The sequence below is a fragment of the Streptococcus sp. 3613 genome, assembly GCF_013277375.1.
GTDB classification, from domain to species: Bacteria; Bacillota; Bacilli; order Lactobacillales; family Streptococcaceae; genus Streptococcus; species Streptococcus pseudopneumoniae.
Genome location: NZ_VMMV01000046.1, coordinates 1 through 44542 on the forward strand (window position 1 = coordinate 1; position 44542 = coordinate 44542).

Here is a 44542-nt window from a genome sequence, read left to right on the forward strand (position 1 = left end):
CAAAACACCGTTTTGAGGTTGCAGATAGAACTGACGAAGTCAGCTCAAAACACCGTTTTGAGGTTGCAGATAGAACTGACGAAGTCAGCTCAAAACACCGTTTTGAGGTTGCAGATAGAACTGACGAAGTCAGCTCAAAACACCGTTTTGAGGTTGCAGATAGAACTGACGAAGTCAGTAACATATGCGTACGGCAAGGCAACGTTGACGCGGTTTGAAGAGATTTTCGAAGAGTTTCAAACATATGCAATGATTTCTGAAAGAGTACAGTTAGGAGAGGGTTATGCCGATTCGAATTGATAGAAAATTACCAGCTGTTGAGATTTTACGGACAGAGAATATCTTTGTCATGGATGATCAACGTGCGTCCCACCAAGATATCCGTCCTTTGAAGATTTTAATTTTAAATCTCATGCCACAGAAAATGGTCACAGAAACCCAGTTGTTGCGCCATTTGGCTAATACGCCCCTGCAATTGGATATTGATTTTCTCTATATGGAGAGCCATCGTTCTAAAACAACTCGTTCAGAGTACATGGAGACCTTTTATAAAACCTTTCCTGAAGTCAAGGATGAGTATTTTGATGGGATGATTATCACGGGTGCTCCAGTTGAGCATTTACCATTTGAGGAAGTGGACTATTGGGAGGAATTTAGCCAGGTGCTTGAGTGGTCCAAGACCCATGTCTATTCGACCCTTTATATCTGTTGGGGGGCTCAGGCTGGTCTTTATCTGCGTTATGGAGTGGAAAAATACCAGATGGACAGTAAGTTATCAGGTATTTATCCTCAGGACACCCTAAAAGAGGGGCACCTTCTCTTTAGAGGCTTTGACGATAGCTATGTATCCCCTCATTCTCGACATACGGAGATTTCTAAGGAAGAGATTCTGAATAAGACCAATCTCGAGATTTTATCAGAGGGACCTCAGGTTGGGGTTTCGATTTTGGCTAGTCGTGATTTGCGTGAAATTTATAGTTTTGGACATTTGGAATATGACCGTGATACCTTGGCAAAAGAGTATTTCAGAGATTGTGATGCAGGTTTAGATCCTCATATTCCAGAAAATTACTTTAAGGATGATGATGTCAATCAGACGCCTTGTCTTTGTTGGTCTTCATCGGCAGCCCTCTTTTTCAGTAACTGGGTGAACTATGCGGTCTATCAGGAAACTCCTTTTGACTGGAGAAAAATAGAAGATGATGCATCCGCATTTGGGTATTTATAAGAGGAATTATGACATATTTAGACGCTTTTAAATCAGGGAACTTGGTTTTACCGACTGCCCTGCTCTTGCATTTTAAGGAACTCTTTCCTTCTAGCGACGATTTTCTGGTCTGGCAATTTTTCTATTTGCAAAATACGACAGGTTTAGAAGAAATGTCGCCAAGCCAGATTGCTGAAAGGATTGGCAAGGAAATTTCGGAAGTCAATCAGGCTATTTCCAATCTGACGGAGAGGGGACTGCTTCAGTATCGAACGATCGAATTGAATGGCGAAATTGAATTGCTCTTTGATGCTAGTTTGGCTTTGGAACGTTTGGATGACTTGCTTGGAGTCGCTCATTCAAGTTCAGACCAGTTGACACCTCAAAATCAGCTCAAGGATTTGGTAGAAACCTTCCAGCAGGAATTAGGACGCTTGTTGACACCTTTTGAGATTGAAGATTTGACTAAGACATTAAAAGAAGATGGGACCAGTGCTGACTTGATTAAGGAGGCTCTTCGTGAAGCTGTTTTAAATGGAAAAGCAAACTGGAAGTACATTCAGGCGATTTTGAGAAACTGGCGCCATGAAGGTATCAAGAGTGTGGCTCAAATCGAGGCTAAACGGGCAGAGAGAGAAGCAAGCAATCCTCAGTTGACACAGGTGTCTGCAGATTTCATAAATGCCATGGATCTCTGGAAGGATTAATCCATGTAAGCAGACTTGAAATCCGAGTAAGATTTGCAAGCTGTGTCTAATTGTGATAAAATAAGTAGAAAATAAATTGAAAAAAGAGGTATGTGAAATGTCACGTAAACCATTTATCGCTGGTAACTGGAAAATGAACAAAAATCCAGAAGAAGCTAAAGCATTTGTTGAAGCAGTTGCGTCAAAACTTCCTTCATCAGATCTTGTTGAAGCAGGTATCGCTGCTCCAGCTCTTGATTTGACAACTGTTCTTGCTGCTGCAAAAGGTTCAAATCTTAAAGTTGCTGCTCAAAACTGTTACTTTGAAAATGCAGGTGCTTTCACTGGTGAAACAAGCCCACAAGTTTTGAAAGAAATCGGTACTGACTACGTTGTTATCGGTCACTCAGAACGCCGTGACTACTTCCATGAAACTGACGAAGATATCAACAAAAAAGCAAAAGCAATCTTTGCAAACGGTATGCTTCCAATCATCTGTTGTGGTGAGTCACTTGAAACTTACGAAGCTGGTAAAGCTGCTGAGTTTGTAGGCGCTCAAGTATCTGCTGCATTGGCTGGATTGACTGCTGAACAAGTTGCTGCATCAGTTATCGCTTATGAGCCAATCTGGGCTATCGGTACTGGTAAATCAGCTTCACAAGACGACGCACAAAAAATGTGTAAAGTTGTTCGTGACGTTGTAGCTGCTGACTTTGGTCAAGAAGTTGCAGACAAAGTTCGTGTTCAATACGGTGGTTCTGTTAAACCTGAGAACGTTGCTTCATACATGGCTTGTCCAGACGTTGACGGTGCCCTTGTAGGTGGTGCGTCACTTGAAGCTGAAAGCTTCTTGGCTTTGCTTGACTTTGTAAAATAATCAGTAGCAAAAGCTAGGTGGAACAGCATTCAGGTGCCTGTTCCATTTTTTATAGGAGAGGAAAGATTGAAAACAAAAATTGTATGTATAGGGCTAGCAAGTCTTTGCTTACTTGGCGCAAGAGTTTCAGGAATTGCGGCAGATGAAACAAGTGGAATCACAGTTTCAGAAAAATCTAGTCTATCAACAGGGACTTCATCAACTAGTAGTAATGAACAGAGAAACAGTGTCTCTGCCCACTGGGATGGGGATTATTATGTAAAGGCTGATGGTTCTAAAGCTCAAAGTGAATGGATTTTTGACAACTACTATAAGGCTTGGTTTTATATTAAGTCAGATGGTCGTTACGCGCAGAATGAATGGCATGGAAATTACTACCTGAAATCAGGTGGATATATGGCCCAAAACGAGTGGATCTATGACAGTAATTACAAGAATTGGTTTTATCTCAAGTCAGATGGGGCTTATGCTCATCAAGAATGGCAATTGATTGGAAATAAGTGGTATTACTTCAAGGAGTGGGGTTACATGGCTAAAAGCCAATGGCAAGGAAGTTATTTCTTGAATGGTCAAGGTGCCATGATGCAAAATGAATGGCTTTATGATCCGGCTTATTCTGCTTATTTTTATCTAAAATCCGATGGAACTTATGCCAACCAAGAGTGGCAAAAAGTGGGCGGCAAATGGTACTATTTCAAGAAGTGGGGCTATATGGCTCGGAATGAGTGGCAAGGCAACTACTATTTGACTGGAAGTGGTGCCATGGCGACTGACGAAGTGATTATGGATGGTGCTCGCTATATCTTTGCGGCCTCTGGTGAGCTCAAAGAAAAGAAAGATTTGAATGTCAGCTGGGTTCACAGAGATGGTAAACGCTATTTCTTTAATAATAGAGAAGAACAAGTGGGAACCGAACATGCTAAGAAAGTCATTGATATTAGTGAGCACAATGGTCGTATCAATGATTGGAAAAAGGTTATTGATGAGAACGAAGTGGATGGTGTCATTGTTCGTCTAGGTTATAGCGGTAAAGAAGACAAGGAATTGGCGCATAACATTAAGGAGTTAAACCGTCTGGGAATTCCTTATGGTGTCTATCTCTATACCTATGCTGAAAATGAGACCGATGCTGAGAGTGACGCTAAACAGACCATTGAACTTATAAAGAAATACAATATGAACCTGTCTTACCCTATCTATTATGATGTTGAGAATTGGGAATATGTAAATAAGAGCAAGAGAGCTCCAAGTGATACAGGCACTTGGGTTAAAATCATCAACAAGTACATGGAGACGATGAAGCAGGCGGGCTATCAAAATGTGTATGTCTATAGCTATCGTAGTTTATTACAGACGCGTTTAAAACACCCAGATATTTTAAAACATGTAAACTGGGTAGCGGCCTATACCAATGCTTTAGAATGGGAAAACCCTCATTATTCAGGAGAAAAAGGTTGGCAATATACCTCTTCTGAATACATGAAAGGAATCCAAGGGCGCGTAGATGTCAGCGTTTGGTATTAAGCGATGATTTGAAAGAGGGATGTGATAGTAGCACCCTCTTTTTCTTTGTTTTATGGCAGTTCATCCTCGAGTAAATTCAAGATCTCGCTAGGAAATAAATCTTATATGGTAGATTGAATATAGACCAGGACATTGCGGTTGCTAAAACATTTTTAGAAATTCATTTGTCTTTCCTAATCGACTTGGCTCCCTCTTATTTCAATCTATTATAGTCTTGGGGAATTTCTTCAAACCACGTCAGCGTGGTCAGTTCTACCTGCGACCTCAAAACTTGTACTTTGGTTAAGCTGGGTTTAGTTTCCTAGTTTGCTGATGGATTTCCATTGACTATAAGCATCCAGACCTCTTTTTCGTCTTCTAAAGAATTCTTAAATTATCAGTCTATTGCAACTTTTCTCATGTGGGTCATTTGGCTTGCTATTGTCTTTCCTTAGTAGTATACTAAGGTAGTAATCATTAAGAAGTGGTTACATAAAAATAATGAATGAGGTGAAAACAATGGTAGAATTGAAAAAAGAAGCAGCAAAAGATGTCGCAACATTAACAAAAGCAGCGCCAGTAGCATTGGCAAAAACAAAGGAAGTTTTGAATCAAGCTGTTGCTGATTTGTACGTAGCCCACGTTGCTTTGCACCAAGTACACTGGTATATGCGTGGACGCGGTTTTATGGTATGGCATCCAAAAATGGATGAGTACATGGATGCTCTTGATGGTCATTTAGATGAAATCAGCGAACGATTGATTACACTCGGTGGAAGCCCATTCTCTACATTGACAGAATTCCTTCAAAATAGTGAAATCGAAGAAGAAGCTGGTGAATACCGTAATATTGAAGAAAGCTTGGAACGTGTTCTAGCTATTTATCGCTACCTCATCACTCTTTTCCAAAAAGCGTTGGATGTGACTGACGAAGAAGGCGATGATGTTACAAACGATATTTTTGTTGGTGCTAAGGCTGAACTTGAGAAAACAGTTTGGATGCTTGCGGCAGAACTTGGACAAGCACCTGGTTTGTAAGAAATAAGGAAACATAGATAAATCTGTAGGAAATTTCTTACAGATTTTTCTATTTTGTAAGCTATTCCAAATCAGTCTTTTTTCGAGTTTTTTGATAAAATAGTACTATCAGTGAAAAGGATGGAAGCATGACTAAGAAAATTGTAGCTATTTGGGCCCAGGATGAAGAGGGTGTGATTGGTAAGGACAATCGTCTGCCTTGGCATTTGCCAGCAGAACTGCAACACTTCAAAGAAACAACTCTGAATCATGCTATCTTGATGGGGCGTGTGACCTTTGATGGAATGGGGCGTCGCTTGCTTCCCAAACGGGAGACCTTGATTTTGACGCGTAATCCGGAAGAAAAGATAGACGGGGTTGCTACTTTTTATGATGTTCAGTCTGTCTTGGACTGGTATCAGGCTCAAGATAAGAATCTTTATATTTTAGGTGGAAAGCAAATTTTTCAAGCTTTTGAACCCTACCTTGACGAAGTGATTGTGACTCACATTCATGCTCGGGTGGAAGGAGATACCTATTTCCCTGAAGAGTTTGACCTGTCTATTTTTGAGACGGTTTCAAGCAAATCCTATACCAAAGATGAGAAAAATCCTTATGATTTTACCATCCAATACCGCAAGAGAAAGGAAGTCTAATGGAACGTAGTATATTTGGTTTTTTCACAGCCATGCTGTGTTTGGTCTGCTTGCTTGCAGGAGCACAGGCTTTTCGTAAAAAGCGCTATGGACTTTCTGTCCTGCTCTGGTTAAATGCCTTTACCAATTTGGTCAATAGTATCCATGCTTTTTACATGACCTTATTTTAGATAGAATGACAGTATAGAATAGAACGGAAGGAAATCATGCCTACAACTAGGAATAATGATATGATGGTTTATTGCTCATTTTGTGGCAAAAACCAAGAAGAAGTACAAAAAATAATCGCTGGCAACAATGCTTTTATTTGTAATGAATGCGTGGAGTTGGCTCAGGAAATCATTCGAGAAGAATTGGTTGAGGAAGTCTTGGCAGACTTGTCTGAGGTGCCAAAACCAATTGAACTCCTCCATATCTTGAACCACTATGTTATCGGTCAAGATCGTGCCAAGCGTGCCTTGGCAGTGGCGGTTTACAACCACTACAAACGTATCAATTTCCACGATACGCGTGAAGAGTCAGAAGATGTGGATTTGCAGAAATCAAACATTTTGATGATTGGCCCAACTGGTTCAGGGAAAACTTTCCTTGCCCAGACCTTGGCTAAGAGCTTGAACGTGCCTTTTGCGATTGCGGATGCGACAGCTCTTACTGAGGCTGGTTATGTAGGTGAGGACGTGGAAAATATCCTCCTTAAACTCTTGCAGGCTGCTGACTTTAATATCGAGCGTGCAGAACGTGGGATTATCTACGTGGATGAAATTGACAAGATTGCCAAGAAGAGCGAGAACGTATCGATCACACGTGACGTTTCTGGTGAAGGGGTACAACAAGCCCTTCTTAAGATTATCGAGGGAACTGTTGCCAGCGTACCGCCTCAAGGTGGACGCAAGCATCCACAACAAGAGATGATTCAAGTGGATACTAAAAATATCCTCTTCATCGTGGGTGGTGCCTTTGATGGCATTGAAGAAATCGTTAAACAACGTCTTGGAGAAAAAGTCATCGGATTTGGTCAAAACAACAAGGCGATTGACGAAAACAGCTCTTACATGCAAGAAATCATCGCAGAAGATATTCAAAAATTCGGTATTATCCCTGAGTTGATTGGACGTTTGCCTGTCTTTGCAGCTCTTGAGCAATTGACGGTCGATGACTTGGTTCGTATCTTGAAAGAGCCAAGAAATGCCTTGGTCAAACAATACCAAACCTTGTTATCTTATGACGACGTTGAGTTGGAATTTGATGACGAAGCCCTTCAAGAAATCGCCAATAAGGCTATCGAACGCAAAACTGGTGCGCGTGGTCTTCGCTCAATTATCGAAGAGACCATGTTGGATGTCATGTTTGAAGTACCGAGTCAGGAAAATGTGAAATTGGTTCGCATTACAAAAGAAGCTGTCGATGGAACGGACAAACCAATCCTAGAAACAGCCTAGAGGTGACTATGGAACTGAATATACACAATGCTGAAATCTTGCTCAGTGCGGCGAATAAGTCCCACTATCCGCAGGATGAACTACCAGAGATTGCCCTAGCAGGGCGTTCAAATGTTGGTAAGTCTAGCTTCATCAACACCATGCTGAACCGTAAGAATCTGGCTCGTACGTCAGGGAAACCTGGGAAAACCCAGCTTCTCAACTTCTTTAACATTGACGACAAGATGCGCTTTGTGGATGTGCCTGGTTATGGTTATGCCCGCGTTTCCAAAAAGGAACGTGAAAAGTGGGGGCGCATGATTGAGGAGTATCTGACAACTCGAGAAAATCTCCGTGCAGTGGTCAGTTTGGTGGATCTCCGTCACGATCCGTCAGCAGATGATGTGCAGATGTACGAATTTCTCAAGTATTATGAGATTCCAGTTATCATTGTGGCGACCAAGGCGGACAAGATTCCTCGTGGTAAATGGAACAAGCACGAATCAGCAATCAAAAAGAAATTAAACTTTGACCCAAGTGATGACTTTATTCTCTTTTCATCTGTCAGCAAGGCAGGGATGGATGAGGCTTGGGATGCAATCTTAGAAAAATTGTGAGGAAAAGAAAATGGCAAAAACAATTCATACAGATAAGGCCCCAAAGGCTATCGGACCCTATGTTCAAGGAAAAATCGTTGGTAACCTTTTGTTTGCTAGCGGTCAAGTTCCCCTATCTCCTGAAACTGGGGAAATCGTTGGAGAAACGATCCAAGAACAGACAGAACAAGTCTTGAAAAACATCGGTGCTATTTTGGCAGAGGCAGGAACAGACTTTGACCATGTTGTCAAAACAACTTGCTTCTTGAGCGATATGAACGATTTTGTTCCTTTTAACGAGGTTTACCAAACGGCCTTTACAGAGGAATTTCCAGCTCGTTCAGCAGTAGAGGTAGCTCGTCTTCCTCGTGATGTAAAAGTCGAAATTGAAGTCATCGCAGAGATTGGATAAGCTAGTTGAAGTTTGGTGTTGCCAAACTTCTTTTGATATAAGGAGAAAAAGATGACAAAGAAACAACTTCACTTGGTGATTGTGACAGGAATGAGTGGTGCAGGGAAAACAGTTGCCATTCAGTCCTTCGAAGATTTGGGTTATTTTACTATTGATAATATGCCGCCAGCCCTCTTGCCTAAGTTTTTGCAGTTGGTGGAAACTAAGGAAGACGATCCCAAGTTGGCCTTGGTAGTGGATATGCGTAGCCGTTCTTTCTTCTCGGAGATTCAAACTGTTTTGGATGAGTTGGAAAACAAGGAAGAACTGGACTTTAAAATTCTCTTTTTGGACGCAGCAGATAAGGAATTGGTAGCCCGTTACAAGGAAACCAGAAGGAGTCACCCATTAGCTGCAGATGGACGGATTTTGGATGGAATCAAGCTGGAACGTGAACTCTTGGCACCTTTGAAAAATATGAGCCAAAATGTGGTGGATACAACTGAACTCACTCCTCGTGAGCTACGTAAAACCATTGCAGAGCAGTTTTCAGATCAAGAACAAGCCCAGTCTTTCCGTATCGAAGTCATGTCTTTCGGCTTTAAATATGGAATCCCAATTGATGCAGACTTGGTTTTTGATGTGCGCTTTTTGCCAAATCCATATTACCTTCCAGAGCTGAGAAACCAAACGGGTGTGGATGAACCTGTTTATGACTATGTCATGAATCATCCTGAGTCAGAAGATTTTTATCAGCATTTATTGGCCTTGATTGAGCCGATTTTGCCAAGTTACCAAAAGGAAGGGAAGTCTGTTTTGACCATTGCCATGGGTTGTACAGGTGGACAACACCGTAGTGTGGCCTTTGCTAAACGCTTGGCGCAGGACTTATCCAAGAATTGGCCTGTTAATGAAGGGCATCGCGACAAAGACCGGAGAAAGGAAACGGTAAACCGTTCATGAGAAAACCAAAGATAACGGTGATTGGTGGAGGTACTGGGATCCCCGTCATTCTTAAAAGTCTGCGTGAAAAAGATGTGGAAATCGCTGCTATCGTAACGGTGGCGGATGATGGTGGTTCATCAGGTGAACTCCGAAAAAATATGCAGCAATTGACACCGCCAGGTGATCTTCGTAATGTCCTTGTGGCCATGTCGGATATGCCTAAGTTTTATGAGAAAGTCTTTCAGTATCGCTTTTCCGAGGATGCCGGAGCCTTTGCTGGCCATCCATTGGGCAATCTCATTATTGCAGGTCTGTCAGAGATGCAGGGTTCGACCTATAATGCCATGCAGTTATTGAGCAAATTTTTCCATACAACTGGGAAGATTTATCCTTCCAGTGACCATCCTTTGACCTTGCATGCAGTCTTTCAGGATGGGACAGAAGTGGCTGGAGAGAGTCATATTGCAGACCATCCAGGCATGATTGACCATGTCTATGTGACCAATACCCTCAACGATGATACGCCTCTGGCCAGCCGTCGAGTAGTCCAGACCATTCTTGAAAGTGACATGATTGTCCTCGGACCTGGTTCTCTCTTTACCTCTATTTTGCCCAATATCGTGATTAAGGAAATCGGGCAGGCGCTTTTGGAAACCAAGGCAGAAATCGCCTATGTCTGCAATATTATGACCCAACGTGGGGAGACAGAACACTTTACAGATAGTGATCACGTGGAAGTCTTGCATCGTCACCTTAGCCGACCTTTTATCGATACGGTCTTGGTGAATATCGAAAAAGTGCCTCAAGAATACATGAATTCCAATCGCTTTGATGAATACTTGGTCCAGGTGGAACATGATTTTGCTGGTCTTTGTAAGCAAGTTCCGCGCGTGATTTCATCCAACTTCCTTCGTCTGGAAAATGGCGGTGCCTTCCACGATGGAGATTTGATTGTGGATGAGTTGATGCGGATTATACAGGTGAGAAAATGAGTTTCACAGTAGCAGTAAAAGAAGAAATCCTAGGTCAACACCATCTGAGCCGGTATGAATTATCTGCCATTATCAAAATGTCTGGTAGCATCGGTCTCTCGACTTCGGGCTTGACTTTGTCAGTTGTGACAGAAAATGCCAAACTGGCCCGTCACCTCTATGAGTCCTTTCTCCATTTCTATGAAATCAAATCGGAAATTCGTCACCACCAGAGGAGCAATCTTCGCAAGAATCGCGTCTATACCGTTTTTACAGATGAAAAGGTGCAGGATTTGTTAAGTGATTTGCACTTGGCAGACTCTTTCTTTGACCTGGAAACAGGTATTGATGAGGCGATTTTATCGGATGAGGAAGCAGGTCGTGCTTATCTTTGTGGTGCTTTCTTGGCAAATGGAAGTATTCGTGACCCTGAATCAGGTAAGTACCAGTTGGAAATCAGTTCTGTTTATCTGGACCACGCGCAAGGGATTGCCTCACTTCTCCAGCAATTTTTACTGGATGCCAAGGTGCTTGAGCGCAAGAAGGGAGCTGTGACCTATCTCCAGCGTGCCGAAGACATTATGGACTTCTTGATAGTCATCGGAGCCATGCAGGCGCGTGATGATTTTGAGCGGGTTAAGATTTTGCGAGAAACCCGTAACGACCTCAATCGGGCCAATAATGCCGAGACAGCTAATATCGCTCGGACAGTTTCTGCCAGCATGAAGACTATCAATAATATCAGTAAAATCAAAGATATCATGGGCTTAGAAAATCTGCCAGTGGATTTGCAGGAAGTAGCGCAGTTGCGTATTCAGCACCCAGACTACTCTATCCAGCAGTTAGCAGATAGCCTCAGCACCCCTCTGACCAAAAGTGGTGTCAACCATAGACTCAGAAAAATCAATAAGATAGCCGATGAATTATAACGATATAAAGCAACCCCTTGAATTATCAATATCTTCAAGGGGTTTTGTTGTGTTGTGAAATCAAAAAGGGGCAAAAAAGGGGCAGAATTAAAAAATAGTATCTAATTTATTGACCAGTTTATCCTCCATATCCTCAGTAGTATGAGAATAGATTTCCAAAGTCATCTTTGCATTTGAGTGTCCAACTCGATCCATTATTGATTTTATTGGAAGGCCAGACTCTGCTAAAAACGAAATATGAGAATGCCTAAAAATATGGCTAGATAAGTTTTTTTCTATTTTAGCCTGTTTTCCATATTTTTTTAATATCTGTATGAAGCAAGCTATTGTTGTAGGTTGATTCCATTTTTCAAAACAGAAAATATAATCATCGCTTGACAATGGCTGGAAACGTTCGCTAAGTCGTACTATTTGTCTTTGAATAGCTTCTATGACACTCTCTGATACTTTGATTGTCCGTATTGAATTTGTAGTCTTTGGTAGCGTCTTGATTTTGTTTACTGAATCAAAATTACCTGTGATCTCAATTTTGTTGTTTTCGAAGTCTATATTCTTCAGTTGTAAGGCAGTTAACTCACCATATCTCATACCAGTTAATGCCAGCACAAGAACCATATCAGCGTACTTTTGGTGATATTCTCGACGATTAAGGGCATCGACAAGTGCTTTTATTTCTTGCATGGTGAGAAAGTTGTTACGTTTTTTTTCCAGTTCTTCTAAAGTCTTTGGTTTTTGAGGAATCGTAGTATAATCGACCTCGTTATTTTCAATGTAAGAGTATTGAACGGCGTAATTAAAGATACCTCTGAGCCTATGCCGTACTTTTTTAGCTGTAATATATCCGTTGCTTTCAATAATTTTTTCAATAGCCTCTTGAAGAAAACGCCTGTCAAGATTAGCAAGTATGGTATCGGATGGTATGATTTCCTTCATCTTCTTATCAACTGATTTACAATTATGTTTTGTTGATTCCTTTACTGTTTGCGCCCATGATTTATAGAAAAGGTTATAGATTTCTTCAAATGTAATGCTTTCTACTTGTTTTGTGCTGAGTTTTTTATTTATCTTCTCTTGCAACAAGATAGCAGATTGATTTCTTGCCTGGGGAGTTTTCTTCTCCATCGTGACTGAAACTTTTTTTAATTTCTCAGTATATGGATCTTTATATCGCTCAAAAAATTTGTATTTTCCGTTGGGAAGTTCTTCCATCCACATTGTATTTACCTCACTTTTTTGATAAAATGGGTATAGTAAAGAGGGCTTTTAATGCCTTTTACTATACTGGATATCCTCACACTCAGAGTCGCCAAACTTTGCGAGTGTGGGGATTTTTTTGAGTTGTTTCCAAAATGGAAACAGTTGGCAGCTCGTCAGATAATAAAATAAGGTGTACCTCTTAGAAGTACACCAGACGATTTTATACTTGACGAACAAGGCTTTTTTACATTCTTAGTGTATTTCTTTTTTTAATTTCTGTCAAACGTCAACTTATTTTAACGACTTATGTTTACTAGAATATGAAAAGAAAAGTAGTCGTATCAAATACGGCTACCATCACGTTATGGATCTAAAATCCAAACCTAAACTTTATGGAGCTAAACTCCTGATAGCTGTATTGTAATATAATTTTCAAAAAATATCAATTTTGCACAATAGACCTATGGGATGAGGTTGCTATTGGCGAATATGGGGGTGTTTTTGTTTATTTCAAGTATTTATAACTCAAAAAAGGGAAGTAACAATTAAGCTACTTCCCTGGAGCGCAAAGGCTCAAAGTTTAAAAATATGAGGGTAAACCTCTAAGTAACTTAATTATAGTTCAATTTATAAATACTGTCAATAATCTACTCAAATCCTTTGAAGCTCTCTAAAATCTTATCTTTTGAGTCTGTAGCATTAAGCACTAAAACAACATAATTTCCGTAGATATAAGCAGGGTGTCCGATTAACTCTTTTTCTTTCTTAGCTTCTTTAAACATTGGGTTTTTATCGTAATATTCGTAAACCTCTACAGCAGTATCATCTTCTAAGATGAACCCTTTCCCTGATTCGGCTTGAATAAGACTAGCTTCTTTTGAGATTTCTTCTTTGATAGTGAAGCCATTGCTTTCTAGCGCTTTTTTAAAATCGTCTAAGCTAGTAGCCTTTTTAGAAGCAGATTTGTCGTTCGCTTTGGTTGCTCCGAGCTATCTTTGGTAGTTGATTGATTGTTAGAGCAGGCTACTAGAACAGTAGCAGTAAGCAAGATAGCTGACGTAGTGAGTAGTTTTTTCATTGGTATTCTCCTTTATTTCCGGTTTACGCAACTATTTCCATTTTGGAAACAGTTGGTTTTAATTTATACTCTTGGTTCATTACGGTGCCAATCATTAGGAAAACCTAAAGACTGGTTGATTACATTGATGTCTATAGAAGGCAGCTTTTTCTCTAGTTTGATAACTTTCTTTCTAAGAGTATTCCATAAAATGTTGAATTCTGCTTTACTAATAAAGCATTGAAGGCTAATAATTGTTGAATATACAGTTTTTCTACTGTCATCTCCCATCAAGATCTCTTCGTTATGAATCGTTTCCCAAAACGTACTATTAGAACGGCATCTGAAGTTTAATAAGCGATTATTGTGAGCGCATTTGTTTCGTACCTCGTTAATATTTTTTAGAAAAGATATCAAGGTTTCTGGTGGGAAAACATCGTTAAAGTCAGGTATGTTTGTGCTTATAAAACTTACTAAATCCCGTGCGATTTCATTTTGGAGTGAGTTCGGCAGGTTTTCAATAATCGTGCGTAAATCTCCAAACTCTAGATAATCAGTTAGTACCCAGATTGGGACATCTGAATGAGTATGTGCGTAGTGGTGAATGGAATTTCCTCTGTATCGCTTGTTTGTGTTTATGATTTTGGATAGTTTTGATACAATAAATCCCACGTCTAATATTTTATTATCTGCATAAGAATTGGTGTTTAAATAAGCGTATTTTTGACTGGGGTAGGCTTCGGCGAATCTGTGAGCAGTGATTGACTTGATATGGTGTTCAGCTTCAAGAATAGCTTGCAAAATGGCTCGTTTTACATCTTTGTCAAATGTATAGAGACTTGAAACTTCGTCAAATGTGACGCCGTCAATATAAGTGTCAGTACCAGGGTGTTGAAAAAACTTACTGTATCCATTGATAATATTGTAGTAATTGTTACTTAGCAGGTACTTAGCTGCTTTAGACTCATCTGTAATGGATAACCCTCTGATTTTTAGTGTTGCGATTTGTTCCTCGATTGTTTTAAACGGCTTCAAAAAAACTCCCCCATTCTAATTTAGAATGAAGGAGTTTTCCCGTATCGGTCCCCGTAGAGATCCCGACGCTTTTTCTCTAATGAATTCATTCTAAATGATTTTTTTTAAAAAGTCAACTGTTTTTTTAATATTTTTAAAAAAATAATTTTTTTATTCCCCTCTATACACCCCGATAACCGCATAAATCTTGATGTGCGTGTCTTCGGCTGGTGGGAAGTCTAGGATGATGTCTTCGTACTTGTCATTGAGTGATACGAGGCGTAAGCGTCCGTTTTCGGTATAGATCTTCTTAAAGTAAGAACGGTCTCCGTATGCGATAACTGCTAGGTCTCCGTTGTAGGTGGTCAGTCCTTTGTCTACTAAATAGAGAATATCTCCGTCTTGGTAGTCAGGCTGCATGGAGTCTCCGCTGACCTTAGTCGCAATATCGTGATGTGGTGGTTGCTCGTCGACCTCTATAATCTCTCTGTCTGTATCGTCGTACCCAAATCCATAGTTAAATCCAGAAGCTGCTGCCGTCTCAGATACAACCTCAACTTGGTACAAGATGATAACTTCCGATACTTCGTTTACCTTCGTTTCTTCTTCGTTTTTCTGCTCTTTCAGTTGCCTCTTTGCATAATTCAGGACTTTGGCTTGTCTTGGAGGTTTTAGTTCGTCGTAGATGGTTTGGATTGGGGAAGTGGCTTTATCAACATGACTTGAAAAATCTTCACCGAGTAGCAGGGATTTTTTGATACCAAAAATAGCAGACATCTGCTCTATATTATTCATTAGAGGCTGGTTTCTACCAACTTCCCACGCCGATATAGCAGTAGGAGCCACTGACAGTTTCTTAGCCAATTCCTTTTGAGTAAGTCCAGATAGTTTACGATAGTACTTTATATTTTGAGCCAATGAATCCATTCGCTAACTCCTTTCTTTCCTTTGTTTTATACCCCTATTGTACACTTAAAGTGTAAAAAAGTAAAATTTTTTTAACAAAAAGGCAAAAAACACTTGCAACTACACTTGAAGTGTAGTATAATATAATCAAGCTTAAGGAAATAACAAAAACAAACCGGAGGGAAACACCATGAACACATTAAACGAGAAAGCAATCAACATCTTTAAAGCAGTAGCTAAGGAAACTTTAATCCAAGGTACTTACGAGGAAAACTTCCTCTACAGCCAACTTGAAACATTCTGTACTAACTGCCGTCAATTCGCTTTTGGATGGACAGAGTTAGCAGAGGAGATTGAACGCCAAGAGCGTTACCTTCTTGATGCTGGTTTCACTCAAGAGGAAATCGATGACATTCGTTTTGATGCAGCATTTGCAGGAATGCTTGATAAAATGAATGTAGCCTGATTGGTATCACCAAGGTTCAAATCCTTGGCAGGTTGTTGCTCATAGAGCAAAATAAAACAGGAGGTAAGGCGAATGATGGAACACATCATAAAAAGCCTAGCAACCAAGGACACCACAACCGTCATCTTGGTACTAGGCTTAGTAAACGAAGCTCGTCTTTGGCATAAGCAGTACTTAGCTTACAAGCTCAAAGACAAAGAGCTTAAGAAAAAGTAGAGAAAGGGGCAGAAGCCCCAACCTCTACTTGATAGTGTACCATCATTTGCCGTGAAAAGCAATGGATGAAAATGTTGGATTGATAATCCTAGCAGGATTTGTGATTGTATCTTTTACTATTCGTCAGATAGTGAAGTATCGATGTGATAAAAAAGATAAGGAGTAGGGAATGGAAAGTGTTGAAATTGTTGAATTGATAAAAATTACATTTAAACGAGGGAAAGGGACAGAAGATGACCCGGTTAGAGTTGTAACTCAGTATTGGGACAAAGAAAATGTATTAATCTTTGAGAAAGATTAATTATCTCTTCTTTCGATAGAATTTCGGTAGGAATCAGGTAATAGGTTATATATGTCTAGAATTTTTTTAGGTTGTGTGATTCGATTATCTACAATCAAGTTGATAAAACTTAACAATGATAAAGCTAACTCTTTGTTATCTTTTATGTCTATTTGACCTGGATGTACAGCATTATTCCCTATTACTCTAACACTGTCTAGCATTTGTTGGATTTCTATTGGCATTCCTTTAGAGACAAGACTTCCAATTTGGGTATTTAAATCTTTACCTTGTGCGTTTAAATGAGCAACAAGCTTTTCAATAGCTAGACGGGATAGAGCTGCAGAAGCTCTAGGCGATATATTTAGAACTTCTCCAGCTTCAATATAGATTTCTTTCACATCATCAGGCATATCATTATTAGGTTTAGGTACTCCTTCGGCAACATTTGGGAAAATTAATGTCGACGTTGCATCGCTTGTGTTTAATACTATCCTGGAGCCATACGTTATTTGGATTTCATTTGTTATCCAAATAGAAAATTGATTACAAGCCTGACATTGTGCAATTATAATAAATTTGATAGATTCTTTGTAATCTCTATTGATATCAATAGGATTATAAGTCCATAAATGGGAAGAGAAACCTGAACATACAGGGCATTGAAATGCTTTTGAATTGCCTGCGAAGCGACTGCCTAGGCTTAATTTAGAAAGATCAAATGACATATTTTTTCTCCAATCGTTTTATTTTGATTATACCACATTTGAAAGGGGGTGAGAAAATGAGACCAAGACGATATCCGTATAGTGGGAAAAGAAAAAAGCAATCTGATAGACAGATCGCTAAGTTAAAAAGAGATATTGATGTAAATCGTACAAATATATCATCTTTAAAATTCGTTATAGAAACTTTAAGTAACCATCAGAATTATCGATAACTTGATAACCTTGAGCAGTTGCTTCTTCGATAATTTCAGCTTTAGACATTTCAAAATCAGATAACTGAATTACTGCGCTAGGTTTATCAGTAGTCGACTCTGAAAAATAAGATAATAGAATATTATCGAGATTTTCCCAGGTTAGTTTCTTAACAACGTGGTTTGGCTTATGGCTAAGCTTACTCATTTTTTGAACCTCCTTTCTATTGAAATTTTGACTAAAACATGAGAGGTCTTAGTCAAGATATATTATAACCCAAACGTATTTGGTTGTCAACATATTGTATAAGAAAGGATTTAGTGTGCTTGAAAAGCACAACATATGGTGTTTTTTGATGTGGGATAAAATTGAAAAACAATTAAAAATAAAAGGCTGGTCGATGTATCGTTTAGCTAAGGAATCGGGTGTCCATCCATCTAATTTTTCAAATCTGAAGGCTGGTAGGATGAAAGAGATGTCGTGGACGAATATGTGCAAAATCGCTGATGCACTGGAAGTCAGCTTAGACGAATTAAGATAAGGGGGTGAGTGCGTGCAAAAAATTAGCTTAAAAATGGCGAGAATAAAAACAGGAATGACTCAAGAGGAAATCGCTAAAAAATTAGGAATCTCTAGAAATACATACATGGATTATGAAAGATATGATACACCTATGAGAATAACTACAGCTATAGATTTCTGTCGTATAGTTGATATTCCACTGGATGAAATTTTTTTCGAGAAAAACTACACTTCAAGTGTATAGTTTCTGGGGATTTTTATAAATAGGAGGTGATTTAGTTGAATGGTGATACAAAAAGACGACATCGAAGATTTCCTTGACTTCATAAAAATACCAGTTGTTTTGATTAAAGACAAAGCGTTTTCAGAATTAAGTATGGAAGCAAAAGTTTTGTATTCAATTATGAAAGATAGGCTTAAATTGTCTTTGAAGAATAACTGGATTGATGAAAAAGGAGCATATATTCATTTATCGATTGAAGAGCTACAAAAAGATTATTTTGTTCAGTTATCAAAACCTACAATCATCAAGAGAAAAAAGGAATTAGTTGATTTTGGCTTGATTGAATTAAAAAAGCAATTTAACAAAAGCGACAAGATTTATGTAAATAGGTTATCTAGTTACATAAGTAAAAATTCTTTACCTACGGAAGTAAAAAACTTTGATTCTAATCAGAGTTACATTAATCAGAGTTACATAAACAGAATTACTGAACCAGATGGTGCTGGTGCTAATAATCTATATAGTATAGAGGACGCACCCGAAAATGACTTGGGGATTGTTCACGATTGGATTTTTTCAGAGTTTGGCAGATACCCAACACCGTTTGAGATTGAGGATTTGAAATACTTCTTGCAAGACCATAGTAAAGAGGTTATCAAGTTAGCAATCAAGGAATGTGTGGGCAATGGTAAACCTTACTTTAAGTATCTTGAGAGTATTTTGAGAGACTGGAAACAGAAAGGTCTAGTGACTGCTGAGTTGGTAGAGAATAGACAGAGACCGAAGCGGTCAAGTGGGAAGCCAAGCAGTGAGTTAAGATTGTCAGACGACGGTTACAACCCACGACTGGGATTCTAGGAGGGTGCTATGCGAGCAGTATCAAGAGATGAATTGCAGGGTAGATTTTTACAGATTGAAACCTTGAATACCCAATGCCCCAAACATGAGGGAGTCTATATGTGGCGCTCAGTCAACCCTTGCACGCAGAATGTGCTGACTTATTGCCCTGAATGCGGACAGGAGAAAATCCACAGTCAAGCAGGAGAGCAACTGGCGCAAGCTGAGGCTCAAATTAGAAATACAAGGTCTTACTCTTTGTTTGCTAAGGAGAGTATTATTCCGCCTGATTTGAAGAATGCGACTATCGGCAGCTTTGAGATTCACACAGACCAAGATGCTGAGGCGGTCAATTTCGCTAAACGTGTGACGGTTGACTATGTGAAAGAGCGATATGAAGGGAATACGATTATCAGCGGTCCGCCTGGAGTTGGGAAGAGCCATCTAGCAATTGGAATTGCTAAGACACTGAACGAGAGTTTCCAGAAGTTCCAGTTGAAGCGCTCGGTGGTCTATATTCCCTCCATGGAACTATTCTCACGGATGAAAGACGCTTTTAGATACAAGGATTCCAAGTGGGAAGAAAGACGGACTATCCAGTTCTTGCAGAAAGTGGACTACTTGATTTTGGACGATCTTGGCAAAGAGTCAAGTGTAGGCGATGAAATCAAGCAGGGGAACAACTGGATGCAAAAAGTCCTGTATCAGATACTTGAAAACAGGACGAACACGATTATTACAACCAACTACGGGGGCAATCACTTGGAGAAACTTTACGAGAAAAGCCTCGTAGATAGAATAACGAAAGGAAACATGAAGACCAATGCGTTCAAATTTAGCAATGACACAGAGTCTAGACGCACCTTGTCAGCAAGTGACTATTAAAGAGCGTCAGCAGATTATTGAACAGTTTGAAGAAAAACATTACGGATTGTCTAGCTTGCTGAAAGAGCGGTTGTTGATTACAAGCGACTACCAATTTACAAGAAAGATGAACGAACTACGAGCCTTTGCCAGAAATGGCGGGATTTATACGAGTTAGGAGGTGAGGAAATGAGACCAAGACGATATCCGTATAGTGGGAAAAGAAAAAAGCCTATCAATTTTCAGATAGACTTAGAAAAATTCAAGCGTCTTAGCTATGAAGCCATTCATGATACTTCTCAAGTAACTCAATAGGAGGAAGGAATAAAATGATTCACCATTATATAACTCACTATGCCAGCAATGGGAAAGATTACGCCGAAGCATGGATTCAAATTGATTTTTTGGGAATGTGCTTTTGTGTATGGAAAAAGCGTACAACCATTGAACGATTGTACGCAAACGAAGATTAGACTTTTTTCCAACCGTTGCCTTTAGCAGATGTCGGAGGGAGCCGATCACCTTTTCCGATAGTTGCGGTATGACCATTAGTAACTTTTCCGCCACGAGGTCCTACCTCTACATAGCGACCAGGTTTCTGATTATCTGTTCCAGGTTTTATTGGAGTATTTGCCATACTATCTCCTCCTTTCTATTGAAATTTTGACTAAAACGGTGAGAGGTCCTAGTCAAGAATATTATAGCAATCGAGGAGAAAAAAACATCAGTCTCAAGACTGATATAGGAGTCTGAATGGAAGATAAAATCATTGAACTTGCTGATCACTTCATCAGCGAATCTACAACGTACAGAGAAGCAAAAATAGCATGTGAGAAGCTATTTAGACAAGTCAGCCATGAGATAGAACTCAGGGCAATGGAAAGTAGGACAGTATGAAAGAAGCAGTAAAGGAATTTCTAAAATTCAGGAGCCGATTTACAAAAATAGAATGGTTTGAAATTAACCAAGCTATCGAAGCTCGTTTAAATCAAAAAGCCGACCAGTTGAAACTGGACGACTTAGATTTAGAAATCATTTCTAGCAGACTAGAAAAAGTTATCTAGAAACGATTTGAATGAACATTGGATGGATACGATAGTCAGCGCCACGATAGTGAATGTAGATATAATCCTGATGGTACATCGAGTTTGCTTCAGGTTTAGAAATTGGTGAGTAGAGTTCTGCATTTTCTTCCCACCAAATGTAAGGACTAGCCATATTTGGTCCCATTACACAATCGTCGTCGGCTGATAGGTTCACCCAATTTCCGCAAAGACATGCGTGAATTTCAGTCATAATATTACCTCCTTTCTGGTTTCATTATAGCAGAAAAGGAGATAGCAAAAAAGCACCTGACGGAAATCAGGCGCATGACAAAATTATTCAAGAAAATTATACCACGAAAGGAGCAAAAATGGAAACAGTTCAAATCGTGAGAATTAAAGACGTGATCATCGAGAAGATTTCTGCAAACGATGAAGAACTAGAGCACATCTTTGGATGTTCAAAACGACAAGCGGGAGATATGAGGCGAGAGATGAAAAAATTACCTAGTCAACAAAAATACCTTAGAAACGATGGTCAGCTTGTCACAATCAAAGGTTTTGATGCTTATCTGCAATATCGAGGCAGTCAATCATGGAAGAAAGAAATGTCTAAAACCGTTAAGATGACACGATAGCAGAATAATAACTACTAACTTTACAACAAACTACTACTAATCTAAATAAAAGAAAGGGATAACTGAGTTATCCACAGGAGAAAAACAATGATTAACAAAGACCAAATTATCAAAGCGCAACAGGAAAAAATTGAACGCATTGAACAGTTACAAAAAAAGCTACATAAATTATCTACGCTTGGATTGCTAACTACAAAACTTTTGGGGCTACCTAATGAGTTAGAAAAGCCGTTGAAAGTAACCCACGACATCTCACATGTCATCAAGGATGTATTGGATGGCATGAGCCCAAGTGAGGCGATTAAGCAGAATATGGCAGAAGAAGATGATGAAGAGGAAGAATAATGTTTGAACCACCATTAGTTAGCCAGCTTTTAGGAACTGGTGCAGTGATTTTAGGATTTATCGGTGCAGGGCTTCTAGCTCATCAGATGGATAAGCAGGAAGAGGAGAAAATCCGCCAGAAGGAAGAAGAAAGACGAGAAGAGCAAGAATTTGCGTCTATGATTATCCAAGGTTACAACCAAGCATACGAACGTGGTAGAGAGGCACAGCGACAAGAAATCCGCAAGAATATCCGCAGAGAGTTCAAAGGCTTCACCTACGACAACGAACCGCCTCAAGGATTGCGCCCTGAGCCTCTAGCCTTGCCAGAACCACGAAGATCACGCTATGAAAAGTATTTGGGGTAGAGCAAAGGAGACGCTAATGACTAGAATTGAACTTGAAAACCGTGTATGGCTTTTGGCCAATCATGAAGAAAAAAACGAATTGCTGGAACTTGGAAAGGTGTATGCTCATGTTTGATTACGACAGAGATATAATGCAACCGCCTGAAGAACGTGAGGAACTTGACCCAAGCCAGTACATCTATGTTGGCTGTGGGCAGTATCGATACGTGGGGGATGAAGTATGATTCAGGAGCTACACGAAGAAATCGACAACTGGCGAGCTGAATATATGCATCTCGGAATTGAACTCGGAGAAATCATCAACGACCAACAGGATATTATTTTGAAATTGCAAAACGAAAATAGACACTTAAAACGTGAAAATTGGAATTTGAAGAAGACGAAAGGAAGAAGAAAATGACAAATAATCAATTAGCAACGCAGACAAAACGTGATATTACTATTGACCCAAGTTCATTGACTGGGGCAGACATCAAAAAGTATTTTGACCCACAAAACCTGTTGACTGAAAAACAAATAGGTCAGGCTCTAGCCTTATGTAAAGGTCGCAATCTTAACCCATTTGCTAACGAGGTCTACATTGTGGCTTACAAAAATCGTAATGGAGGCACAGAGTTCAGTTTAATTGTCTCCAAAGAGGCTTTCTTGAAACGTGCCGCTCAATGTAAAGACTATGAAGGCTTTGAGGCTGGAGTAGTGGCGGCAGATAGCGAGGGTGTTATGCACGAACGCAAAGGGGCAATCATGCTCCCAGGAGACACATTGATAGGCGGATGGGCAAGAGTGTACCGCAAAAATTTCAAGGTACCTGTGGAGATCTTTGTTAGCCGTGAGGAATATGACAAGAAACAAAGCACTTGGAACTCTATGCCAGCTACTATGATTAGAAAGACGGCTCTGGTAAATGCTCTTAGAGAGGCTTTCCCTGAGGATTTAGGCAATATGTACACAGAGGATGACGGCGGAGAAACATTTGACCGTATCAAAGATGTCACACCTCAAGAAAGTCGAGAGGATGTCGTAACACGCAAGATGGCTCAGATTGAGCAATTCAATAAAGAACAAGAGGCGAATCACCCAGTTCCTGAACCTACTCAAGTTGAGAAGACAGTCCAAGGCGAACTCTTAGAAGAAATGGAGTACTAACATGCAAGAATTACAAGTAAGTGTAACACAAGCTCAGGTTGAAATTTTAGACCGTGAGTTGTTTGAACAAAATATTAAAGAGGTGGTAACGAAGTACCAGAATTACACAGTTACTGCTTCGACAATCAAGGACGATAAGCAGGTATTAGCTGATCTCAGAAAACTGTTCAAGCAGATATCTGATGAACGTATCAAAATCAAAAAGGTTTTGTCAAAAACCGCTGATGATTTTAACGAATACATCACAGAGCAGGTTGAACCGCTTGATGGTGTTATCAAAAAGATTGCGAAAGATGTCAAAGAGTTTGAAGACCACCAGAAAGCACTCAGACTGGATACTGTTAAGGGTTACATTACAAATAAGGCGTCAGAATACATGCTTGACCCTCGTCTATTTGACGAGAAGGCCCTTGAGTATGTCAAGGCTGGCGATTTCATGGCTGACGGCGTGACGCTTAAAAAAGCCACTATGAAGTCACTTGATGACATGGTCACATTTGAGTTTCAGAAACAAGAAGAATACAAGAAAACCATCTCAGCAATCTCAGGGCAATGCGCTGAGTACGGAATGACAGACCAGCCATATATTCGGATGTTGAAAGACATGACTTTGGTTGAAGTGTTGGAACAAATCAAGGCAGACTACGCTTTTGAAAAGCAAAAAGAAGAAATTAGATTGGCTCAAGAGCGAGCTGAACGAGAACGTGAGGAAGTTTTAGCTCAGCAACAAGAGAAAGCGCCAAAATCAACGGAGACCGCAAAATTTGACCCAGAAACGGGCGAAATCTTAGACAGTAGGCAATTATCCCAAAACCAACAAGAAGCCGTCAGAGGGGCTGAAAACGGCTTAAAACGATATACCCAAAAAATGACCTTGGAAGTATATTTCGCCGACACGGAAGAAAAAGACTATTTCAAGAATAGCCTTGCGGATTTGGGATTTGAATACAAAAAAAATTACACTGTCCAAGGTTATCAACGAATTGAACCGTTGACGCAGGCAGAATTGGATGAACTGATTAAATAAACCAACTATTTCCATTTTGGAAACAACTCAAAAACCAACAAGCCGTGCATTCTTGTAAAACTGCGAACTAGAAAATGCGTCAGTGACATTTATGTGACTTTGGACGAATGGCGCAAAGAATTTCACTCACGCTTGCTTTGCTCACAATTTGGCAGGCGTGGGATTTTGGTAGAAAGTATGGCAGCGATGAGATTATGGAACTGAATGAGGTGTTTTGATGAATAGACTAAAAGAATTAAGACAAGAAAAAAAGCTATCTCAAAAGGAAATAGCAAAAGAAATGAGCATATCAGAAAAGACTCTATCACGCTGGGAAAACGGAGAAAGCCAAATCAAACCAGAAAAAGCCCAACAACTTGCTGACTACTTCGGGGTAAGCGTTGGATATCTGTTGGGGTATGAAAGCAACCCATTGGAACGACTGAAAAGCTTAGTTGATGAATTAAAGGAGCACAAGGACTTGTTAGGAGTTCTGGATTGGTACACAGCTTTTGATTTAGCTAATGACATTCTTGCAATAGCAAGCGTGGAAAAAGCTAGATGGCTAGGGAGGTTGAATGCAGGAGAGATTGATTCTTAAATTTGAGTTGAACAGGAAGCAGATGATTAACTCAAATGATAGACCGCACTTTCATCAAAAGGCTAAAACAACTAAGTTCTTACGGCAGTTAGCCGAATACGAGGGCAAGAATGTACTGAGAGATTACTTTGGCTTACCTTACAGCGAGGACAAACCTTGCAAGGTTAAGGTTCGGATATATCCTCCGACAAATCGGAAGTATGACCCACCGAACTGGTCGCCTACAAGCAAGGCTTTGTTTGATGGTTTGACGGACGCTAAGATTTGGACAGATGATAACTACAATGTGATAGTATCGACTGAGTTCATGCACGGTGGCAAGTCCGGAAATAAGAATTATAGGATTGAGCTGGAGATTTACGAATATCACGAGATATTGCAGAGGATAGTTGATGGGATTTGATAGGAGGATAGAAATATGATTGGAGTAACCTATCAGGAAATTCATCTCTTTGTTGAGTTTTTGAAAAAGCAGTATGGGCAAGGGCGTCCAGACTATATTGAAGCCCTGAACGACTTAGACGGTATGGTGGAAGTCTCCTATAGAGAAGCTATTGAAAGATTTTTAGACGATGAAGTACGATAAACACACAGTAATCGACGGATTGAAACGCACAATCGAGCAAAACGAAGAGAAGATAATCGAGTATTCGAAGCCGTGCGATGCACGCAAGAGACGGATTAGAGCGCTGGAGCGCTATTCGTTGAGGAAAAAGAATAAAGAATTGAGACGGAAAGTGGAGGAGTTGGAAGATGATGGAAGATTTAAAGCAAAAAGTTAATGAAGTATACAACTGGACGGTAGAAGACGGGAAGCCGCAACCTCCCAAGCAAGATTTACCACAAGCGGTGAAAGACCGGGCGGACTATTTTTGGGAAATGGCAGAAGATGGTATGACGTTTATGGGAGCGATGGAATGCATCTTCGCTGATGAAAAGCCTACAGACTATGAATTGGGAGCTACTAAGGGTTGGTTGCCAAAATCTAAGGAGTTTGATGATTGGATTGGCTATTCGCCAAGCATGGCTCAGGTAGTTATTGCAGTTTATTTGATTTATGGAGGAAACTAAGATGAATATTAAGGCATTGATTAAGAAGTACGAAGCGGTTGAATGTGTTGTAGGTATTGTTAGCGGAAAAACTATTCTAAAAACCGTTCTAAGAGACTTGAAACAACTAGACGAACAAAAATCAGTCAAAGTTCCGCAGTTTGTGGCTGAATGGATTGAGGAAGCTAGAAAAGCTTGTAAAGACGTGGCAGAATTATTCGAATTTGATTTCACGAACGATGAAGTTAGGAAATGGTTTATGCAAGAAAGACCATTTGATTTAGTTGCTCGTGCATGGCTTGACGGCTACGAGGTCGAGGAAGAGAAGCGGTATATTGTTAGTCTGAATAATGGGCAACCTTTGACTGAAACGCAATCAGGGAAGGTTCTTTATTTTAACCAAAATATAATTACTGGAAATTATAAATTCACCCGCAAAGAACTTGAAGAAGCTGGTTTCGGCTGGGTGTTCGATTGCCCAGGGATTGAGATTGAGGAGGTTGAGTATGATACAAACGCTTGAAGAAGGAATGAAGGATCAAAGTAAACGTATAAAAATCCCAGAAAAAATCAGACCGTTTGATGTTGGTTATCGAATAGTAAATAAACACGGTCAAGCGCTTGCCCTAAAAAACGGAGCAAGTATATTCGCTTTACCATCACTAGCTGAAAAAGCCATTAAGAAAAAGTTTAGTAAAGATGACCCAGACTTTGACATTGAAAAACATTTCGTTGAAGAGGTCGCTGATTTTTTAGGTCGTACAGTTAGTTCTGTCCGATGTAAGTCTGAGATAATCAACAAAGGAAAAGGTCAGTTTACAAAACGCCATTGGCAGGATGAAGAAATAAGAATTTTACGGCGCTATTATCAAAAAGTTCAAGATTTAAACCAGCTAGCTAAAATATTAAATCGAAGTTTAGACGCAGTGATTATAAAAGCGAACAGGCTCGGACTGCCTCGCAGAAAAAAGAAATGGGATATTTCAAAATACGATATAGAAACACTTGGAAAAATGGGCATGAGCTGTAGACAAATAGCATGCCAATTAGACAGACCACTTCGTCTGATTAGAGCGGTGGTTTATCATTATAAAATACCTGTCGGAAAAGAAGAAATTCAACAGCATCCTTGGAGTTTTGACAATGATATGATTTTTATGAGGAGGACTTAACATGACAGACAACATAAACAAACCAAGCCACTACCAAGGTGCAAACGGTCTTGAGGCTATCGATGTTGTGCATAACTTCGTTGGGAGCCTTTCCGGAGCGTCTGCTTTCTTTTGGGGCAACGCAATCAAGTATATGCTACGGTTTCAAAAGAAAAACGGTCTGGAAGACCTGAAGAAAGCACGTAAGAACCTTGATTGGTTGATTGAGGAATTAGAGAAGAACTAAAAAAGCCCAATCCATAAGGACTAGGCTTCAAAGATGAAGTTGTAGAGTTGGACAACCTTCTGAAAACTGGTTGTATCCATGGTTGTAATTTTTTGAGCCTTGCGCTCTCTAAAGTCAAAAGTATAGAGTTGGAGTGGATTGACAGAGCCATCTACCTTATTGGAACGCACAGGAACGAGCAGGCCTTGTTCTTCTAGTCTGCTTTGACCGTGTGTAATAGGGCATACAGCCACAAATCCAGTCCGCTCCGAATACTCTCTACGTGAGACGACAATAGCAGGACGGCGTTTCTGAATCTCACGTCCAACAGACGGGTCGAAGTCAATCCAGATGATGTCCTGTTTTTCTGGAATGTAATCATATTTCGCTGTCAAGGAATTTCACCCCCTCAAAGTCCTCTTCCATGCGTAGGTCTGTGTCACCACTAAATGGGTCTGGAATTTTTGGAGCTAGGACAATGACATTATCTACACCCTTGTAGACAAACATTTCCTGACCTTCTGGAACATTGAGTGTTTTCGGAATGGTCACAGTGACAGAGTTCCCAACCTTACGAGTTTTAACAGTATTCATTTGTTTCTCCTTTATTTTGTATACATACAGTATACACCTAAAAACGGAACAAAGCAATAAAAAAGCCAGCATAGCTGACTCCTTTGTGATATGTTCGCTAAAAATATTATATCATAAAGGAGCTATGTTATGAGGTTATTAAAAAGAGTTGACGTGCAATTCACCAAGAAAAATGTCTATGACGTTCTAGAGAGTTATCGATCGTATGTCCGAATGGCAGGTGCTGAGTATTTGCCTAAAATCACAACGACTTACTCATTTGAACCAAAGACATTTACTGGTAAGAACACAGCTACTGAGAATATGGTTATCGAACATGTGGATGCAGAGGCAGAGGTTTTGGAGATTGAAAGAGCAGTGAATTGCATTATGGATCCATACGTTCGGCAGGTTATCACAAAGAAGTACATGGATATGAAAATCCAATTATCAGATAAGGCTATCTATATGGACTTAGGCTATTCTGAGAGTGAGTTCTATCGCATGCTTAGTAGAGGTGCTTTGGAATTTGCGGAAGCTTATCGAAAAGGTAAGTTGATTGTCTATCGTAAAATTTTGGGAGATATTTGCAAGTAAATTGCTAGGAAATGGCTTATTTCACATGGTAAAATAGTATTGTCAAGTGATAGGCCAATTGACATCTCCTTTATATTTATTATATTTTTCCGAGGCTTCGGTCTCGTTTTGGCGGTGACAGGTAAGTGGTTTCTCTCCTATGTTTCCTTCGGTTCGATTCCGGACATCGCCGTTGAGTGTTTGTGTCCCAGAATGGGGTAGGCAACAGGCTTAGCATTCATATATCACTCATTAACTTAAAAATGGTTGCAGTAGCGACTGGACCTCGCATGGTTGCGTAGCTAATTATATTCCGGATAAGTTATAAGCTAGAGGGTTTGATTCCCTCAGAGGTTGTAAAGACTACAAAAAATAAAAAAGAAGTCAAAATTTAATACGCACGCAAGGTTGTAGTCGCCTTGCAAGAAGGTCGCACATCGTGTGGCTTTTTTTGATTATTCGAAAGGTGGTGATGGACATTGGGTTAAATCAAAGACAAAAGATGTTTGCGAGCGAGTATTTGAGGACTGGTAATGTCTATCAATCCGCAATATTCGCAGGTTATAGTGAAGCGTATGCTAAAACAACCGCTAGTAAATTGCTAGAAAATGCAAGCGTTAAAACGTTTATACAAACCGAAACTGAAAAGATGCACGATGAAAATATTTTGAGCGCTAAAGAGGCTCTTTCGATTCTCTCAGACATTGCAAGAGGCCAGCGACTTGAGGAAGTTTTGATGATGAACCCTGTCACTGGTGAGGTGGATAGAGTTACGAAAAAGGCAGATAATAACACAGTTATTAAAGCGATAGCTGAGATATTGAAGCGTTATCCGACTGCTAAACAAGCTGAGAAACTAGAACTTGAAATCGAAAAACTTAAATCACAAATCGGTGTGGATAATGAACAAGACGATAAATTGATAGACTTCGCCAAGGCTTTGAGAGGTGCTTTTGATGACAAATAAATCTACAAAGCGACAAGAAGAAGTGCTTACACGAGTATTGAATGATGATTTTTTTATCTGTGGTCTCCATGGTGCAAAACGTTCAGGTAAAACTGTTCTAAACAACATGGTCTTCATGAATGAGATTGCACGAGTGAGAGAAACAGCGGATAGATTAAACATAGATGAGCCGATGTATATCTTAGCTGGAACATCTTCAACATCGATACAAAACAATATCATTCAGGAGCTGTATAACATGTTTGATATTGAACCTAAATACGATAAGCACGGAGCTTTTACCCTTTGCGGTGTCAAGGTAGTTCAAGTCTACACCGGTTCTATATCTGGTTTAAAACGCGCCCGTGGTTTTACTGCTTTTGGAGCTTATGTAAACGAGGCATCTCTTGCTAACGAACAAGTATTCAAGGAAATCATCTCACGTTGCTCAGGAGAGGGTGCTAGGATTGTTTGGGATAGCAACCCAGACATCCCGACACACTGGCTCAGACGGGATTATATCAACTCTGGAGACGATATGATCATCGACTTTCATTTTAAGTTAGATGATAATACATTCATGTCTGACAGATACCGAGAGAATATCAAGAATGCGACACCAGCTGGTGTATTTTATGACCGAGATATTCTTGGTCTGTGGGTGACTGGTGAGGGCGTCGTCTATCGTGATTTTAGCGAGAATATGGTTGTAGATAACGTACCAGAAGATATCACTAAAGTCTATGCTGGTGTTGACTGGGGATATGAACACTTTGGCTCTATTGTTGTCATTGGAGAAACATCTGGCGGTTCAGCTTATCTGTTAGAGGAACACGCTCATCAGTACAAAGAGATAGATTTTTGGGTAGACCTCGCTAAGAATATCAAGGAACGATACGGGAATATTACGTTCTGGGCAGACAGTGCACGACCTGAACACGTTGCTAGATTTCAAAGAGAGCAATTAAGAACATTCAACGCTAATAAAGCGGTATTGTCTGGTATTGAAGAAGTAGCCAAGCTGATGAAAGCTGGGCGTTTTTTTGTTGTATCAAACAAGGTCAGCAAGTTCAAAGATGAAGTCTACCAATACATCTGGAACGAAAAGACAGGCGAACCAGTGAAAGAGAATGACGACGTACTAGATGCGGTGCGTTATGCGATTTACTCGCAACATTCGCAACCAAAAGCAACCGTCCGCAGACGTTCTGATTATGGTCTATAGAGAGGAAAGACATGTACCAATATTTAACCTATCCACGGGATGGATATGATGAGGGTTCTTTGAAGAAAGACCTGATTTACAAATTGATAACGATGCATAACACTGAAAGCTCACATTTGAAGAAGCTTAAAAGCTACTATTTGGGTGAGCATGCTATCTTAGAACACACGAGACGCAACGTGAACGCACCTAATTACAAGACGGTAGCCAATCATGCCAAGGATATCGCAGACACGGCTACGGGCTATTTTATGGGCAATCCTATCAAGTATAACAATACTGCTGACGGTGATATCGATGAACTACTTACAGCCTTTGATGGTGCTGAAATTGACCAAGTAGATGCTCAGAATGCTTTGAACATGGCTATCTATGGTCGTGCTTACGAGTACATCTATGCTAAAGAGGGTATGGCTGAGTTGGATTCAACTAGTATTGATCCGGAGAATACTTTCATGGTCTACGATGATAGTATTGAGCGGAAGCCTTTGTTTGCGGTCTATTACTATGAAGTAAAAGACGATACGAAAGACACTACCAAGTACCAGGCTGAGGTTTTTACCGAAAATCTGCACTATCACATGGTGCTGAGAAGTACAGATTCAGGAACAACTCAGAATGAGCAGGTAACCCCTCACAACCTTGGGCAAATCCCAATTATCGAATATCGCAACAATCACTTTGCAATTGGTGACTATGAGCAACAAATTAGCTTGATAGACGCTTATAATTCCTTGATGGGGAATCGTGTCAATGATAAGGAACAGGCTGTAGAGTCTATACTTGTCTTGTATGGCACGCAGTTAGCAGACACTCCAGAAGACGCTAAGGTAGCAATGAAGATTCTTTCTGAAGAAGGTCTTTTGGAATTGCCGGGCGATAGTGCAAGGGCTGAGTTCTTGAAGAATACGCTGGACGAAAGTGCTACTGAAATCTTGCGTACAGCTCTTAAAGAGGACATCTACACATTTAGCCATGTGCCTAATTTGACTGATGAGAATTTCGCAGGGAATACTTCGGGGGTGAAATAGTTGCCCTCCTCAAAGGTAACTTTGAGGTAATAAATCGGGTTAAAATTGGAAGGCGCAAAACAGTAATAACCTAGATATTTATATTCTGTTATGGTATAATAAGAGTATAATAATCTAGGAGAAGATGAATGATAAAAGATAAAATGCACAAACATCTAAATCAAGTTTATTACTCTATGTTAGCAAGGTGTTATGATGAAAAACATTGGGCTTATAAATGGTATGGGAAACGTGGAATAGGTGTTTCTGATGAATTTAGTGATGTAGCTAAGTTCAGAAGTTGGGCAATGCAAAACGGAGTAGAATTTGGTTTGCAATTAGATAGGATAGATAATGACAAAGACTACTCACCAAGTAATTGTAGGTGGGTTCCTGAACATACAAATAAACGTAATCGTTCTGATAACGTTAAGTATAAGGGATATATCTTGAGAGACTATCTAAAAAAATTATCTGAAGAAAACAACATTTCTTTTTCAACTCTTGTCTACAGATATTATCGTTCCATAAAACGAGATGATATAATCGTTAATGATGAAACAATAGATGATATCTTATTGAATTATAAAAAATACGATTTAAGACAATTTTCAAAAGGTGTGGACATGTCTGGTAAGACAATTGTTCGAGATGAAAAAGGGAGATTTGTGACATATTACTGAAGCTAATCAATTACCACTGCTGGTAGAAATATCAGTAAGGTTTAACGACTAGATAGAGTAAGCTAAGTGAGAAACGGTACATAGTATCGTTTTTTTATATGCAGAAATATCCACGAAATCCGACACCCTGATAAGGGTGAAGAGATAGTCTGAACTTACGGGAAACCGTAAGAAGTAGAGGATAAAGAGCCTCTACGGTAACAAAATTGAGCTATGGAATTCAAGCTAATGGGCCTTGAGATGATTACCAAGACCAAGGAAGCGAACTACAAGCGTGGATTAAGACAGCGTATTGCGATTTTTGCTCATTACTTGGGTATGAAACAGATTGCACTAGAGTCTCATTCAATCGTTCCACAATTCAGCCGTGGTTTGCCTAAAAACTTGCTGGAAATCTCTCAGATTGTGAACAATTTGGAAGGTAAAGTGACCAATAGGCAGCTTATTTCTCTCTTGCCGTTTGTGGAAGACCCTGACGCTGAACTGGAAGCCTTGGAAGAAGAAAAAAAGAAGAACATGGAAGACATGCCGATGTTCAACAAAGACAACACGAAACCCGAAGACGAGGTAGAGGATGAAGAATCAGGAGTATTGGGCGAAGAGGAAAGCCAATCTGATTTACCAGCAGATGGACAAGGCCGAAAAGCAGGCAGAGCAGTTCGATAAGGTCTATCAGGAAGCCAAGACTTACTTGGATAAGGAAGTCAATAAGATTTTTGATAAGTTCCAACGGGATTATGGTTTAAGTCAGGTAGATGCTAGACAAGTCTTGAAGAACATGAAAGACAAGAAAAACTTGAACGAACTTCGTAAGGTGCTTGAAGCAAGACCGAATGACCCGAATATCCAAAGGCTACTGGCTGACTTAGACAGCCCAGCTTATTCTTTTCGTATGAAGCGCCTAGAGCGTTTGAGTGATGATTTAGATCGTATGCGTGAATCTATCTATCATTCAGAGAAGACGGGCTCAGACGCCTTCTATAGCGACCTGATGAAGGATAGTTACTACAAGGCTACCTTTGACCTGCAACAGCAGACAGGGCTGGCATATGGCTTTTCTGGGCTTCCTGAGAGCGAGATTAAACATCTACAGTCTTTTAGTTGGGTAGGAGATGGAAGTACCTACTCAACAAACATCTGGAAGAATACGGGGAAGCTTACTTCTAGCATAAAAGATGAACTACTCATGAGCCTCATGACAGGAAGAGGAACACGAGAAACTGCACAAGCAATTGCTGAGCGGTTCAATGTGGGGCAGAACGATGCAAGGCGTTTGGTTCGGACAGAATCAGCCTTTTTTCATAACCAAATGGAGCTACTCAACTATGAGGAAGCGGATATAGAGAAGTATATCTTTGTGGCCGTCTTAGACAAGCGTACATCACGCATTTGTCAGGAGAATGACAATCAGGTCTATGATAGGGATAAGGCTGTCCCTGGTGTCAATTGTCCGCCTATGCACCCTTGGTGTAGGTCTACTACTGTCGGATACGATGAGGACGCAGACTACAGCAAGCTGAAGCGCAGAGCAAGGAATCCAGAAACAGGTAAGACCGAGCTAGTACCTGCTGATATGACTTATAAAGAGTGGTATAGCAAGTATGTTGCGAAAGATGTAAAAAATGAAATACAAGATTACAAGAAAAGTGACCAAACCGTTTCAAGATATAATACCCAAAAATTGTTTTCTGATGTTAGTAACGCATGGGATGAAATTGGGAAGGGTGGATTATCGAAAGAACAACTCGTAGGCTTACTAAAATCTGAATATGAATTAGGTAATTTTTCGAGTGATATAACCAAATTGATAGGAGTAAGTTCTGCTTATATAGATGTTAGCAGTTTAGCTACTTCATTAGTGAGACATGGACAACAGTATTCCTTAGATGAGTTTATGTTAATAAAAGAGGCAGTTCAAAAACCTTATTTGATTCTAGATAATTCAGAGAGGGTTGAAAAATCAATTATTTCATATGTAAAAATACCTAACAAAGATAAGGTCATTATGGAAGCGGTGATGGTGCCACGAGATGAAATGCTAGTCATTCACTTTAACAAGGTGGGGATTCGTCAAGTTAAAAAGAATGGAAAAAATATGTTGACGCTTTACAAAAAGGAAAAATAGTGCTATACTTTTGGTAAAGATAGAGGTTGAGAATCTGTCACCAACGCGCCACTTATAGTGGGTCGAGAAATGCAGGAGCCCCGACAGTCCTGCCTATCTTGCGCTTAGATAGTAATCTAGGCGCTTTTTTGTTGCAATAAACCACTATAAACCGCATCGAAATCGAGGCGGTTTTCTTATGCCCTAACCGTATGGAATCCCGTACGGTTTTTATATTGTCCAAGCATTGAAGACACTAAAAGCTATGGAAATTACAGTCGGGGACGACTTTAAAAATAGGAGGTTCGCAATGAACGAAGAAACACAAACAGTCGAAACGGTTGAAGAACAAAAGGTACCTGCAGAACCTGCACAACAACCGCAAGACGAGAAGAAGTACACGGACGCAGATGTCGATGCTATCATCGATAAGAAGTTTGCCAAGTGGAAGTCAGAGCAAGAAGCCAAGGAAAACGAAGCTAAGAAGCTTGCTAAGATGAACGCTGATGAAAAACAGAAATATCAGTTGGATCAGCGTGAGCAAGAACTAGCTGACCGTGAAAAGGCTATTGCTCGTAAGGAATTGACCGCAGAGGCTAAAGCAATGCTAAGTGAACGTGACTTACCTGTTGAGTTAGTGAATGTAGTTGATTTGACAAGCGCAGAGACGGTATCGCAGTCTGTCGCTGTATTACAGAAATCATGGGAACAAGCCGTGCAAAAAGGCGTACAAGAAAAGCTAAAAGGCGGAGCTCCAATGAAGCAAGCACCAGTCGATAGTGACGGTATCACAAAAGAAGAATTTGCTCGCATGGGTTATCAGAGTCGAAATGAACTCTATCAAAAGAACCCAGAACTCTATAAGAAATTGAAAGGTTAAAATAAATGACAGCAGGACAAACTAAACTAGCCACTATGGTTAACCCAGAAGTGATGGCGGACATGGTTTCCGCTAAACTACCTAAATTGATTAAATTTACTCCACTTGCTTATGTGGAAACAGCACTCCAAGGACAACCAGGGAACACTCTAACAGTTCCAGCATGGGAGTACGCAGGAGATGCGACTGAGGTTGGAGAAGGTCAAGCTATTTCTCCAGACAAATTGACTACTAAAAAGACTACTATGACCATCAAAAAGGCTGCTAAAGGTTATGAAATTACCGATGAAGCTCTTTTGTCAGGTCTTGGTGACCCACTAGGTCAAGCCACTTACCAGCTTGGTTTGGCTATTGCTAACAAGATTGATGATGATTTGGTAGCTGTGGCTAAGACTGCAACACAGCACGTTGCAGAAACTCCAACAACTCTTGAGGCAATTGATAAGGCTCTTGATATTTTTGAGGATGAAGAAGATGCACAGTATGTTGCTATCATCAACCCTAAAGATGCTACTAAGCTAAAAACTGCAGTAGCGAAAGAATGGATCAAAGGTTCAGAGCTTGGAGCAAATATGGTTGTTTCTGGGACCTTTGGTGAAGTTGCTGGTGTGCAAATCGTCCGCTCTAAAAAAGTTGAAGAAGGTAAAGGTTTCCTTGTCAAAGTGTCTCCTAGCCAGACTCAGACAGATGATGCCAATAAATATGGTGCGTTTGTTATCATGCTAAAACGTGATGTGGCTATCGAAACAGACCGTGACATCCTTAAAAAGACAACGGTTATCACTGGTGACAAACACTATGGTGTTTACCTATACGACCCTACACGAGTTGTAAAATTCGGTGAGTAAGAGGTGATGATATGAGCTTATTGCTACGACGTCATTATATCCAAGAGGAGCAAGCTGGCCAGTATTCTGATTTAGAAAATAAGACTTTAGAAGAGTTGAAGAATCTAGCTAAAGAAGCTGGCATAACTGGTGCCTATAAGTTATCAAAAGCTGAAATTGTAGAGGTGTTGGAGGATTTAAAAAGTGAAATTTAAAATCAAACAAGATTTCTATGACTGGGAATTAAATGTGAAACGACTGGCAGGAGAGGAACTTGAGATTACTGAGGAGCGCTATGCCGAGCTGGCAGATAATTTCGCCAGCAATGGTGTCGCTATCTCAGACGTTCTTGAGGAAATTCTCCCTGAGCCTGAGTTTTTAGAAGAGGATTGATATGTCTATAGAGTTGCTGAAGAAAATGACAGGCGAAGAAGATACTCAGCTTCTCATGTTGCTCCAAACGAGGGCTACAAATCTTATCTTGTCAGAGACGAATCGCACATCTTTGACACCTGCTTTAAGTCGCTTAATACCTGAGGTTGCTATCGAACTCCACAACCGCTCAGGAGCGGAAGGAGAGCATTCCAGAACCGAGGGTGGTATAGCAGTAGTCTACGGAGAAAACGGCCTGTCTACGGGTCTTTTACAGCGTATACGCATGCACAGATTAGCAAGGGTGGCAGGTCATGTTTTTGAAGCAGAGTAGACTGAAACCTTATCCAATGCGACGGTTTGAAAAGACTGTCACAGAGGAAGGCGTCGTAAAAGAAGGATATGCCAAGGAAGCTGAGACAGTCCGCCTTGAGTTGTGGCCAGCTAGCAGTAAGCTACAATCTGAGATGTATGGTGAGCGTGTCAATGATATTTTGAACGCAAATGCCAACAAGTCAGCTACTATCAAAGTGAAAGATGGTGTGTGTATCGATAGCCCGACGGAAGTGACTCACAGGGTTATCTCTAAAAAGGTCTACACATATCATCAAGTTTTGGAGTTAGAGCGTGTCAGAGCTACGAGGGGCAGATAGGCTCATAGCTAAATGTAGACGATTGGCTAGTAAAAAAACTGGCGAGGATATCGTCTTACGTGCGGTACACAATGCTGCTATAAAGGTTGTCCAAGCTGATGCTAAAAGACTAGCACCAGGCAACAATGGAGAACTTAGAAACAGTATCAAGACTAGGGTTAAAATGGACGGAGATAAGGCTATAGGTGAGGTTTACACAAATCTACACTATGCTCCTTATGTTGAGTTTGGAACAGGACCCAAGGGTCAGGCTAGCCATTCTGGTATCTCTCCAGAAGTCAGCGTGACTTATCGCTCTAGTCCGTGGTATGTGCATGAAGACCAAATCAATGTAGGGCCTTACCACTTTCAAAAGATTGGGGAGTTCTACAAGATGTATGGTCAACCTGCTCAGCCTTATCTTTATCCAGCTTTGAGAGACAATCAAGAGCGTGTGTCTAAGAATATTTCGGATTATGTCCGTAGAAAGATAAGAGAACAAATAAAATGATTAATATCAAGCCTGTTATTTATAAAGAATTGCAAAAGGTTGCAGATAATGTGACTGATACGTATCCTAGCGATTGGGAGACTTTTCCAGTCGTTATTTTTTTGGAAGAACAAAACAAGCCGGGTGATTGGTTTGATGACCAGGAACAAAAATCCTCTATCCGCTACAAGGTGGATATCTTTGATGATACAAGCACTAGTGAGTTAGCTGTTAAAATCAATCAGATTTTTGAGTCTTTAGGTTTACGAAGAACCGACTGCCAAGACGTGCCAGACCCGTCCCATTTGAGACATAAGGTCATGCGTTTTGAAGGGGTTGTTGACTTACACTCAGAGCTTGTTTTTCAATTTAGAATGGAGAATTAAACATGTTAGCAAACGGAATTACGCTTTCTTATAGCGAAACCAAAGGTAGCTATACTAAGCTTGTTGGATTGAAAGAAGTACCAGAGTTTGGTATCGAACCTGAAAAAGTAGAGAACACTACTCTTGAAGATAAAGTTAAGAAGTACGAATTTGGTATTGGTGATGCAGGGGAATTGGAGTACAAGTTCTCTTATAACAATTCAAGCGAAACTGCTCCTTACCGTGTATTGCGTAAGGCAGCAGACGACAAGAAGAAACTCTACTTTGAACAAGCTTATCCAGACGGTACTAAGGTCAATTTTGAAGGCCAAGTATCTGTTAAACTGGGCGGTGGCGGTGTCAATGCCGTTATCGAGTTCACACTTAAGATTGCATTGCAGTCAGAATTGGAATTTACAGACGGTCTTGGAGGTTAATTAAATGGCGTTACCTTACTCAATTTGGAAGATTAGCGATGAGAAAGAGTTAAAACTACGACTTTCATCTCATCAAGCAGCAAAAGTTGAAGAAAAAATCGGTATGAACTTACTGAAAATCTTCATGCCTGAAGCTGGCGAAGAGTTTCCTTTGCCTCCTTTAAAAGTTGTATTGCTCTTGATTCATGGAGCTTTGCAAAAGTATGAGAATGGGTATTCTCTTGAGGATGTCTACGATCTATACGATGAATACGTGGATAATGGTGGAGACCAAACAACCTTCATGACAGAGGTTTTAATGCCACTCTTTGAAGTGTCGGGTTTTACTCCACGAGGAAGCAAGGGCAAGAAAACTTCCAAGAAGAAAATGACAGTAGTCGAGTAATCTTAACGGTAACGCAGATTATTGAGAGGCTTTACCCTATGTTTTTGGACATCGGGGGTAAGCCTCTTGATTTTTGGGATTTAACGGTGCTTGAAATCAGGGAAATGATTGAAAGCTACAACCGTGTCAAAATCCAAGAGCGTAAAGAGAAGATTATTGACTCGTACAGACTTTCGCAGATGATATCCAACCACGTTTCTTTATTCTTATCCAAGGATGCCAAGGTCTTTGAGTTCTGGGAATATGCGCCTGAGTTGTTTGTAGAAGAACAACAAGCGGTAGAACAGGAACGGCAGAGACAAGCGCTTTTGTTGCATAAGGAACGGATGCGTGAATTTGCAGAAAGACATAATCGCAAAAGGAAGGAGGAAATGAATGGCAACTCTTGACGAATTGAAAGTCATGATTGACGCTGAGATAGCGCCTTTCAGGAAGAAGATGAAAGAAGTCGAGAATCAGGTCAAAGGAACATCTGACCAAGTGAAGAACGCGACTGCCAAAGTTCGTGAACAGTCGAGCTCAATCGGTAGCGCGTTTGGCAAGCTGGCTAAGTTTGCTGGTTTTGCAATCCTTGGTAAGAAATTGCTTGATGTTGGGATGTATTCAACGCAGACAGCTCTTGAAGTATCAGCGGCTATGAACCAAATCAAGCGACAGATGGGTGAGAGTTCGCAATCTTTCTTAAAATGGGTTAACGATAACGCTAATGCCATGAATATGGGTGTGGGCGAGGCTACTAACTATGGTGCAGTCTACTCAAACTTATTTTCTGGATTTATCAAAGACACCAACAAACTAAGCGCCTATACTGCTAAGATGTTGCAGACGTCGGCAGTTGTTGCTGAAGGTTCTGGGCGCACGATTACAGACGTTATGGAGCGGATTCGCTCAGGTTTGCTAGGGAATACGGAAGCGATAGACTTTTGTCGCACCGCTTAGAAATAGGCGGATTAAGAACTTACCAAAATCGGTAAAACTCTAAATTTTAAGTAATTAAAACATGACGATACCGAGGTAAACTAAGCAATTAAAAAGGCTTGGTCACCGTAGAGCATAGGGATTGAACCTGTGCTTTTTGTTTTGTCAAAAAGTATAGAATAAAATATCCCCACGAGTGGTGAGCACCTAGACAATTCGGTTGTAGGTGAAAATATATGCCGAACTTACAAGAAATTGTAAGAAGTATGGATAAAAAGCCATGCGATAACATTATTGAGAAGACCTAGGAATCAACGTCAATGTGGCTATGATTGAGTCTACTGAAGCCTTTAAACGTTTTGCAAACGGACAAAGCTGGCAACAGTTGGACTACCAAACCCAGCAACAAATCCGCCTAATGGCTATCCTAGAACAGGCTACAGCTAAATATGGTGATACCTTATCCAATTCTGTAAATGGGCGTATCAGCTTGTTTAAGTCGCTGATGAAAGATAGTGCATTGAATCTGGGTAATGCTATGTTACCGATTATCAATGCCATTATGCCTGTCTTGAACTCTTTTGCCATGGTATTGAAGAACGTGACGGCTAAACTTGCGGAGTTTATCGCTTTGATGTTCAACAAGAAAGCAACAGTGAAAGATGGTGTTGGTGGAGCGGTTGGAGACATGGGTAACGCCATGAAAGACGCTGCAGGCGGAGCAGGAGACCTTGCTGACGCTGTTGACGACGCTGGAGATTCAGCTGGAGGACTTGCTGATAACCTAGGAGACTCAGCCAAAAACGCTAAGAAGGCCGCTAAAGAGTTGCTAGGTCTTTTGGGATTTGATGAGATTAACATCTTGCAAAAACCAAAAGACGATGATGCAGGCGGTTCTGGAGGCGGTGGCGGTGGCAAAGGTGGTAAAGGAAAGGGAGGCGGTGGCGGACCTTTCAAAGACATCTTGCCAGAAGTCGAGTTGACCGACATGGACAACCAGTTCAAGAGCATTTTTGATGGACTTGGAGATAAGCTCAAAGGGTTGTTTGACCTCTTCAAGAAAGGTTTTGATGCAGCATTTAGACCAGAAGGTATTGAACGCATTAAGACCGCCTTAGACCAAATAGCTAAGACAATGGGAGAAATCGCTACTGATCCAAGAGTTGTGAATGCCTTTAACCGAATGGCTGAGAAAATCGCTTATGCTTTAGGGCAAGTGACAGGCTCAATAGCTACTATCGGTCTAGGTATCGGTGTTTTCCTTGCCGAAAGTATTGCAAATGGTCTTGGAAGGCAAAAAGAACGCATTACCAGGGCGCTAGTCGCTTTGTTTGATAATATTGGTAACATTGCAGAGGCAGTAGGAAACATCGCTCAGGCCTTTTCTAGTGCTTTCTACGACGTCATTACCTCAACCGGTGCGGTTCGTATAGGTAGTGCTATTGTGTCAACTCTATTAAGCTTGACATCTACCATTGTTGAAGTCGGTAGCAAATTAGCAGGAAGTTTGTTTAAAGGTTTTGAAAAAGTCGTTGTGACAAGCGCTCCTAAAATTTCATCAGTCTTCCAAAGTTTATTAGATACTGTTGCGCCTGTATTTGAGAGCATTGAAAGGTCTGTTAACAAATTTGGCGATGACTTAAGTCGTGTTTATGATGAACATGTAGTCCCTGCTATTAACTCTATTGCTAATGCTTTTAATGGGCTAATTGACATTATTCAGATTCTCTGGGAGAATTCTTGGCAACCTTTTGCTGAGTTTTTATCAGGAGTATTCGGTGTTAGTATTGAAGGAATTTCAGATTTATTAGGAGGTGGCCTTTTAGCCACTTTGGGACTATTGGCGGATGCTATTAAGTTAGTGGCAGATGGTTTCACCGTTTTTTCTGACTGGTGTAAAGAAAACAAAGAACCTATCGTAGCTTTGATAACAACTTGGCAAACGATTAATTTCTTATCATGGGCAGAACAAGCTGGAGGACTTGCAGGAGCATTCGAATTATTAAGCGGTAAGGTCTCTTTGATTGTTGGAGGGATTAAGAATCTAGGTCTTGCTATTAAAGCATTGACATTTGATAAGTTGGTCAGTTTTGGTGAAACAATCTATTTGAACACCTTATATGCAAAAGATTTTGTGGTCAATTCAGGTAAAACAATTGCACAGCTAGGAAAAACTGCTTTAGAACTTGGTAAATCAGCTCTAGCATGGACTGCTCATACAGCGAAAATGGGATTAGCAACCGCGGCGGAATTTGCACATTCTGTTGCAGCAGGAGTCGCTACAGCTGCAACATGGGCTTTTAATGCAGCGTTAGCAGTTTTGACAAGTCCAATAACATGGATTATTGCAGCAATCGCAGCCTTAATTGCTATCGGTGTTTTGCTCTATCAAAACTGGGACACTGTTGTTGAGTTTGCTAAAACTGCATGGCAAGGACTATGTGATTTTATCAGTGGTATTTGTCAATCGATTGGCGAATTTTTCAGCGGTCTATGGACGAAACTACAAGAAATCTTTGAGCCGATAGGTCAATGGTTTGGCGAGAAATTCCAGCAAGGATGGGATGCTATCGTTAATATCTTCACACCAATCGGTTCATGGTTCGGACAACGTTGGGCGGATGTGACGAGTGCTTTGGCTAATATCGGGGCATGGTTTACGGACATGTTCCAAAAAGCATGGACTGGTCTAACAAACATCTTCAGCAAACTAGGTTCATGGTTTGGCGAAAGGTGGAACGATGTTACAAGTGCGCTTTCCAGCGTTTCAAACTGGTTTGGTGAGATGTTCACTAATGCTTACAACGCAGTAAAAGATGCTTTTAGTTCTATCGGTGACTTCTTTAGTGGAGTTTGGGACACTGTTAAAAGTATCTTTGTAAATGCTGGTCAGATGGTCGGTGAGGCAGTAGGTGGAGCGTTTAAGAGCGCAGTCAATGCGGTTCTTGGAACGATTGAAAATGTGGTCAATGGCTTCATCGGCATGATTAATGGTGTTTTAGATGTTGTCAGAAACTTACCTGGTCTGGGATGGATTGGAAGTGTAAGCACAGTTAGCCTTCCTCGTCTTGCCCGTGGTGGAATCGTTGATAGTCCAACTATTGCCATGATTGGTGAAGCAGGTAAAGAGGCGGTCGTACCACTTGAAAATACAGGATTTATCCAAACACTTGGGCGAGTAGTCAGCAGTGCGGTAGTAAATGCCATGGCTGGTGTTGGTCCACAAGGTGGATTTTCTGGCGACGGCGACATCGTTATCCAGATCGCAGGCCATGAGTTCGGACGGGTAGCTATCCAAGAAATCAACAAGGAACATGAACGAGCAGGTCAAACCTTGCTCAAGATTTAGGAGGTTAAATGGCACAATTGACAATCAATGGGGTGGCTGTGAAGCCTCCCAAATCTTTTCGAGTCGGTATTCAAGATATCGATGGAGAGACAGGGCGTAATGCCAATGGCGACATGGTGCGTGACCGTATCACGACCAAACGCAAACTAGACTGTGAATGGGGTATGATGACTCAGGGAGAAATAAGTCAGCTTTTACATGCTGTATCATCTGAATTTTTTGAGGTATCTTATCCAGACCCCATGGATGGCCAAGTCACAAAGACTTTCTATGTCGGTGATAGGACAGCTCCTAGCTATACCTTTACTGAGAAGTTTAAACCTTGGTCTGGCGCTAAATTTAATCTGGTAGAGAGGTAAGAAAATGGACGCTTTAACTAGACGACAATTTGACAGAGCCATGTTTGCCAAGGAAAGGACGCTGGCTATTCGTGTTGGTGATTATACTTCACGGGATATCAAAGAGGCTAGTTTTGAGTATGGCTACATCAAGGGCGATACTTATAAGCCTGGTGGAACCTGCGCTGGTAGCGGTAAAATTACCTTTACCAGTATCATTACCACGTTCAATAAGCTGGATACCCTGCACCCTGAGATTGGTCTACTGGTTGGGGATACCTACCAGTGGGTCAAGATGGGGGAATACTTCATCAACGATATTGAGATTGACCGAAACCGCAACACAACCACACTTGAACTTATGGATGGTATGTTTAAGCTCAATCGTGAGTATGTGACAGATTTGCATTTCCCAGCTGAAGTACGAGAGGTTATTCAGGAAATCTGCCTGAAAACAGGCATTGAGTTAGCGAATGACTATTTCGGAATCAGCGCGATGCGTTACCATGTCGAGCAAGTTCCTGAAGGAAAGAAACTTTCATTTAGGGATATGCTGAGCGCTATGACTCAGATGATAGGGATGTCTTGTTTCTTCAACCGAGAAGGGAAGATGGAAATCCGTGATTTAACTGAGTCAAATATCACGATAAACGCAGACAGTTACTTCCTACATGGTTTAACCAAGAGTGAGATTGAGTATCAGATAGCTGGTATTACTTGTAAGACAGATAAGAAGCCTCTTACGGTTGGTATGAAGACAGGTCGGTCTTTGGAACTAGACAATGTCTTCATGACCCAGAGCGCTTTAAATGACCTGTATTACAAGCTGAAAAACCTGACTTACTATCCGTATAATCTCAACTACCAAGGGCATTTACTGCTTGAGGTTGGGCAGTGGGTAACCATTCAGACCAACAAGAAAGAAACCTTTAAAGTTCCTGTCTTAAGTCAGAGCTTTACTTTCAAAGGTGGTCTAAGAGGTCGTATCAGCGCAGATAGTAAAGCTGGAAATGATACGCAGTATTCTTACGAGGGTACGATTACCAAGCAGATTAAGCAACAAGATGGCATTGAAGCCAAAATCCAAGCGCAGATAGAAGCAGCAGATAAAGATTTTGACCAAAAGGTCGACAAAATCAAAAAGGACTTTAACGATCAAGTAGAACTTGCCAAGGCTAAGG

The 44542-nt window shown here is 40.5% G+C and carries 65 protein-coding genes and 5 pseudogenes; 59 read left to right on the forward strand and 11 right to left on the reverse strand.

The features are described from left to right. From HT708_RS06080 to whiA, 14 genes are all read left to right on the forward strand, one after another. The coding region (locus HT708_RS06080) for a hypothetical protein (protein WP_172926131.1) at positions 1-218 on the forward strand (218 nt) is incomplete at its 5' end. 65 nt (positions 219-283) lie between these two features. Further along, entirely contained in the window at positions 284-1228 is a 945-nt protein-coding gene (gene metA / locus HT708_RS06085; RefSeq protein ID WP_172926132.1) for a homoserine O-succinyltransferase, read from the forward strand. An 8-nt stretch (positions 1229-1236) separates the two neighbouring features. After that, positions 1237-1914, forward strand: coding sequence for a DnaD domain-containing protein (locus HT708_RS06090; RefSeq protein WP_166731622.1), 678 nt, complete (start codon positions 1237-1239; stop codon positions 1912-1914). A gap of 97 nt (positions 1915-2011) precedes the next feature. Then, entirely contained in the window at positions 2012-2770 is a 759-nt protein-coding gene (gene tpiA / locus HT708_RS06095; protein WP_000087893.1) for a triose-phosphate isomerase, read from the forward strand. Positions 2771-2803: 33 nt separating this feature from the next. Next, a complete protein-coding gene (gene lytC / locus HT708_RS06100; protein ID WP_172926133.1) occupies positions 2804-4294 on the forward strand; it encodes a choline binding-anchored murein hydrolase LytC in 1491 nt (496 codons plus the stop codon). 498 nt (positions 4295-4792) lie between these two features. After that, positions 4793-5311 (forward strand): Dps family protein, encoded by a 519-nt coding sequence (locus HT708_RS06105; protein ID WP_172926134.1) that lies wholly within the window; start codon positions 4793-4795, stop codon positions 5309-5311. Positions 5312-5439: 128 nt separating this feature from the next. Further along, a complete protein-coding gene (locus HT708_RS06110; protein WP_155442731.1) occupies positions 5440-5946 on the forward strand; it encodes a dihydrofolate reductase in 507 nt (168 codons plus the stop codon). Next, entirely contained in the window at positions 5946-6116 is a 171-nt protein-coding gene (locus tag HT708_RS06115) for a hypothetical protein (RefSeq protein ID WP_000442260.1), read from the forward strand. Before HT708_RS06110 ends, HT708_RS06115 begins: the two co-directional genes overlap by 1 nt. A gap of 36 nt (positions 6117-6152) precedes the next feature. Then, positions 6153-7385, forward strand: coding sequence for an ATP-dependent Clp protease ATP-binding subunit ClpX (gene clpX / locus HT708_RS06120; RefSeq protein ID WP_172926135.1), 1233 nt, complete (start codon positions 6153-6155; stop codon positions 7383-7385). Between the two features lie 8 nt (positions 7386-7393). Beyond that, a complete protein-coding gene (gene yihA / locus HT708_RS06125) occupies positions 7394-7981 on the forward strand; it encodes a ribosome biogenesis GTP-binding protein YihA/YsxC (RefSeq protein WP_000422410.1) in 588 nt (195 codons plus the stop codon). Positions 7982-7991: 10 nt separating this feature from the next. Next, the gene (locus HT708_RS06130; RefSeq protein WP_061457585.1) at positions 7992-8372 is read left to right on the forward strand and encodes a RidA family protein; all 381 of its coding nucleotides are present in this window, start codon (positions 7992-7994) and stop codon (positions 8370-8372) included. A gap of 51 nt (positions 8373-8423) precedes the next feature. Beyond that, positions 8424-9314: an RNase adapter RapZ gene (gene rapZ, locus HT708_RS06135; protein WP_023937468.1), complete on the forward strand. Its 891-nt coding sequence runs from the start codon at positions 8424-8426 to the stop codon at positions 9312-9314. Then, positions 9311-10288 (forward strand): YvcK family protein, encoded by a 978-nt coding sequence (locus HT708_RS06140; RefSeq protein WP_100104579.1) that lies wholly within the window; start codon positions 9311-9313, stop codon positions 10286-10288. The genes rapZ and HT708_RS06140 overlap by 4 nt, the downstream gene beginning before the upstream one ends. Continuing rightward, complete coding sequence (gene whiA, locus HT708_RS06145; protein WP_100104578.1) at positions 10285-11196, forward strand: DNA-binding protein WhiA; 912 nt, start codon at positions 10285-10287, stop codon at positions 11194-11196. Before HT708_RS06140 ends, whiA begins: the two co-directional genes overlap by 4 nt. A gap of 87 nt (positions 11197-11283) precedes the next feature. On the opposite strand, the gene HT708_RS06150 is transcribed toward whiA, so the two are convergent. From HT708_RS06150 to HT708_RS06165, 5 genes are all read right to left on the reverse strand, one after another. Further along, on the reverse strand, positions 11284-12411 hold the full coding sequence (locus HT708_RS06150; RefSeq protein ID WP_172926136.1) for a site-specific integrase: 1128 nt from the start codon (positions 12409-12411) through the stop codon (positions 11284-11286). 629 nt (positions 12412-13040) lie between these two features. Beyond that, complete coding sequence (locus HT708_RS12150) at positions 13041-13175, reverse strand: hypothetical protein (RefSeq protein ID WP_259390920.1); 135 nt, start codon at positions 13173-13175, stop codon at positions 13041-13043. 152 nt (positions 13176-13327) lie between these two features. Continuing rightward, positions 13328-13471 (reverse strand): hypothetical protein, encoded by a 144-nt coding sequence (locus HT708_RS06155; RefSeq protein WP_165852416.1) that lies wholly within the window; start codon positions 13469-13471, stop codon positions 13328-13330. Between the two features lie 63 nt (positions 13472-13534). After that, positions 13535-14485 carry an Abi family protein gene (locus HT708_RS06160; protein ID WP_023937584.1) on the reverse strand — a complete coding sequence of 317 codons (951 nt, stop codon included), beginning with the start codon at positions 14483-14485 and terminating at the stop codon, positions 13535-13537. Between the two features lie 150 nt (positions 14486-14635). Then, on the reverse strand, positions 14636-15391 hold the full coding sequence (locus HT708_RS06165) for a S24 family peptidase (RefSeq protein WP_172926137.1): 756 nt from the start codon (positions 15389-15391) through the stop codon (positions 14636-14638). A 169-nt stretch (positions 15392-15560) separates the two neighbouring features. Here HT708_RS06165 and HT708_RS06170 point away from each other — a divergent pair, with 169 nt between their 5' ends. The 3 genes from HT708_RS06170 (at position 15561) to HT708_RS12155 (ending at position 16353) form a co-directional block, all read left to right on the forward strand. Beyond that, positions 15561-15836, forward strand: coding sequence for a hypothetical protein (locus HT708_RS06170; protein ID WP_001094379.1), 276 nt, complete (start codon positions 15561-15563; stop codon positions 15834-15836). A 72-nt stretch (positions 15837-15908) separates the two neighbouring features. Then, positions 15909-16052 carry a hypothetical protein gene (locus tag HT708_RS06175; protein ID WP_000969964.1) on the forward strand — a complete coding sequence of 48 codons (144 nt, stop codon included), beginning with the start codon at positions 15909-15911 and terminating at the stop codon, positions 16050-16052. Positions 16053-16221: 169 nt separating this feature from the next. Then, the gene (locus HT708_RS12155; RefSeq protein ID WP_000446473.1) at positions 16222-16353 is read left to right on the forward strand and encodes a hypothetical protein; all 132 of its coding nucleotides are present in this window, start codon (positions 16222-16224) and stop codon (positions 16351-16353) included. Here the strand turns inward: HT708_RS12155 and HT708_RS06180 are convergent. Both HT708_RS06180 and HT708_RS06185 read right to left on the reverse strand, forming a co-directional pair. Further along, entirely contained in the window at positions 16350-17060 is a 711-nt protein-coding gene (locus tag HT708_RS06180) for a DUF4145 domain-containing protein (RefSeq protein WP_000006951.1), read from the reverse strand. The two genes, HT708_RS12155 and HT708_RS06180, sit on opposite strands and share 4 nt — an antisense overlap. A gap of 174 nt (positions 17061-17234) precedes the next feature. Then, on the reverse strand, positions 17235-17459 hold the full coding sequence (locus tag HT708_RS06185) for a hypothetical protein (protein ID WP_000040990.1): 225 nt from the start codon (positions 17457-17459) through the stop codon (positions 17235-17237). Positions 17460-17607: 148 nt separating this feature from the next. On the opposite strand from HT708_RS06185, the gene HT708_RS06190 reads away from it, so the two are divergent. Genes HT708_RS06190 through HT708_RS06210 form a run of 5 tightly spaced genes read left to right on the forward strand, consistent with a single transcriptional unit; the run spans position 17608 to position 19876 of the window. After that, complete coding sequence (locus HT708_RS06190) at positions 17608-17793, forward strand: helix-turn-helix transcriptional regulator (RefSeq protein ID WP_000263488.1); 186 nt, start codon at positions 17608-17610, stop codon at positions 17791-17793. 12 nt (positions 17794-17805) lie between these two features. Beyond that, positions 17806-18018: a helix-turn-helix transcriptional regulator gene (locus tag HT708_RS06195; protein ID WP_001169630.1), complete on the forward strand. Its 213-nt coding sequence runs from the start codon at positions 17806-17808 to the stop codon at positions 18016-18018. Positions 18019-18057: 39 nt separating this feature from the next. After that, positions 18058-18855, forward strand: coding sequence for a replication initiator protein A (locus tag HT708_RS06200; protein ID WP_172926138.1), 798 nt, complete (start codon positions 18058-18060; stop codon positions 18853-18855). A 9-nt stretch (positions 18856-18864) separates the two neighbouring features. Beyond that, positions 18865-19719, forward strand: coding sequence for an ATP-binding protein (locus tag HT708_RS06205; RefSeq protein ID WP_001203053.1), 855 nt, complete (start codon positions 18865-18867; stop codon positions 19717-19719). After that, entirely contained in the window at positions 19709-19876 is a 168-nt protein-coding gene (locus tag HT708_RS06210) for a hypothetical protein (RefSeq protein ID WP_000152772.1), read from the forward strand. The genes HT708_RS06205 and HT708_RS06210 overlap by 11 nt, the downstream gene beginning before the upstream one ends. A 291-nt stretch (positions 19877-20167) precedes the next feature. On the opposite strand, the gene HT708_RS06215 is transcribed toward HT708_RS06210, so the two are convergent. Beyond that, positions 20168-20335, reverse strand: a complete 168-nt coding sequence (locus tag HT708_RS06215) for a YjzC family protein (RefSeq protein WP_000024181.1) — start codon at positions 20333-20335, stop codon at positions 20168-20170. A 116-nt stretch (positions 20336-20451) separates the two neighbouring features. Between HT708_RS06215 and HT708_RS06220 the strand changes: the two genes are divergently transcribed. Beyond that, on the forward strand, positions 20452-20595 hold the full coding sequence (locus HT708_RS06220) for a hypothetical protein (protein WP_000389575.1): 144 nt from the start codon (positions 20452-20454) through the stop codon (positions 20593-20595). Beyond that, positions 20592-20762, forward strand: a complete 171-nt coding sequence (locus HT708_RS06225) for a hypothetical protein (RefSeq protein WP_000656630.1) — start codon at positions 20592-20594, stop codon at positions 20760-20762. The genes HT708_RS06220 and HT708_RS06225 overlap by 4 nt, the downstream gene beginning before the upstream one ends. Here HT708_RS06225 and HT708_RS06230 read toward each other — a convergent pair. Beyond that, a complete protein-coding gene (locus HT708_RS06230; protein WP_237701456.1) occupies positions 20755-20916 on the reverse strand; it encodes a hypothetical protein in 162 nt (53 codons plus the stop codon). The genes HT708_RS06225 and HT708_RS06230 overlap by 8 nt on opposite strands. A 196-nt stretch (positions 20917-21112) precedes the next feature. Between HT708_RS06230 and HT708_RS06235 the strand changes: the two genes are divergently transcribed. The 13 genes and pseudogenes from HT708_RS06235 (at position 21113) to HT708_RS06295 (ending at position 27272) form a co-directional block, all read left to right on the forward strand. Then, a complete protein-coding gene (locus HT708_RS06235) occupies positions 21113-21379 on the forward strand; it encodes a hypothetical protein (protein ID WP_000450963.1) in 267 nt (88 codons plus the stop codon). An 87-nt stretch (positions 21380-21466) separates the two neighbouring features. Continuing rightward, positions 21467-21724 carry a hypothetical protein gene (locus HT708_RS06240; RefSeq protein WP_000608473.1) on the forward strand — a complete coding sequence of 86 codons (258 nt, stop codon included), beginning with the start codon at positions 21467-21469 and terminating at the stop codon, positions 21722-21724. Beyond that, positions 21724-22071 (forward strand): hypothetical protein, encoded by a 348-nt coding sequence (locus HT708_RS06245; RefSeq protein WP_000462836.1) that lies wholly within the window; start codon positions 21724-21726, stop codon positions 22069-22071. Before HT708_RS06240 ends, HT708_RS06245 begins: the two co-directional genes overlap by 1 nt. A gap of 220 nt (positions 22072-22291) precedes the next feature. Then, a complete protein-coding gene (locus HT708_RS06250; RefSeq protein WP_119947179.1) occupies positions 22292-22471 on the forward strand; it encodes a hypothetical protein in 180 nt (59 codons plus the stop codon). Then, positions 22468-23217, forward strand: coding sequence for a phage recombination protein Bet (bet, locus tag HT708_RS06255; protein WP_050222896.1), 750 nt, complete (start codon positions 22468-22470; stop codon positions 23215-23217). The genes HT708_RS06250 and bet overlap by 4 nt, the downstream gene beginning before the upstream one ends. A 1-nt stretch (position 23218) precedes the next feature. Beyond that, positions 23219-24244, forward strand: a complete 1026-nt coding sequence (locus HT708_RS06260) for a DUF1351 domain-containing protein (RefSeq protein ID WP_054393265.1) — start codon at positions 23219-23221, stop codon at positions 24242-24244. A 217-nt stretch (positions 24245-24461) separates the two neighbouring features. Continuing rightward, positions 24462-24644: pseudogene (locus HT708_RS11830) on the forward strand (helix-turn-helix transcriptional regulator); the annotation flags it as partial. Between the two features lie 169 nt (positions 24645-24813). Continuing rightward, positions 24814-25227, forward strand: a complete 414-nt coding sequence (locus tag HT708_RS06270) for a hypothetical protein (RefSeq protein WP_138699295.1) — start codon at positions 24814-24816, stop codon at positions 25225-25227. A 15-nt stretch (positions 25228-25242) separates the two neighbouring features. Continuing rightward, positions 25243-25410, forward strand: coding sequence for a hypothetical protein (locus HT708_RS06275; protein WP_078929772.1), 168 nt, complete (start codon positions 25243-25245; stop codon positions 25408-25410). Between the two features lie 167 nt (positions 25411-25577). Further along, a complete protein-coding gene (locus tag HT708_RS06280; RefSeq protein ID WP_171035966.1) occupies positions 25578-25895 on the forward strand; it encodes a hypothetical protein in 318 nt (105 codons plus the stop codon). Position 25896: 1 nt separating this feature from the next. Beyond that, complete coding sequence (locus HT708_RS06285) at positions 25897-26397, forward strand: DUF1642 domain-containing protein (RefSeq protein ID WP_172926139.1); 501 nt, start codon at positions 25897-25899, stop codon at positions 26395-26397. Beyond that, a pseudogene (locus HT708_RS11835) lies at positions 26381-26620 on the forward strand (hypothetical protein); the annotation flags it as partial. The gene HT708_RS06285 and the pseudogene HT708_RS11835, both read left to right, overlap by 17 nt. Before the next feature lie 427 nt (positions 26621-27047). Continuing rightward, complete coding sequence (locus HT708_RS06295; protein ID WP_050223311.1) at positions 27048-27272, forward strand: DUF3310 domain-containing protein; 225 nt, start codon at positions 27048-27050, stop codon at positions 27270-27272. A 20-nt stretch (positions 27273-27292) separates the two neighbouring features. Here the strand turns inward: HT708_RS06295 and HT708_RS06300 are convergent, their stop codons facing one another. Both HT708_RS06300 and HT708_RS06305 read right to left on the reverse strand, forming a co-directional pair. Beyond that, positions 27293-27646, reverse strand: coding sequence for a type II toxin-antitoxin system PemK/MazF family toxin (locus tag HT708_RS06300; RefSeq protein WP_000125658.1), 354 nt, complete (start codon positions 27644-27646; stop codon positions 27293-27295). Then, positions 27630-27845 carry an AbrB family transcriptional regulator gene (locus HT708_RS06305; RefSeq protein ID WP_001098946.1) on the reverse strand — a complete coding sequence of 72 codons (216 nt, stop codon included), beginning with the start codon at positions 27843-27845 and terminating at the stop codon, positions 27630-27632. Before HT708_RS06305 ends, HT708_RS06300 begins: the two co-directional genes overlap by 17 nt. A 129-nt stretch (positions 27846-27974) precedes the next feature. Between HT708_RS06305 and HT708_RS06310 the strand changes: the two genes are divergently transcribed. From HT708_RS06310 to HT708_RS06415, 22 genes and pseudogenes are all read left to right on the forward strand, one after another. Next, positions 27975-28421: an ArpU family phage packaging/lysis transcriptional regulator gene (locus HT708_RS06310; RefSeq protein ID WP_044813672.1), complete on the forward strand. Its 447-nt coding sequence runs from the start codon at positions 27975-27977 to the stop codon at positions 28419-28421. A gap of 451 nt (positions 28422-28872) precedes the next feature. Further along, positions 28873-29367 (forward strand): terminase small subunit, encoded by a 495-nt coding sequence (locus HT708_RS06315; RefSeq protein ID WP_000351060.1) that lies wholly within the window; start codon positions 28873-28875, stop codon positions 29365-29367. Beyond that, positions 29357-30571, forward strand: coding sequence for a PBSX family phage terminase large subunit (locus HT708_RS06320; RefSeq protein ID WP_172926140.1), 1215 nt, complete (start codon positions 29357-29359; stop codon positions 30569-30571). Before HT708_RS06315 ends, HT708_RS06320 begins: the two co-directional genes overlap by 11 nt. An 11-nt stretch (positions 30572-30582) precedes the next feature. Continuing rightward, positions 30583-31596: pseudogene (locus tag HT708_RS06325) on the forward strand (phage portal protein); the annotation flags it as partial. A gap of 134 nt (positions 31597-31730) precedes the next feature. Next, positions 31731-32264: a hypothetical protein gene (locus tag HT708_RS06330; protein ID WP_000588570.1), complete on the forward strand. Its 534-nt coding sequence runs from the start codon at positions 31731-31733 to the stop codon at positions 32262-32264. A gap of 210 nt (positions 32265-32474) precedes the next feature. Then, positions 32475-32930: pseudogene (locus tag HT708_RS06335) on the forward strand (phage portal protein); the annotation flags it as partial. Continuing rightward, positions 32839-34389 carry a minor capsid protein gene (locus HT708_RS06340; protein WP_172926142.1) on the forward strand — a complete coding sequence of 517 codons (1551 nt, stop codon included), beginning with the start codon at positions 32839-32841 and terminating at the stop codon, positions 34387-34389. The pseudogene HT708_RS06335 and the gene HT708_RS06340, both read left to right, overlap by 92 nt. Before the next feature lie 289 nt (positions 34390-34678). Beyond that, positions 34679-35248 carry a DUF4355 domain-containing protein gene (locus HT708_RS06345; protein WP_001001558.1) on the forward strand — a complete coding sequence of 190 codons (570 nt, stop codon included), beginning with the start codon at positions 34679-34681 and terminating at the stop codon, positions 35246-35248. A 5-nt stretch (positions 35249-35253) separates the two neighbouring features. Beyond that, positions 35254-36096: a N4-gp56 family major capsid protein gene (locus HT708_RS06350; RefSeq protein ID WP_172926143.1), complete on the forward strand. Its 843-nt coding sequence runs from the start codon at positions 35254-35256 to the stop codon at positions 36094-36096. An 11-nt stretch (positions 36097-36107) separates the two neighbouring features. After that, positions 36108-36290, forward strand: a complete 183-nt coding sequence (locus tag HT708_RS06355; protein WP_000054933.1) for a Rho termination factor N-terminal domain-containing protein — start codon at positions 36108-36110, stop codon at positions 36288-36290. Further along, on the forward strand, positions 36280-36468 hold the full coding sequence (locus tag HT708_RS06360) for a hypothetical protein (RefSeq protein ID WP_000669344.1): 189 nt from the start codon (positions 36280-36282) through the stop codon (positions 36466-36468). The genes HT708_RS06355 and HT708_RS06360 overlap by 11 nt, the downstream gene beginning before the upstream one ends. 1 nt (position 36469) lies before the next feature. Then, positions 36470-36781 (forward strand): phage head-tail connector protein, encoded by a 312-nt coding sequence (locus HT708_RS06365; RefSeq protein ID WP_000021227.1) that lies wholly within the window; start codon positions 36470-36472, stop codon positions 36779-36781. Next, on the forward strand, positions 36762-37100 hold the full coding sequence (locus HT708_RS06370; RefSeq protein WP_000478948.1) for a hypothetical protein: 339 nt from the start codon (positions 36762-36764) through the stop codon (positions 37098-37100). The genes HT708_RS06365 and HT708_RS06370 overlap by 20 nt, the downstream gene beginning before the upstream one ends. After that, a complete protein-coding gene (locus HT708_RS06375; protein ID WP_007284942.1) occupies positions 37075-37590 on the forward strand; it encodes an HK97-gp10 family putative phage morphogenesis protein in 516 nt (171 codons plus the stop codon). The genes HT708_RS06370 and HT708_RS06375 overlap by 26 nt, the downstream gene beginning before the upstream one ends. Next, on the forward strand, positions 37587-37955 hold the full coding sequence (locus HT708_RS06380) for a hypothetical protein (protein ID WP_000608236.1): 369 nt from the start codon (positions 37587-37589) through the stop codon (positions 37953-37955). The genes HT708_RS06375 and HT708_RS06380 overlap by 4 nt, the downstream gene beginning before the upstream one ends. Positions 37956-37957: 2 nt before the next feature. Further along, entirely contained in the window at positions 37958-38371 is a 414-nt protein-coding gene (locus tag HT708_RS06385) for a phage tail tube protein (protein ID WP_000880679.1), read from the forward strand. Positions 38372-38375: 4 nt separating this feature from the next. Continuing rightward, positions 38376-38756: a DUF6096 family protein gene (locus HT708_RS06390; RefSeq protein WP_001207822.1), complete on the forward strand. Its 381-nt coding sequence runs from the start codon at positions 38376-38378 to the stop codon at positions 38754-38756. 38 nt (positions 38757-38794) lie between these two features. After that, on the forward strand, positions 38795-39145 hold the full coding sequence (locus tag HT708_RS06395) for a hypothetical protein (protein WP_000478009.1): 351 nt from the start codon (positions 38795-38797) through the stop codon (positions 39143-39145). Continuing rightward, positions 39132-39677: pseudogene (locus HT708_RS06400) on the forward strand (hypothetical protein); the annotation flags it as partial. The gene HT708_RS06395 and the pseudogene HT708_RS06400, both read left to right, overlap by 14 nt. Before the next feature lie 325 nt (positions 39678-40002). Further along, positions 40003-43023, forward strand: a complete 3021-nt coding sequence (locus tag HT708_RS06405; protein ID WP_240156199.1) for a hypothetical protein — start codon at positions 40003-40005, stop codon at positions 43021-43023. Between the two features lie 8 nt (positions 43024-43031). After that, positions 43032-43382, forward strand: a complete 351-nt coding sequence (locus HT708_RS06410; RefSeq protein ID WP_050214089.1) for a DUF6711 family protein — start codon at positions 43032-43034, stop codon at positions 43380-43382. A gap of 4 nt (positions 43383-43386) precedes the next feature. Then, a partial coding sequence (locus HT708_RS06415; RefSeq protein ID WP_172926144.1) for a pblB occupies positions 43387-44542 on the forward strand: 1156 nt, incomplete at its 3' end.

Excerpts from the sequence above, each read along its gene's own strand:
- HT708_RS06185 (WP_000040990.1), bottom strand. The coding sequence starts at position 17,459 with ATGAGTAAGCTTAGCCATAAGCCAAACCACGTTGTTAAGAAACTAACC.
- HT708_RS06315 (WP_000351060.1), top strand. The coding sequence starts at position 28,873 with ATGGACATTGGGTTAAATCAAAGACAAAAGATGTTTGCGAGCGAGTAT.
- HT708_RS06345 (WP_001001558.1), top strand. The coding sequence starts at position 34,679 with ATGAACGAAGAAACACAAACAGTCGAAACGGTTGAAGAACAAAAGGTA.
- HT708_RS06140 (WP_100104579.1), top strand. The coding sequence starts at position 9,311 with ATGAGAAAACCAAAGATAACGGTGATTGGTGGAGGTACTGGGATCCCC.
- clpX (WP_172926135.1), top strand. The coding sequence starts at position 6,153 with ATGCCTACAACTAGGAATAATGATATGATGGTTTATTGCTCATTTTGT.
- rapZ (WP_023937468.1), top strand. The coding sequence starts at position 8,424 with ATGACAAAGAAACAACTTCACTTGGTGATTGTGACAGGAATGAGTGGT.
- HT708_RS06220 (WP_000389575.1), top strand. The coding sequence starts at position 20,452 with ATGGAAGATAAAATCATTGAACTTGCTGATCACTTCATCAGCGAATCT.
- HT708_RS06340 (WP_172926142.1), top strand. The coding sequence starts at position 32,839 with ATGAAGAATCAGGAGTATTGGGCGAAGAGGAAAGCCAATCTGATTTAC.
- HT708_RS06370 (WP_000478948.1), top strand. The coding sequence starts at position 36,762 with ATGTTTTTGAAGCAGAGTAGACTGAAACCTTATCCAATGCGACGGTTT.
- HT708_RS06250 (WP_119947179.1), top strand. The coding sequence starts at position 22,292 with ATGATTCAGGAGCTACACGAAGAAATCGACAACTGGCGAGCTGAATAT.
- HT708_RS06230 (WP_237701456.1), bottom strand. The coding sequence starts at position 20,916 with ATGGCTAGTCCTTACATTTGGTGGGAAGAAAATGCAGAACTCTACTCA.
- HT708_RS06090 (WP_166731622.1), top strand. The coding sequence starts at position 1,237 with ATGACATATTTAGACGCTTTTAAATCAGGGAACTTGGTTTTACCGACT.
- bet (WP_050222896.1), top strand. The coding sequence starts at position 22,468 with ATGACAAATAATCAATTAGCAACGCAGACAAAACGTGATATTACTATT.
- HT708_RS06355 (WP_000054933.1), top strand. The coding sequence starts at position 36,108 with ATGAGCTTATTGCTACGACGTCATTATATCCAAGAGGAGCAAGCTGGC.
- HT708_RS06330 (WP_000588570.1), top strand. The coding sequence starts at position 31,731 with ATGATAAAAGATAAAATGCACAAACATCTAAATCAAGTTTATTACTCT.
- HT708_RS06110 (WP_155442731.1), top strand. The coding sequence starts at position 5,440 with ATGACTAAGAAAATTGTAGCTATTTGGGCCCAGGATGAAGAGGGTGTG.
- HT708_RS06285 (WP_172926139.1), top strand. The coding sequence starts at position 25,897 with ATGAATATTAAGGCATTGATTAAGAAGTACGAAGCGGTTGAATGTGTT.
- HT708_RS06395 (WP_000478009.1), top strand. The coding sequence starts at position 38,795 with ATGTTTTTGGACATCGGGGGTAAGCCTCTTGATTTTTGGGATTTAACG.
- HT708_RS06155 (WP_165852416.1), bottom strand. The coding sequence starts at position 13,471 with ATGAAAAAACTACTCACTACGTCAGCTATCTTGCTTACTGCTACTGTT.
- HT708_RS06130 (WP_061457585.1), top strand. The coding sequence starts at position 7,992 with ATGGCAAAAACAATTCATACAGATAAGGCCCCAAAGGCTATCGGACCC.
- HT708_RS06240 (WP_000608473.1), top strand. The coding sequence starts at position 21,467 with ATGATTAACAAAGACCAAATTATCAAAGCGCAACAGGAAAAAATTGAA.
- HT708_RS06310 (WP_044813672.1), top strand. The coding sequence starts at position 27,975 with ATGAGGTTATTAAAAAGAGTTGACGTGCAATTCACCAAGAAAAATGTC.
- whiA (WP_100104578.1), top strand. The coding sequence starts at position 10,285 with ATGAGTTTCACAGTAGCAGTAAAAGAAGAAATCCTAGGTCAACACCAT.
- metA (WP_172926132.1), top strand. The coding sequence starts at position 284 with ATGCCGATTCGAATTGATAGAAAATTACCAGCTGTTGAGATTTTACGG.
- HT708_RS06215 (WP_000024181.1), bottom strand. The coding sequence starts at position 20,335 with ATGGCAAATACTCCAATAAAACCTGGAACAGATAATCAGAAACCTGGT.
- HT708_RS06295 (WP_050223311.1), top strand. The coding sequence starts at position 27,048 with ATGACAGACAACATAAACAAACCAAGCCACTACCAAGGTGCAAACGGT.
- HT708_RS06380 (WP_000608236.1), top strand. The coding sequence starts at position 37,587 with ATGATTAATATCAAGCCTGTTATTTATAAAGAATTGCAAAAGGTTGCA.
- HT708_RS06390 (WP_001207822.1), top strand. The coding sequence starts at position 38,376 with ATGGCGTTACCTTACTCAATTTGGAAGATTAGCGATGAGAAAGAGTTA.
- HT708_RS06105 (WP_172926134.1), top strand. The coding sequence starts at position 4,793 with ATGGTAGAATTGAAAAAAGAAGCAGCAAAAGATGTCGCAACATTAACA.
- HT708_RS06280 (WP_171035966.1), top strand. The coding sequence starts at position 25,578 with ATGATGGAAGATTTAAAGCAAAAAGTTAATGAAGTATACAACTGGACG.
- HT708_RS06180 (WP_000006951.1), bottom strand. The coding sequence starts at position 17,060 with ATGTCATTTGATCTTTCTAAATTAAGCCTAGGCAGTCGCTTCGCAGGC.
- HT708_RS12150 (WP_259390920.1), bottom strand. The coding sequence starts at position 13,175 with ATGTTTAAAGAAGCTAAGAAAGAAAAAGAGTTAATCGGACACCCTGCT.
- HT708_RS06405 (WP_240156199.1), top strand. The coding sequence starts at position 40,003 with ATGATTGAGTCTACTGAAGCCTTTAAACGTTTTGCAAACGGACAAAGC.
- HT708_RS06260 (WP_054393265.1), top strand. The coding sequence starts at position 23,219 with ATGCAAGAATTACAAGTAAGTGTAACACAAGCTCAGGTTGAAATTTTA.
- HT708_RS06350 (WP_172926143.1), top strand. The coding sequence starts at position 35,254 with ATGACAGCAGGACAAACTAAACTAGCCACTATGGTTAACCCAGAAGTG.
- HT708_RS06385 (WP_000880679.1), top strand. The coding sequence starts at position 37,958 with ATGTTAGCAAACGGAATTACGCTTTCTTATAGCGAAACCAAAGGTAGC.
- HT708_RS06410 (WP_050214089.1), top strand. The coding sequence starts at position 43,032 with ATGGCACAATTGACAATCAATGGGGTGGCTGTGAAGCCTCCCAAATCT.
- HT708_RS06365 (WP_000021227.1), top strand. The coding sequence starts at position 36,470 with ATGTCTATAGAGTTGCTGAAGAAAATGACAGGCGAAGAAGATACTCAG.
- HT708_RS06175 (WP_000969964.1), top strand. The coding sequence starts at position 15,909 with ATGATGGAACACATCATAAAAAGCCTAGCAACCAAGGACACCACAACC.
- HT708_RS12155 (WP_000446473.1), top strand. The coding sequence starts at position 16,222 with ATGGAAAGTGTTGAAATTGTTGAATTGATAAAAATTACATTTAAACGA.
- HT708_RS06225 (WP_000656630.1), top strand. The coding sequence starts at position 20,592 with ATGAAAGAAGCAGTAAAGGAATTTCTAAAATTCAGGAGCCGATTTACA.
- HT708_RS06165 (WP_172926137.1), bottom strand. The coding sequence starts at position 15,391 with ATGGATTCATTGGCTCAAAATATAAAGTACTATCGTAAACTATCTGGA.
- HT708_RS06150 (WP_172926136.1), bottom strand. The coding sequence starts at position 12,411 with ATGTGGATGGAAGAACTTCCCAACGGAAAATACAAATTTTTTGAGCGA.
- HT708_RS06235 (WP_000450963.1), top strand. The coding sequence starts at position 21,113 with ATGGAAACAGTTCAAATCGTGAGAATTAAAGACGTGATCATCGAGAAG.
- tpiA (WP_000087893.1), top strand. The coding sequence starts at position 2,012 with ATGTCACGTAAACCATTTATCGCTGGTAACTGGAAAATGAACAAAAAT.
- HT708_RS06170 (WP_001094379.1), top strand. The coding sequence starts at position 15,561 with ATGAACACATTAAACGAGAAAGCAATCAACATCTTTAAAGCAGTAGCT.
- HT708_RS06205 (WP_001203053.1), top strand. The coding sequence starts at position 18,865 with ATGCGAGCAGTATCAAGAGATGAATTGCAGGGTAGATTTTTACAGATT.
- HT708_RS06115 (WP_000442260.1), top strand. The coding sequence starts at position 5,946 with ATGGAACGTAGTATATTTGGTTTTTTCACAGCCATGCTGTGTTTGGTC.
- HT708_RS06275 (WP_078929772.1), top strand. The coding sequence starts at position 25,243 with ATGATTGGAGTAACCTATCAGGAAATTCATCTCTTTGTTGAGTTTTTG.
- HT708_RS06245 (WP_000462836.1), top strand. The coding sequence starts at position 21,724 with ATGTTTGAACCACCATTAGTTAGCCAGCTTTTAGGAACTGGTGCAGTG.
- yihA (WP_000422410.1), top strand. The coding sequence starts at position 7,394 with ATGGAACTGAATATACACAATGCTGAAATCTTGCTCAGTGCGGCGAAT.
- HT708_RS06200 (WP_172926138.1), top strand. The coding sequence starts at position 18,058 with ATGGTGATACAAAAAGACGACATCGAAGATTTCCTTGACTTCATAAAA.
- HT708_RS06320 (WP_172926140.1), top strand. The coding sequence starts at position 29,357 with ATGACAAATAAATCTACAAAGCGACAAGAAGAAGTGCTTACACGAGTA.
- HT708_RS06190 (WP_000263488.1), top strand. The coding sequence starts at position 17,608 with ATGTGGGATAAAATTGAAAAACAATTAAAAATAAAAGGCTGGTCGATG.
- HT708_RS06305 (WP_001098946.1), bottom strand. The coding sequence starts at position 27,845 with ATGAATACTGTTAAAACTCGTAAGGTTGGGAACTCTGTCACTGTGACC.